Origin of the sequence: Corynebacterium sp. NML 120412 (assembly GCF_002285155.1) — a bacterium.
Taxonomy (GTDB): domain Bacteria; phylum Actinomycetota; class Actinomycetes; order Mycobacteriales; family Mycobacteriaceae; genus Corynebacterium; species Corynebacterium gottingense.
In genome coordinates, this window is record NZ_NSGL01000003.1 from 172,142 (window position 1) to 229,812 (window position 57,671).

Genomic DNA, 57,671 nt, shown 5'->3' on the forward strand with positions numbered 1-57,671 from the left:
ATGAGCGCGAGCTCGGAGGTGGCGTGCACAGCAAACGACATCTGCCGCATCACGATCAAGGGGGCGAGCACCCCGGAGAGCACGCCGAGGAAGGCGCACGCCACCAGGGCGGTGATGACGAAGTCCTGCGAGAGCAGGTACGTGGTGGTGTCCCACATCAGATGATCACTGTCTTTCCTCCGGCGCGGACGACTTGGACGGGCGCGCCGTAGAGCTCGGAGAGGACGTCGGATTGGAGGACCTCGTCGGCGGTGCCGACAACGTGGCCGTTGGGGCCAATGTAGAGGACCTTGTCTACGACGTCGATGACCGGGTCGATGGAGTGCGTGACCATGGCGACTGCGGCGCCCGATTCCTGGAAGCGGCCGATGGTCTGGCGCTGGCGCGCCACGTCCAGGGACAGGAAGGGCTCATCGGCGAGGATGATCTCGGGGTCCTGTGCGAAGGCCTGGGCCTGGCGGACGAGTTGTTGTTGGCCGCCTGAGAGGCGGCCGACGTGGGCGTCGATAAGCGAGGGGGCGCCGACGTGGGCGAGCAACTGCTCGGGGTTGCCTCCGGCGAGCGAGACGAGGTCGCGCACGCGCGCCGGGAGGTGGGCGGGGAACATCTGCTGCTGCGGGATGTAGCCCACGCGACCGCCGAGTGTGATCGAGCCGGCGTCGAGGCGCTGCGTGCCGAGCGCGGCGCGCAGGAGCGTCGACTTGCCCGAGCCGTTCGGGCCGAGGATGGCGAGGAATTCGCCGGCGGCGAGGTCACACGTGATGTCGCGCCACAGCGGCGCGACGGTGGCGCTACGCAGCTGCAGCATTGAGCTGGTCAAGGACTTCCTGGAAGTAGTCGAAGAAGTTCTTGCCGTCCTGCGGGGTCTCGGTGATGTCCACGACCGGCACGCCGGCCTCCTTCGCCGCTGCGACGAGGCGCTCGGAGACGGCGTTGGGGGACTGGGAGTTGTTGATCAGGATGTCAGCGTCCTTGATCGCCTCGAGCGCCTCGGCCACGGCGGCCGCGGACGGCTCGGAGTGGTTGAGCGTGGCGTGGCGGTAGGACTCGGGGGTGTCGTCCACCAGCGCGGACTCCTCCACGATGGCGTCGGCGATCGGGTGGGTCTGGATGACGTGCGCCTCGGGCAGCGCGGCAAGCGACTCGTCGATGCCGGCCAGCTTGTCGTCGATCGGGTTGCCGCCGATCTGTTCCGCTACGCTGCGGATCGCCTCGGTGGAGTACCAGATGTGCTCGTTCTCCTCGCCGTGCTCGTGGTCGTGGCCCTCGTGCTCGTGGCCTTCCTCGCCGTGCTCGTGCTCGTGATCGTGGTCGTGCGCCTCGGTCGGCTCGAGCGCGGTGATGAGGTTGCCCTTCGCGGCGTTGTAAAGGGCCGCGTCGTAGGCGCCGCCGTTAGCCACGACGGTCTTGGCCTGCGCGATCTCCGCCAGGTCGGCGGCGGTCGGCTCGTAGTCGTGGGGGTCGGTCGACGGGTTGTCGATGATCGCCGGCACCTCGTCACCAGTCACGGCCGAGGCCACGTCGGCCCACACCTGGGTGGTGGCCACCATGGCGGCTGCGTCGGCCGCGGCTCCGTCGGTGGCGCCAGTGGTGGCGTCCCCGGAGCTTTCGGAGCCCTGCGTGCCGCAGGCGGTGAGGGTGAGTGTGAGCGCAAACGCGGTTGCGGCGAGTCGTTTCATCATGGCACCCATCCAACCAGTAATGAAAAAGCTTTTCAAAAAATTCCGTTCCGGGACCGCGCAAAAGGTGCAGGTAGCATATCGGTATGCCAGCGACGCTCGCCTCCATCGCCGCCGACCTCGGCGTCTCGCGCACCACCGTGTCCAACGCGTACAACCACCCCGACCAGCTCTCGCCAGCGCTGCGCCGCCGCATCCTCGCCCACGCCAAGGCGAAGGGATACGCCGGCCCCAACCCGCACGCGCGCTCGCTGCGCACCAGCCGCACCGCCACAATCGGGGTCGTGCTCACCGAGCAGCTCTCGTTCGCCTTTGAGGACCGGGCGTCGGTGGACTTCCTCGCGGGCGTCGCTAAGCGGAGCGATTACTCGCTCACCCTCATCCCGACCGGTGTGAGCGTGCACGATGCCATCGTTGACGGCTACATCATCTACTCGGTTCCGGCCCAGGCGCAGATGCTTATCGACGCCCACTCGCGCGACCTCCCCCTCATCATCTGCGATCAGCCCGTCGACGTCCCCGGCGTGCCGTATGTGGGCATCGACGACGCCGCCGCGATCGCCCCGGCCGCCGAGGACCTGGTGCGCACCGGGCACACGCGCGTGGGGATCCTGACCAAGCGCCTGTTCAGTGCGCCGAAGAACGGGCCGGTGACGCCGGAGGAACTGGAGGCGGCAGACCTGCACGTGCAGCGCGCCCGGGTGCGCGGGGCGCTGGACGTGTTCGCGGCGGCGGGGATCGCGGACGTGCCGGTGGTCGCGCGCGACCTCAACGACGTGGATTCCGCCGCCGATGGCGCGCGCGAGCTCCTCGAGGCCCACCCGGACCTCACTGCGATCCTGTGCACCACCGACTCGATGGCGCTCGGGGTGCTCGAGTACTGCCGCGGGCGGCGGCGCGTGCCGGAGGAGCTGTCTGTGACCGGCTTCGACGGCATCGGCGTGGACGGCCTGTCCACCGTCGCGCAGCCCACGCAGCGCAAGGGGGAGACGGCGGCGATGCTGCTGCGCGCCGCGATGAACGGTCGGCCGCAGCGCCAGGAGCGCATCATTCTGCCGACGCAGTACCTGCCCGGGCGGACCGTGCGCGAGCCAGCTCGCTGAGCACCTGCGCCATCGCGGGCACGTCGGCGACCCGGTGCGCGGCCGCGCTCGGTTGTTCGCCGACCTTGATCCCCACGTCGCGGCGGGGATCCAGGACGCGCAGCGCGGTCTCGTCCGTGGTGTCGTCGCCGGCAAAGAGCGTCGCGGCAAACTCGCGCTTGTGCTGGGAAAGCCAGGTGCCCTTGGTGATCTCCACCGCGGAGAACTCGACCACGTTATGTCCCGGCGTCACGGGGCGCCCGCCCGTGTCCAGGGCGCGCGCGGCGGCGAGCATACGCTCCGCGTCAGGGGTGCCCGCGATCGGCGCGACGTGCAGCACCCGCTGGTACGGCTTGACCTCCACGTACGCGGGGGCGGTGGCGATGCGCTCGAGCGCCGCCCCGATGCGGTCGAGGTAGGCGGCGTCGTCGCTGGAAAGCTCCGGGCCGGGCTCCGCGCCGTGGGACCCGGCGAGGACGACGTTGCCCGCAATCTCCGGCAGCACCCGGCGCAGGCCGTCGAGGTGCCGGCCGGAGAGGATGGCAACCTGCGTGCGCGGCAGCACGGCGAGAGTGCGGAGGGCGTCCACCGCGGCCGGGTGCGGGGCCACCGCGTAGGGGTCCGCGTTGAACTCGGCGAGCGTGCCGTCGAAGTCCAGGCAGACCAGCAGCGACTCCGCGTGCGCCGCCCGCTCGATGGCGGCCCTCACAGTGCCATCAGCCGGATGCTCGGCGGGTCCACCACAGGCTCACCCTCGGGGCCGTCACTCGTCGCGGTGAACACCATCTCGGAATCGGTGAGGTGATCCACGCGGAAGCGCGCGCCGGGCACGATGATGCTGGTCAGCTGCTCGTGGACGTGGCGCGCCCCGCCCTCGCAGTCGGCGGCGTCGCCCACCTCGACGCTGTCTACGGTGAACGCGTCGTCCTTCGCGTCGTCCTCCGTGGTGATGGCCGCGTCCAGGTCCGCGCACGCCGTGGTGCCGGTGAGGGAGGAATCGGTGAGGGTGAAGTTGGCCAGCCCCGCGGCGTCGGCAAGCAGCGCCCCGGGCTCCGCCGGATCGGTGTGCACGGCGACGACCTGCCAGGTCTGTTCGCCGCCGCACGCCGCCAGCGGGAGGGTGAGCGCGGCGGTCAGGCCGAGTGCGAGTAAGCGGTTCATAGCGCCTCCAGGAAGGATGCGGCCCAGGCGGCGACGTCGTGGGTGGTCACCCAGTCGTGCATCGCGCGCATCCGCTGCGGGTCGGGCTGGGCGGCGTCCTCCATCGCACGGACGATGGAGGACACGTCGAACGGGTTGCACAGGTACGCCTGGTGGAGCTCCACGGCGGCGCCGGCGAACTCGGACAGTACGAGCGCGCCGCTACCGTCCGGGTGGCAGGCCACGTACTCCTTGGCCACCAGGTTCATCCCGTCCTTGAACGGGGTGACCAGCATCATGTCGGCGGCGGCGTAGTACGCGCCGAGCTGGTCTTTGGGCACGCCGTGGTGCACGTAGTGGATCACCGGCCGGCCGATGCGGCCAAAGCGCCCGTTGATGCGCCCCACGGCCTCTTCCACCTCGCGGCGGGTGCGCCGGTAGTGGTCGATGCGCTCGCGCGACGGCGTGGCCAGCTGGATCAGGGTTGCCTCGCCGCCGCGCTCCAGGAATTGCTCGAACGCCAGGAGCCGCTGCAGGATCCCCTTGGTGTAGTCCATCCGGTCCACGCCGAGCATGAGCAGCGTCGGGTTTCCCACCAGCTCGCGGACGGGCGCGGGGTCGCCGGGGGCGACTATCGACGCATCAATACTGATCGGGAACGTCCCGGTGCGCACCGCGGTGGCGTCGATAAGCTCAAGGAGCCCCCGGAAGTTCGACTCGTCGGCGGCCCGCTGGAAGCCGATGAGGTCGCAGGCCGACAGCGAGCGCAGGATGGGCTCGCGCCACGGCAGCTGGCGGAACAGATCGGGGGAGGGGAACGGGATGTGGAGGAAGAACCCGATACGCAGGTCCGGGCGGTCCCGCTTGAGTAGGCCGGGGACGAGCTGCAGCTGGTAATCCTGCACCCACACGGTGGCGCCCTCGGCGGCGACAGCGGAGACCGCGGCCGCAAAGCGCTCGTTGACCGCTACGTAGCGGTCCCACCACTGCTCGTTGTACTGCGGCGCGACGATGAGGTCGTGGTAGAGCGGCCACAGGGTGGAGTTGGAAAACCCCTCGTAGAAGTCGGTGTAGTCCTGCGCGTCCAGCGCCACGGGGACCAGGTCGATGCCGTCGGCGTGGAACGGCTCGAGGAGGGTGTCCGTCTCGCCGGGCCAGCCGACCCAGCAGCCCGAGCGGGCGCGCAGCACCGGCGCGAGCGCGGCGACCAGGCCGCCCGGGGAGGCCTGCCAGGAGTCGCCCACCCGGTCCACGGGCAGGCGGTTGGCTACGACGACGAAGTCGTTCACCTAGGACTTCTTCGCTTTCTTTGTGGACTTCTTCTTCGACGCCTTCTTCTTGGTCGCCTTTTTCTTGGTGGCCTTCTTCTTCGACGCCTTCTTCTTCGAGGCTTTCTTCTTCGAGGCCTTCTTGGACGACTTCTTCTTCGTCGCCTTCTTGGCGGACTTGGAGTCTTCCTCTTCCTCCGGGTCGCCCAGGACCTCCTCGGCGTACTTCTTGTAGTTGAAGCCCTTCGGTTCCACGCCGAGCATGGACATCAGGGTTACTCCGTCGAAGAAATCTTCGGCGTACGTTGCCACGATTCGCCGGGCGCCGGAAGCGGTCTGCTCCTCCATCTCATTGATGGCCTCGGGAGAGGGGCGGGAGTCGGTGATCTTCGGTGGCACTACAGGTTCCTCCTTGTACGAAACGCAAATCTCAAACGGCGATTCTACGCCAAAGCTAGTGCTTCCGGCGCCTCGGGCGGAGGGCGGCTTGCTCCGCGCGCCGAATCTGCTGGAACGTCACGCGCCCCGCCCGCTTGAACGCCCGGTACGGGATGTACAGCTGCGGCGCGCGGATGCGGCGCGCCACCCACTCGCCGAAGATCACGCCGCCGGCCAGCGCCATGCACACGGCGATGGCGTTGAAGATGTTGCTCATCCCCACCACAATCTGCTCGTTGAGCACCGCGTAGAGGCCGCGGTAGATGCCTGAGCCGGGGAGGAACGGCGTCACGCCCGCCACCGCGGTGATCACGGGGTTGACCAAGTAGCGGCGGGAGATGAGACCGCCGGCCAGGCCAACCACGATGGAGCAGGCCGCGGTGGCGATGAACTTATCGGTGCCGAAGGGGATGAGGAAGATGTAGAACATCGCGGAGCCCGCGGCGGCAGTGAGCCCAGAAACAATGATGGCCAGGCGCTCCGCAAAGCAGGTCACGGCAAACGAGGCGGCGGCCAGCGCCCCGCCGATGATGCGCCAGCCGGCGCTGCTTAACGACGGCTTACCTAACATGGTTTCCAGCGGCGGCAGGGGCACTCCTAACAGCTCCGCCACGTACAGGCCGATGGCCACGCCCGCGACGATGCCGCCGGACGACAACATGGTCTGGAAGAAGCGGGAGGCCGCGGTGACAGGGGAGCCCGTGATGCCGTCGAAAAGCGACTGCACCAGCGTCAGGCCGGCCAACAGCACGATGATGCCGGTGGCGATGACCTGGCTGGGCACGATCGTGTGGCCGATCGAGGTGGAGAAGTCGTAGAAGATGGCGGCCGGGATGGTGGCGATAAAGCCGCCGATGACGCAGTGATAGAAGTACGGCAGCGAGTTGTGAGACAGGACCTTGTTGAAGCCCATGATGAGGAAGGCGGTGAGCCCGCCGACGAGCGCCATGAGGAGATCGCCGCCGAGCAGGATGGACACGGACGCGCCCATGACTGCCCACCCGGCCAGGTTGCGGGCGTTGCGGTAGGGGATGGGTTCGTTGTCGATGTCGTCGAGGATCTTCTCCGCCATCTCCGGCCGGGTGGCGCCCGCGCGGATCGAGCGGATAAGGCGGTCGGCCTCCTGCAGCTTGTGGTAGTTCTCGCTCATCATCGTGACCACGCGGAACACGTTCACCGGCGTGCGGCGCTGGACGCCCACGTTGGCGTTCATGGTGATGGTGTTCACCGTGATGTCCACGTGGCAGTAATGAAGGCCGTACGACGAGGTGACCGTGCGGATCTGGGCGATCGCGTCCGAGGACGTCGTGCCGTTGGCGATGAGGATCTCGCCGATCCGCGCGGCGATGTTCATGACCGCGGCCACCTGCGCGGGGTCCGTCAGATCGACGGGCGCGAGGACGGACGGGGGCGGGGAGGTGCGGGACTCGTCAATCGTGGCCACGTGGTCGCGCGAGCCACGCAGCCGCTGCCAATACTGCTCTAGTGATGCCACACGCGAAACACTATCGCGCCGACGTGTTTCGCGCACTCATCGGTCGATGTGTAAGATCCATGGGCATTGCTGGAGTGGCGCAATCGGTAGCGCAACGCACTTGTAATGCGTAGGTTGCGAGTTCAAGTCTCGTCTCCAGCTCCAATTTTTGCCGCCGAGGGGGAGGGGTGGTGGTCCTTGCGCGCGCTGCGCGGGCAGCGTTTAAAGGCCTTGATTTGGCTAAACCTTCGCTCTTTGGATATACCCCCACTTTTGCTCGACAGCCCCAAGACGACGTACAGCAAACGTACAGTGGAGGGGAGTTAAATGCTATCTGGTTAATTACCCATACAAAGGAGTGCATTTCATGGCTGAGAACCCAAAGGGCATCAAGGTGCTCGTCGTTGATGACGAGCCCAATATCGTCGAGCTGCTGACCGTCTCCCTGAAGTTCCAGGGATTCGAGGTAGAAAGCGCAAACTCCGGGCAGGAGGCGCTGACCATGGCGCGCGAGTACCGCCCGGATGCCTACATTTTGGACGTCATGATGCCGGGGATGGACGGCTTCGAGCTGCTGGGCAAGCTGCGCCAGGACGGCCTTGACGGCCCGGTGCTCTTCCTTACCGCCAAGGACGCGGTGGAAGACCGCATCCACGGCCTGACCATCGGCGCGGACGACTACGTAACCAAGCCGTTCTCCCTGGAGGAAGTCATCACCCGCCTGCGCGTCATCCTGCGTCGCGGCAACGTGACCGATGACGCCGACCACGACACCACCATCCGCTACGCGGACCTGACGCTGAACGACGAAACCCACGAGGTGACCAAGGCCGGCGAGATCATCGATCTCTCCCCGACCGAGTTCAACCTGCTGCGCTACCTCATGCTCAACGCGGAGGTCGTGCTGTCCAAGGCGAAGATCCTGGACAACGTGTGGCATTACGACTTCGGCGGCGACGGCAACGTCGTCGAGTCCTACATCTCCTATCTGCGTCGCAAGATTGACACCGGCGACGTGCCGCTGATCCAGACCGTGCGCGGCGTCGGCTACGTGCTGCGCACCCCGCGCCAGTAACCTGCGGCGTAGCGGTCCATGAAGGCGAAGCAGAAGCTCGCGGCCTGGTCGTACAACCAGGCCGCGCGGCCGTTGCAAAAGCAGCTGGTGTCCCTGGTGGTCGTGGTGGCCACCCTGGGCATCGTGCTGAGTTTTGCCACGGTCTTCTTCCTGATGCGCGGCATCCTCATGCAGCGCGTGGACGACCAGCTGCAGGAGGGCCTGGACAGCTGGGCGGGGCAGGGCACCTGGATCCCGTCAATCGGCGTGCCCAGCGAGTTTGCCCAGGCGACTTGGTTCCCCGGCTACCCGTACCCGTTCTCGCGCTACACCCCGCGGGGCAACCCGCCCGACTGGGAGCAGCTGACGGTCCTGGACCAGGCGCGCACCATCGGGTCGAAGAACGTGGATAGTTCGGCGTCGCTGACGCAGTGGAGGGCGGTGGCGTCGAAAAGCGATGACGGCACCATCACGCTGGTGGCGAAGCGGCTGGAATCAGAAAACCGCATTCTGCGCTGGCTCGCGGTGGTCGAAACGAGCCTGGGCGCCATTGCGATCCTGGCGATCGCCATCGCGGCGAGGACGCTGGTGAGAAGGTCGCTGACGCCGCTGCGCGAAGTAGAAGACACGGCGCTGGCCATTGCGGACGGCGATGTGGACCGCCGCGTCCCCGCCTGGTCGCGCGACACCGAGGTGGGCAAGCTGTCCTACGCCGTCAACACGATGGTGAGCCAGCTGCAGGACTCGGTCAATGACGCGCAGGGGAAAGAGGAGCAGATGCGGCGCTTCGTCGGCGACGCCTCCCACGAGCTGCGCACCCCGCTGACCAGCCTGCGCGGCTACGCCGAGCTCTACCGCAAGGGCATGGCCCCCGACGCGGACATGGTCATTGACAAGATCGAGGAAGAATCCGGCCGCATGCAGCTGCTGGTGGAGGACCTGCTCGCGCTCACCCGCGCGGAGGGCACCCGCCTGGACCGCAAAACCGTGGACATGCAAAAGGTCGTGGACTCCGCGGTCTCCTCGGCCCGGGCCGCCTACCCGGAGCGCTCCATCGAGGTGGACAACCAGTGCGTCCGGCCGCCGATGGTCAACGGCGACCCGGATCGCCTCCACCAGGTGCTCATGAACCTGATCAACAACGCGTTCAAGCACGGCGGCTCCGACGTGGATGTGACCATCACGCTGCGCGAAAACCTGGACCGCATCGTCATCGAGGTCGCGGACAACGGCCGCGGCATGGCGGAGGAGGACGCGGCGCGCATCTTCGACCGCTTCTACCGCGCGGACGCGTCGCGCCACCGCGCGGGCGGCGGCGGCTCCGGCCTGGGCCTGGCAATCACCAAGTCGCTCATCGAGCAGCACGAGGGCACCATCACCGTCGACACCGCGCCGGGCGAGGGTGCGACGTTCAAGATCTCGCTGCCGCTGCTGCGCGAGGTCAATGGCGCGACAGCGACAAAGGCGACAAAGGCTGCGCAGCCAGCCAAGGACGCCAAGACGCCGGAAAAGGACTAGTTCAGCGCCGCGCGGAGCGTCTCCGCGGCCGCGTCCATCTTCGCCGGGTCGGTCTCGTCGGCGCGCATGACGGTGGACAGGTTGTAGCCCGACATGTCGTTGGCGGGGAAGACGTGGATGTGCGCGTGCGGCACCTCGAACCCGGCGATGAGGTAGCCGGCGCGCTCGCACTCGAACTCGCTGACAATGGCGGCGCCGATGCGCTGCGCCACCGCATTCATCTTGGCCCACAGTTCGGGCTCGAGGTCGGTCCACTTGTCCACCTCTTTGACCGGCACGACCAGGGTGTGGCCGTACGCGATCGGCTCGATGGTGAGGAAGGCGGCGACGTCCTCGTCCTTGTACACGAAGCGTCCGGGGATCTCGCCGTCAATGATCTTTGTAAAGACTGTGCTCATACACTCAAACCGTACCTGTAAGTTTGAGGCCATGCGCATCCTTGTTATCGGTTCGGGCGGCCGCGAACACGCCCTGCTCAAAGGTCTGTCCGGCAACGAGCTCGTCGTCGCACCCGGCAACGCGGGTATGTCGACGCTGGCCAAGCAATTGCCTATCGACGCCACGTCACCCCAAGCCATCGTCGCCCTCGCCCGCGACGAGCAGGCGGAGCTCGTGGTGATCGGCCCGGAGGCCCCGCTGGTCACCGGCGCCGCCGACGCCCTGCGCGAGGAGGGCATCCCCGTCTTCGGCCCCACCAAGGCCGCGGCCCAGCTGGAGGGCTCGAAGGCGTTTGCCAAGGACGTCATGGCCGCCGCCGGCGTGCGCACGGCCCGCGCGCTGCGCGTCGCGCCGGAGGAGGGCGCGGCGGGCGTCGAAAAGGCTCTGGAGCAGTTCGGCCCGAACTACGTGGTCAAGGACGACGGCCTGGCCGGCGGCAAGGGCGTCGTGGTCACCACGGACCGCGCCGAGGCCGCGGCGCACGCGAAGGCGGTGCTCGAGGCGGGCAACCCGGTCCTGTTCGAGTCCTTCCTCGAAGGCCCCGAGGTCTCCCTGTTCTGCCTCGTTGACGGCGAAACCGTGGTCCCGCTGCTGCCCGCGCAGGACCACAAGCGCGCCTACGACAACGATAAGGGCCCGAACACCGGCGGCATGGGTGCCTACACCCCGCTGCCGTGGCTGCCGGCGGACGGCGTGCAGCGCATCGTCGACGAGGTCGCCGCCCCCGTCGCGCGCGAGATGGTCAACCGCGGCACCCCCTACCAGGGCCTGCTTTACGTCGGCGCGGCGTGGGGCCCGGAGGGCCCGGCCGTGGTGGAGTTCAACGCCCGATTCGGCGACCCGGAGACCCAGGCCGTGCTGTCCATGCTGGAGACCCCGCTCGCCGAGCCGCTGTACGCCGTGGCCACTGGCACGCTCGCGGACCTGCCGCCGCTGCAGTGGAAGGACGGCTACGCCGCGACTGTCGTGCTGGCCGCGGAGCACTACCCGGCCAGCCCCGCCAAGGGTGACGCGATCACGGGCGCGGAACTGGACAACCCGGACAAGGTGCTGCACGCGGGCACTGCGCGCACGGATGAGGGCTACGTGTCCGCGGGCGGGCGCGTGCTCAACGTGCTCGGCCACGGCGCGACGCTGGAGGACGCGATCGCCGACGCCTACCGCGTCATCGGGGGGATCGAGATGCGCGGGTCCTTCTACAGGAAGGATATTGGGCGGCGTGCGGTGGCGGGTGAGGTGAGCGTCGAGAAGCACTAGCCCCCTGTGCGATAATTGGCGCGTGACTGAGAAGCCTGCAAACCCCAACGTCCTGTCCAACCGCTACGCCTCGCCGGAGATGGCGAGGCTGTGGAGCGCCGAGCACAAGATCATCCTCGAGCGACAGCTGTGGATCGCCGTCATGCGCGCCCAGCGTGAGCTCGGCGTGGAGATCCCGCAAGAGGCTATCGACGCCTACGAGTCCGTCATCGACCGCGTCGACCTGAGCTCCATCGCGGAGCGGGAGCGCGTCACGCGCCACGACGTGAAGGCGCGCATCGAGGAGTTCAACGCGCTCGCCGGCTACGAGCACATCCATAAGGGGATGACCAGCCGCGACCTGACCGAGAACGTCGAGCAGCTGCAGATCGTGCGCGCGCTCGAACTGGTCCGCGGCAAGGCGGTCGCGCTGCTCAAGGCCGTGGGCAACCGGGCGTCCGAGTACAAGTCGCTGGTGATGGCAGGCCGCTCCCACAACGTGGCGGCGCAGGCGACCACCCTGGGCAAGCGCTTCGCGTCCGCGGCCGACGAGATCTTGGTCGCCGTAGACCGCATCGAGTCGTTGCTTGACAGCTACCCGCTGCGCGGCATCAAGGGCCCGATGGGGACGGCGCAGGACATGCTCGACCTCATGGGCGGAGACGAGGCGAAGCTCGCCGAGCTGGAATCCAAGGTGGCCGGCCACCTGGGCTTTGACACCGTGTTCGACTCCGTCGGCCAGGTCTACCCGCGCTCCCTGGACTTCGAGGCGATCTCCGCGCTGGTCCAGCTCGGCGCCGGCCCGTCCTCGCTGGCCACCACGATCCGCCTCATGGCCGGCAACGAGACGGTGACCGAGGGCTTCAAGGAGGGCCAGGTCGGCTCCTCCGCCATGCCGCACAAGATGAACGCGCGATCCTGCGAGCGCGTCGGCGGCTTCCAGGTCATCCTGCGCGGCTACCTCACCATGGCCGCTGACCTGGCCGGGCAACAGTGGAACGAGGGCGACGTGTTCTGCTCCGTCGTGCGCCGCGTCGCGCTGCCGGATGCGTTCTTTGCCATCGACGGGCAGCTGGAGACCTTCCTCACCGTCCTCGACGAGTTCGGCGCGTTCCCCGCCATGATCACCCGCGAACTGGACCGCTACCTGCCGTTCCTGGCCACCACCCGCATCCTCATGGCGTCTGTGCGCGCCGGGGTGGGCCGCGAGACCGCCCACGAGGTGATCAAGGAAAACGCCGTCGCCATGGCCCTGGACATGCGGGAAAACGGCGCCGAGCAGAACCTGGTCGAGCGTCTTGCCGACGACGATCGCCTGCCGCTGGATCTCGCGCAGCTCGAGGAGGCCCTCGCGGACCGGCACGCGTTCATCGGCGCCGCAGAGTCGCAGGTCGACCGCGTGCTCACGCGTATCGACGCCCTCGTGCACAAGTACCCCGACGCCGCCAACTACCGCCCAGGCGAGATCCTGTAGCTCGCCGCAGCCGGGGGGCGGCGGGCGTAGTCGGTGCGGTCTGCGTCTAAAAGGAGCTAGCTCCGTTTGGGGTTGGTGTTGAACGGCGACCTGGGGTTTTGTCGGTGGCTCGCGTCTAGATGGAGCTAGCTCCGTTTGGGGTTGGTGTTGAACGGCGACCTGGGGTTTTGCTGGTGGTTCGCGTGTAGATGGAGCTAGCTCCGTTTGGAAGGAGCAGCGCCGACCGCCGACCCGGGGCGGGGTCTACTCCGCCCAGCGGACGCCGGTGGCGTCGAGGCGCACGCCGGTAGCGGGGACGCCGGGGTCCACGCGACGCTCCCAGGATGCGAGCGCGGTGGTGTAGGCGCGGCCTTCCTCCAGGTCAGCGGTGTAGCCGGAGGGGGCGCCGCTGCCCATGTCGCAGTACGCCTCCGCCGCGGACGGCGAAGCGGCCCCAGGCACAGCACCAGCCCCAGCCCGCGAACCAGACCCAGCCCGCGACCCAGAACCCGACCCGTCGCCGAGGCCCGTGCCGCTGCCCGGCTGGGATGGGACGGAGTTGGCGGTGAGGGTTGTGGAGGGGGCGGGGGTGGCGTCGATAAGCGAAAGCTCCGGCACGGGCACCGTGGGGCCGGTGGGGTTGCTGCCGATGGCGACGGGCGTGAGCGTGACCGGGAAGCAGGTGAACGCGGCGAACCGCTGCGGGTCGGGCGAGCGGAGGTTGTTGGCGGCTTGGGTGCCGGTGATGCGGCGCGGGCGCTCGACGGTGACCTCCCACTGCACCTGGGTGCCGGTTGCGGGGTCCTCGGTGGCGACGCGCGCGGTGTCGCCGAAGCGGAGGACGGCGTTGTCGCGGGTGGGGGCGAAGTCGGGCATGTCGGCGGCGTCCGTGCTGGCGGGTTGCGGCGAGCACGCGGCGAGTGCAGCGACGAGCGGCAGCGCGAGCAACACTGGGAGGCGAGAGACCATGCGGAACATGGTAGTGCCGCGGTATATGCTTGGTGCCATGCGTCCAGAGCTTTCTGACTACACTCACCTTTCCGGCGGCAAAGTCCGCGAGATTTACCAGGTAGATGCGGACACCTTGCTCATGGTGGCCTCGGATCGCATCTCCGCGTTCGACTTCTCGCTCGAGCCCGAGATCCCGGACAAGGGGCGGATTCTCACCGCAACGTCGATGTTTTTCTTCGACCTGCTGGACGGGATTCCAAACCACCTCGCGGGGCCGATCGATGATCCGCGGATCCCGGAGGAGGTGCTGGGCCGCGCGATGGTGGTGAAGAAGCTGGACATGATCGACTTCGAGTGCGTCGCCCGCGGCTACCTCACCGGCTCGGGCAAGAAGGAATACGACGAGCGCGGCATGGTCTGCGGCGTGAAGCTGCCCGAGGGCCTCGTCGAGGCGTCGAAGCTGCCGGAGCCGATTTTCACCCCGGCGACGAAGGCCGCGCAGGGCGATCACGACGAAAACGTGACGTTCAAGTACATGGCGGGCAAGATCGGCACCGAGCTGGCGGAGCGCCTGCGCGATCGCACCCTCGAGGTCTACTCGCGCGCCGCGGAGTACGCGGAGACCAAGGGCATCATTCTGGCGGACACCAAGTTCGAGTTCGGCCTGGACAGCAACGGGGAGCTCGTGCTTGCCGACGAAGTCCTGACCCCGGATTCCTCCCGCTACTGGCCCGCCGATTCCTACAAGGAGGGGCAGAAGCAGCCCAGCTTTGACAAGCAGTACGTGCGCAACTGGCTCACCGGCCCGAAGTCTGGCTGGCGCCCCTCGGAAGGCACGCAGCCGCCGGAGCTGCCGGGCTCCGTGGTGGAGGCCACGCGCGATCGCTACATCGAGGCGTACGAGCGCCTGAGCGGCGAGAAGTTCGGCGACTGGCCGGGCGCCAACGCGTAAGCGCGGTGCCCTAGGCTGGGTTCCTATGGATTTCCCGAAGGCACCGAAGCACCCGATCACCCGCTCGTTCCACGGCCGCGACTTCGTGGACAACTACGAGTGGCTGCGCGACAAAGACAGCCCGGAGACGATCGCGTACCTGGAGGCGGAAAACGCCGCCACTGAGCAGGCCACCGCGCTCCTGAGCGATCTGACCGACGCGATCTACGGCGAGATCAAGTCGCGCGTGAAGGAAACGGATATGTCCGTGCCGCAGCGCGCGGGCGACTGGTGGTACTACGGCCGCACCATCGAGGGCAAGAACTACGCCCTCTCGTGCCGCGTCCCCGCCGCCGACGACCCCTGGACCCCACCCGAGGTCTCGGAGGAGATGCCCGGGGAGCAGGTGCTTATCGACGCCAACGAGCTCGCCGACGGCCACGAATTCTTTTCCATCGGCGCCTCCTCGGTCACCACCTCTGGCCGCCTCCTGGCCTACTCGGTGGACACCACCGGCGACGAGCGCTTCGACCTGCGCATCAAGGATCTGGAGACCGGCGAGCTGCTCCCGGACGTCATTGAGGGCGTCTTCTACGGCGCGACCTGGGCCGGCGATGACTACCTGTTCTACGTCCGCTGCGACGACGCCTGGCGGCCCCACCAGATCTGGCGCCATAAGGTGGGCACGGACGCGGCCGAGGACGCGCTGGTCTTCGAGGAGAAGGACGAAAAGTTCGGCGTGGGCGTGGGCGGTGACCGCGCGGAGCGCTTCCTCTACATCCTGTCCTCGTCGTCCCTGACTACCGAGTACCGCGTCGCCCCGCTCGAGGATCCCACCGCCGAGTTCCAGGTGATGTGGCCGCGCGAGGAGGGCGTGGAGTACCACCCGGACTACGCCGCGCTGGGGGACCGCGAGTACTGGCTGGTCACGCACAACGCCGCGGGGCCGAACTTCGCGGTGAGCGCCACCCCGATCGCCGACGGCCTCGCCACCGAGCTACCGGACCTGCGCGACCTGCCCGTCATCGTCCCGCACTCGGACACCACCCGCATCGAGGGGCTGGACGTCTACCGCGACTTCGTGTTCATGTCGTACCGCCGCGGCGGGATCTCGCGCCTGGCCGTTGCGCCGCTCACGGGCGAGGACTTCGCTCCCTTCGAGGAGCTGGAGTTCTCCGAGGAGCTCTACACCGCGAGCCTGGCCGGCAACCCGGAGTGGGACGCGCCCGTGGTCCGGGTGGGCTACACCTCGTACACGCAGCCGTCGCAGCTGTTGGATTACCGGGTCGAGGACGGCTCGTTCACCCTGCTCAAGGAGCAGGAGGTTGAGGGCGGCTACGACCCGGACGAGTACGTGGCTGAGCGGATCTGGGCGAAGGCTGAGGACGGGGTGGAGATTCCGGTGTCGGTTGTGCGTCGAAAAGCGACTGCCCCGAACGCTTCGCCCACCTTGCTGTACGGCTACGGCTCGTACGAGGCGTCGATGGACCCGGGGTTCTCCATCGCGCGGCTGTCGCTGCTGGACCGCGGGATGGTGTGGGCGTGCGCGCACGTGCGCGGCGGCGGCGAGATGGGCCGCAGCTGGTACGACCAGGGCAAGATGCTGCACAAGAAGAACACGTTCACGGACTTCATCGCGTGCGCTGACACGCTCATCCAGCTGGGCATGACCGATCCGGAGCACCTCGTCGCCGAGGGCGGCTCTGCGGGCGGGCTGCTCATGGGCGCGGTGGCGAACATGGCGCCGGAGAAGTTCGCGGGCATCCAGGCGATCGTGCCGTTCGTGGACCCGCTGACCTCCATCCTCAAGCCCGAGCTGCCGCTCACCGTCGGCGAGTGGGAGGAGTGGGGCGACCCGTACCACGACCCCGAGGTCTACGACTACATGGCCGGTTACGCGCCCTACGAGAACATCACCGCGCAGGACTACCCCGACATCCTCGCCGTGACCAGTCTCAACGACACCCGTGTGCTCTACGTTGAGCCCGCGAAGTGGGTGGCCAAGCTACGCGAGCACGCCACCGGCGGAGAGATTTTGCTCAAGACCGAAATGTCCGCGGGCCACGGCGGCGTGTCCGGCCGCTACGCCAAGTGGAAGCAGACGGCGTTCGAGTACGCGTGGACGTTGGTGAAGAGCAAAGCCGTGGCCGCTGTGGGAGAATAGCGGGTATGTCTGGTCGCGTTCTCGTCTCAATTTCGTCCATTTTTGATGACACGCTCGATGACGTAGTCCGGCTCGTCGAGGGCCTGGACCGCAAGCGCGTGCCGGTGTCGTTGCTTGTCGCGCCGCACATCGACAAGAAGTGGCACCTGGCCAAGGACTCGCGCACGCGCGGCTGGCTCCTCGAGCAGGCCGAGCACCGCGCCCTGCTCCTCAACGGTTTCGACCAGGCGGTTCAGGGCCGCCGCTCCGAGTTCGCGTCGCTCGGCGAGCACGAAGCGCGCCTGCGCCTCACCGGCGCGACCCGCCAGATGGAGGCGCTCGGTTTCCACCTCGACATGTTCGCCCCGCCGCGCTGGCGCATGTCCCCAGGCACACTCGGCGTGCTCCCGGACTTCGGGTTCCGCCTCGCCGTGTCAACGAAGGGCATCTATTCGCTTACCGACGCCACCGCCACCCCCTTCACCCGCTGCCGCAACCTCTCCGTCGGCGAGGGCTACGGCACGGCCAAGTGGTGGCGACGCAACATCATCGCTGCCGCCGTCCGCGGTGCGGAGAAGGGCAACACGCTCCGCCTGTCCATCTCCGCCCGCGAGCTGCACAAGAAGAAGGTCCGCCGCGATTTCACCGCGGCCATCCTGTGCGCCCAGGCCAACGGCGCAGAGCCCGCCGACTACAGGGCGTTCCTGTAGTCGGCGGGTTTCCTCGCGGCTTGCTCAGCGAGGTCTTTAGCGCAGACCCAGCTGGTTGAGCAGATCGTTCACCTGCTGCGGCATGAAGTGGTACGCAGCCGCGCCCGCGAGGCCGAGCCCCGCGATAAGCGCAGCGATGATGCCGAGGATCGTGCCGAAGGTGGAGCTGCCGTTCGCGGACGTGCCCTGGTCGCCGCCGTCCTGGATCGGCTTCTGCGGCTGCTTCGGTGCGTCCGGCTGCACCTTGCCGGCCTTCTGGGTGGTGCCGTCGGTGAAGGTGATGACGAGGTTGCCCTCGCCGTCAACCTCGACCTTCTCAACGCCGCGGCCGTCCTTGCCGTCGGTGCCGTTGGCGCCGTCCTTGCCATCCTGGCCGTCGGTGCCGGTGGCGCCGTCCTGGCCAGCGATCGGGCCGACCTTCTGGCTGGTGCCGTCGGTGTAGGTCACCTCGAGCTCGCCGTCGACGACCTCGAAGCCAGCAACGCCGCGGCCGGCAGCGCCGTCAGCGCCGTCCTGGCCGTCTTTACCCGCAGCGCCGTCCTTACCGTCGGTGCCATCAGTGCCATCCTCGCCGCTGGTGCCGTTGACCTTGCCAGCGTTCTCGGCGTGGCCATCGTTGTAGTGGACGATCAGCTCGCCATCCTCGTTGATGGCAACGGACTCGATGCCACGGCCGTCGTTGCCGTCCTGTCCGTCCTTGCCATCGCTGCCGTTGGCACCGTTGGCGCCGTCCTTGCCGGCGGCGCCGGGTTCGCCCTTTTCGCCTTGCTCGCCCTTGGCGCCGTCCTTGCCGGCGGCGCCGGGTTCGCCCTTGTCGCCTTTGTCGCCCTTTTCGCCTTGCTCGCCCTTGGCGCCGTCCTTGCCGGCGGCGCCGGGTTCGCCCTTGTCGCCTTTGTCGCCCTTCTCGCCCTTCTCGCCCTTGGCGCCGTCCTTACCGTTAGCGCCGTCAACGCCGTCGGTACCGTCCTTGCCAGGCTCGCCGGCGTCGCCCTTGTCGCCCTTCTCGCCCTTGGCGCCATCCTTGCCGTCAACGCCGTCTTTGCCGTCCTTACCAGCGGCGCCGTCCTCGCCGGTGACCTTGCCCAGGTCGACCGGGTTGTCCTTGTCGTCGGAGTAGGTCACCCACAGGTGGCCGTCGTCAAGCACCTCTGCCTTGACAATGGTGCGGCCTTCGGTGGGCTCGTCGTCAAGCAGCTCCGGATCGACGGTGATGTTGAAGCCGACCTTGACCGGGTCGTGATCGGAGGAGCGGAACGGGTTGCCGTAGCCGTAGAGCTTGTCGTCGCCACTGCCAAAGAAGTCCTGCGCGTTGTAGTTGCGGCGGGAGTACTCGAAGGCTACGGACTCGTCGCCGTTGATGTTCCACACCGCGGAGTCCTGGACCAGGTCGCTTGCGGACGTGTTGGCCAGCACGTGGTCGAGGGTACCGAGGCGGCCACCGAACTGGTAGGACGCTTGGTTGAAGTCCTTCTCGTGGTGGACCAGGGTGAAACCTCCACCCTTGATGGTCTTGATGGCGTCCTCCTTGGTGTAGGAGTTCAGGTCGCCGAGAATGAAGGTTGGCAGGTCGGTCCATTTGCCTTCCTTGTTCAGGTGATCAATGAGCGCCTGTGCCTGGTCCGCGCGAACCTTCGGGTTGTTGCCCTGGCCGTCTCCGGAATCCTTGTCGCCGCGAGCAACGGAGCCCTTGGACTTGAAGTGGTTGACCACGGCCACGAAGTTGTCGCCGCCCTCGGCCGGCTCGAATTCCTGGGCCAGCGGCTGGCGGGCAGTGCCGGTGAAGGCCGGGTCGTTGAAGATCTTGGACTCGCCGACCGGGCGGACCTTGTCCTTTTGGTAAATGAACGCGACGCGGATGTAGTCCTCGTCGTTGCCGAGCTGGGTCGGGGACTTCACCAGGTCCCACTTCTCCTCGCCCGCGGCGTCGTTGAGCGCGTCCACCAGGTTCTGCAGGGTCTCGTCGCGCTTGGTCACGTCACCGGTGACGGTCGCAGTGTTCTCAATCTCGGAGAGGCCGAGCACGTCGACGTCCAGCGTGTTAATCGCGGTGACGATCTTGGCCTGCTGGTCCTTGAACGCATCCTCGGTGTACGCGCCGCGGACCTTGCAGCGGTTGGACCCGACAGGGGTGCCGTTCATGTCCTCGTATGCCTTGCATTTGGTCTCGTCCTGGCCCAGGGAGTTGAAGTAGTTCAGGACGTTGAAGAAGCCGAGGGAGAAGTCGCCCTTCACGGTGCCCGGCACGTCGATGGACTTCGCGCGGGAGTCCTCCCACGTGATCGGCAGCTCGTCGGCGGCGTTCTTGCCGGTGATCGGCTGCAGCGGCTGGAAGCGCCACTGGTCGAAGGAATAGTCGACGACCACGTCGGTCTGGAACTCCACCTGGTCGGTGGTGCGGATGGACTTCACGCCGTTATCCGAGGTGACCAGGTAAGGCAGCGGGGTGTTCTTATCCGTGCGGAAGTAATTCTTGGTGCGGCCGTCGTCCAGGTACACCAGCTGAGCTGCAGCGTCAGCCTCGTACTTGCGGTAGCCGTCGACGCTCGGTGCGTTCTTGTCGGTGAAGTTGTAGATCGGCTCGGTGCCCGCCACCAGGCCGAGGTCACCGGTGTTGTTCAGGTTGTAGTTGTCGGTCACGGTGTAGGTGCCCGGGCGGACCAGCATGCCCTCGTAGGGCTCGCGGGCGTCGTCGCCAGCCGGCAGCTCGTCGATAGCGATCGCCTTCGGCGCGTCGAGCTCCTCGTCCAGCTTCTGCTTGGAGGAAACGGTGATCTGGGTCTGCTTGTTGTACTCGGAGACCTTGCCGGTGACCTGAAGGGACTCGCCGCGCTGCGGGAAGTCGTTGTTCCCGCCCATGTAGACGAAGATGCCGTCGGACGCGTCGCCGGCTTTCTTTTCTGCGCCGCCGGTGCCCGCGGTCTGCAGGAAGAAGCCGTTCTTGCCGCCCTCATCGTACACGGCGGTGACGACGCCCTTGACGGTGACAGTCTGGCCTTTCAGCGGGGATTCGGCGCCGGTGCCCTGGACCTCGGCGATCGGGGTGATCGCGCCGGGCTCCGGGGCGGGCTGCGCGGGGTCGGACGGTTCAGAGGGCTCAGCGGTGTCGGTCGGCTCAGCCGGCACGACCTGGTCGTTGCCGGAGCCCTGCGGGCTCGGCGTGGCCGCAGCGAAGTCGGCGGCGTTGTCGTCGGTGTCTACGCCTGCCTCGTTGCGCTGGATGGAGGTGGAGTTCGACGTCGATTCGGCGACATTGCCCTCGAAGTTCTTCGCCCCGCCCCAGCCGACGAGGTCGACCTGGTTGCCGGAGGCGTCGGTAAGCACTGCACTCGCTGCTTCGTTGCCGAAGTTGAACTTGCTCTCGTAGTCGGCATTTTCGAGCGGGTTAGACGTGTCGTTGCCTGCCGAGCCCTTGACCAGGAAATACCCGCCGGCTGGAACAACGCCGCTCAGTGTCGCGGTGCTGCCCGTGTTGCCCTTCACGGACTGCTGGTCGAGGACCCATCCGGCAAGGTCGATGTCCTTGTCGGTGGGGTTGTACAGCTCGACAAAGTCGTTGGAGATGGTGGAGCCGGAGTTGCCGCCGCCTCCGTAGACCTCGTTGATGACCACGTTGGAGCCGTCGGTAGCCGCGTGCGCGGTGGGGACGGTGATGGTGCCGGCGGCGAGCGCGACGATGAACGCTGCGGAGAACCCGTGGCGGTGGTTGAAACGCATGTGGAACCCTTTGCTGAGAGGATGGAGTAATTTCCCAGTTAAAATAACGCCGGTCGCTAGGCTGCGCTGGGTATAAACTCAGTAAAAACTTAAAGTTCAGGCATTGTTCATCTGTTAGACCGCTATTGGTTCCCCGGTGGCGTCGGATATACTTGCCCACGTCTGCTGACCTCTGACTAATGAAGGAATCTCATGGCACGTGTCGTGGTAAATGTCATGCCGAAGGCTGAAATCCTGGATCCGCAGGGCCAGGCTGTCCAGCGCGCACTTGGGCGAATCGGGGTGAACGGGGTCCAGGATGTCCGCCAGGGCAAGCGCTTCGAGATCGAGGTGGACGACTCCGTCACGGATGAGGAGCTCGCTCGCGTCGCGGAGACCCTCCTGTCCAACACCGTGATCGAGGATTTCGAGGTTGTTCGATGACGGCAACCATCGGGGTTATCACGTTCCCAGGCACGCTTGACGACGTCGACGCTCTCCGCGCCGTCCGCCTCGCAGGAGCCGAGCCGAAGCAGTTGTGGCACGCCGACGACGACCTGACCGGCGTGGACGCCGTCGTCGTCCCGGGCGGGTTCTCCTACGGCGACTACCTGCGCTCCGGCGCGATCGCCGCGCAGGCACCGATGATGGGTGCCGTGGTGGAGGCCGCGAAGAAGGGCATGCCGGTGCTGGGCATTTGCAACGGCTTCCAGATCCTCACCGAGGCCGGCCTGCTGCCGGGGGCGCTCACCCGCAACCAGCACCTGGACTTCCACTGCGTGGACACCTACCTGGAGATCGCCAACGCGGACACTGCGTGGACCTCCCGCTTCGAGGCTGGCCAGAAGATCTTGGTTCCAGCGAAGCACGGCGAGGGCCGCTTCCAGGCGGACAAGGAAACGGTGCACCAGCTTGAGCAGGAGGGCCGCGTGGTCTTCCGCTACACCGACAACTTCAACGGCTCCGCCAATTCGATCGCGGGCGTGACCAATGAGTCGGGCCGCGTCGTCGGCCTCATGCCGCACCCGGAACACGCGATTGAGGTGCTCACCGGCCCGTCCACCGACGGTCTGGGCCTGTTCGAATCCGCCATCGACGCTATCTCGAAGATCGGAGCGTAAACGATAATGACCGTGCACGACGACACCGTCGAGAACGCGCAAGCAACCCCTGACCTTCAGCAGCCGTACGCGGAGCTGGGCCTGCGCGACGAGGAATACGACAAGATCAAGTCCATCCTGGGCCGCCGCCCCACGGACGCGGAGCTGACCGTGTACTCCGTGATGTGGTCCGAGCACTGCTCGTACAAGTCCTCCAAGGTGCACCTGCGCTACTTCGGCGAGACGATGACCGAGGAGATGGCCTCCAAGATCCTCGCCGGCATTGGCGAGAACGCCGGTGTGGTGGACATCGGCGACGGCGACGCGGTGACCTTCCGCGTGGAGAGCCACAACCACCCGTCGTTCGTGGAGCCCTACCAGGGCGCCGCAACCGGCGTGGGCGGCATCGTACGCGACATCATGGCCATGGGCGCGCGCCCGATCGCCGTGATGGACCAGCTGCGTTTCGGCCCGGCGGATGCCGAGGACACCAAGCGCGTCCTCCCCGGCGTGGTCCACGGCATCGGTGGCTACGGCAACTCGCTCGGCCTGCCCAACATCGGCGGCGAGACCGTCTTCGACGCCGCGTATGCGGGTAACCCGCTGGTCAACGCCCTGTGTGTAGGCACGCTCAAGGTCGAGGACCTGAAGCTCGCCTTCGCTTCCGGCACCGGCAACAAGGTGGTGCTCTTCGGATCCCGCACCGGCCTCGACGGCATCGGCGGCGTCTCCGTGCTGGGCTCCGCCACCTTCGAGGAAGGCGAGGAGCGCAAGCTGCCGGCCGTGCAGGTTGGCGACCCGTTCGCGGAGAAGGTGCTCATCGAGTGCTGCCTGGAGCTCTACCACGCCGGCGTGGTCGTGGGCATCCAGGACCTCGGTGGCGGCGGCCTGGCCTGTGCCACCTCCGAGCTGGCGGCGGCCGGCGACGGTGGCATGCGCGTCAACCTGGACAACGTCCCGCTGCGCGCCGAGAACATGTCGGCCGCCGAGATCCTCGCCTCCGAGTCCCAGGAGCGCATGTGCGCCGTGGTGACCCCGGACAACGTGGATCGTTTCATGGAAATCTGCGCGAAGTGGGAGGTGGGTGCCGCGGTGATCGGCGAGGTCACCGACGAGAAGGACCGATACGTGGTCACTCACGGCGGCGAAGTCGTGCTGGACGCGCCGCCGTCGACGATCGACGAAGGCCCGGTCTACGAGCGGCCCTACGCCCGCCCGGACTGGATTGACGAGGTTGGGGAGCGAGGGGGCGTCGATAAGCAAGAGGCCCTCTCGGCCGCATGGCTGAAGATGTTGGCCTCGCCCGCCCTGTGCTCGCGCGACTACATCGTGCAGCAGTACGACCGCTACGTGCGCGGCAACACTGTGCAGGCCCACGGCGCGGACTCCGGCGTGCTGCGCATCAACGAGGAGACGAACCGCGGCGTTGCCATCGCTACCGACGCCTCCGGGCGCTACACCTACCTCGACCCGAACCAGGGCGCGCGCCTGGCGCTCGCCGAGGCCTACCGCAACGTCGCGGTTACCGGCGCGACCCCGGTCGCGGTGACCAACTGCCTCAACTTCGGCTCGCCCGAGAACCCGGACGTGATGTGGCAGTTCCGCGAAGCAGTGCACGGGCTTGCCGACGGCGCCGCCGAGCTGAACATCCCGGTCTCCGGCGGCAACGTGTCCTTCTACAACCAGACCGGCGAGACCCCGATCCTGCCGACCCCGGTGGTGGGCGTGCTCGGCGTCATCGATGACGTGTCGAAGGCGAACCCGCACGCCGTGCCTTCGACGGAGGAGGAGTTCTCCCTGGTCTTGCTCGGTGAGACCGCCGACGAGTTTGGCGGCTCCGTGTGGCAGGACATTTCTGGCGCGGGCCTGGGCGGCGTGCCGCCGAAGGTGGACCTGGCGAACGAGGAGCGTCTGGCGCAGTTCTTCGCCGACATCGCCGACCACGGCGGCGTGACCGCTGCCCACGACCTGTCCGAGGGCGGCCTGTCCCAGGCCGTGTTCGAGATGCTGCAGGCCGCCGGCAAGGGTGCCGACCTGGACCTTGCGGCCGTGCATGAGGACGCGTTCACCGCGCTGTTCTCGGAGTCCGCGTCCCGCGTCCTGGTCGCCGTGACCGACGACCGCGTGGACGCGCTGGTGGAGCGCGCGGATGCGGTAGGGGTGCCGGCCGCGGTGATCGGCAGCACGCGTGCGGACGGTGAACTGCACTTTGGCGGCGAGCAGCTGTCCATCGCGCAGCTTCGCGACGCCTGGGCCGAAACCCTTCCGTCGCACTTCGCCGCAGCGCACGCTCCCAACGCTGCGGTGTAGCGTCTAGGCGGGCGTCACGTGGTTGCGCTATTGCTGACGCTCGCCGCTGCCTTCGGCTTGTCCGTCGTCGCCGGTGCCACAGGTGCCGGCGCGGCGGGCTTTGTCGTTTCTGCGACGTTGCTGGGGTTCGTTACGGCTTCGGGAGCGCGGCGTAAATGGAGCTAGCTCCATTTGGACCTGCCCGGCCGGTGAAACGCCAGGTCGCGCAGAACCGTGAACTCTAAACGGAGCTAGCTCCATTTGGACCTGCCTGGCCGGTAAAACGCCAGGTCGTGCGGGACCGTGGACTCTAAACGGAGCTAGCTCCATTTAGACCTGCCCCGCCGGTAAAACTCCAGGTCGTGCGGATCCGTGAGCCCTAAACGGAGCTAGCTCCATTTAGACCACGGGGTTACGCAGCGAAAACCTGCAGCGAAAACCCCAGCAACCCAGGCAACAACCCCCAACACCCCCCCCAAACAGCCCCTAGTCCACCCGCTGCGTGGGACCCGGCCGCTCGACCAGCGGTTCCGGCTCGTACTGGCCGCGCAGGTCCTTGAGCGTCTGGGTGTGCTCCCAGAGGCGCTTGTCCTCGTCAGTTACCGGCACGAACTGGCGCGCGGGCAGCGGGTTGCCGTCGACGTCGATGCCGATGTAGGTAAACGAGGCGTGGATGGCGTTGCTGAGCTGGTCGCGCCCGCCGCGCGGGTCGCCGGAGCGAACGAAGGTGGAGACGTGGATGGAGCGCGAGTCCGTACGGGTGATGCGGGTCTCCACCTCGATGAGGTCGCCGATGTGGATCGGTTTGTAGAAGCGGATGCCGCCGGCGTAGACGGCGACGGTGCGCTCACCGGACCACTCCATGGTGCAGGCGAGGCCAGCCTGATCGATCCACTCCATCGCGGTGCCGCCGTGGACGTTGCCGCCCCAGTTCACGTCGGTGGGCTTGGCCATGAACCGGTGGGTCAGGCGAGGCGCGGTGCCGTCGTCGGTGTAGGTCTGCTCTTCCATGGACGCCTCGATGGCCTTGCGCAGGTCCACGCGCGACTTCGCGGCCTTCTCGACGCGGCGCTGCTCGTCGGTAATCGGCACGAACGTCGGCACGGGCATGGACTTGCCGGTCTCCGGGTCCTTGGCCACGAAGATGACGAGGCAGTCGCAGGCACGGGTGAACTTGCCTTCGCGGGGGTCGGCTGAGAGCACCTCGTTGACAATGTGCATGGAGCTGCGCCCCGTCATGGCGATCGTGGAGCGCACCTCCACGATGTGGCCGGACGGGATTGGCCGGGTGAAGTGGATGTGCCCCACGTAGGCGGTCACGCAGTAGGTGGCGGACCATTGCGCGGCGCAGGCGTAGGCGGCCTTATCAATCCATTCGAGGACGCGGCCGCCCGAGACGCCTTGGGCGCCGGCGATGAGGACGTCGGTAGGCGATGCCATGAACCGCAGCGTGATGGACGCTGATCTGTTCATGGGGACTGCTGTGTTCGTCATGGCTAGGCATCTTAGTATGGGGGCTATGGCACCCAGCAGAAGCTCGAAGCAGGACCCGGCGGCAACGCGCGAGGCGGTGGCGGCGGTCGCCACGTGGCTCGACGAAGGTGGGGAGACACCCGGCAGGGCATTGCTTGCCGACGCCACCCGCCGCACCGCCCGCACCCTCGCCGAAGAACTCCCGGGCAAATCGGTGGAGCTGCGCGTGCCCCCGTTCGTGGCGGTGCAGTGCGTTGAGGGCCCGCGGCACACCCGCGGCACCCCGCCGAACGTGGTGGAGATGGCTCCGGAGACCTGGCTCCGCATCGCCACCGGTCGCAGCACGTTTGAGGATGAGGTGGCCGCGGGCAGGATCGACGCCTCCGGCTCCCGGGCGGGCGAGATCGCGCGGGGGTTGCCCGTAATTGCCCTTTCGTAGGCGCGGTCCGTTAGAGTAAGGGCCGTGCATACCGTGAGCATGGAAAATGACGGGGACTCCCGGGCGCAGCTCGACGACGCACCGCGCGATGAGTGCGGCGTGTTCGGCGTGTGGGCGCCTGGTGAAGACGTCTCCAAACTGTCCTATTTCGGCTTGTTCGCCCTCCAGCACCGTGGCCAGGAGGGCGCGGGCATTGCGGTGGGCGATCACTCCAACATCGTCGTGTTTAAGGACACGGGCCTGGTCAGCCAGGTCTTCGACGAGTCCGTCCTCGATGCCCTCCAGGGCGATGTGGCCATCGGGCACACGCGCTACTCCACCGCGGGCGGCAATTCCTGGGATAACGTGCAGCCGATGTTCCGTACCTCGCCAAACGGCACGGACGTCGCGCTCGCGCACAACGGCAACCTGACCAATTACCAGGAGCTGCAGGCCGAGGCGATCGAGCGCAAGCTCATCCCGGCCGATGGCGTGCAGGGCCAGGGCTCGTCTTCCGATACCGCGGTCGTTTCCGCGCTGCTCGCCGACCGGATCCGCGGGGAGCACACGCTTATCGACGCCGCCCTCGACCTCCTCCCTCGCCTCCAGGGCGCGTTCTGCTTCATGGTCACCGACGGCGACACCCTCTACGCCGCCCGCGACCCGCACGGCGTGCGCCCGCTCTCCCTGGGGCGGTTGGAGCGCGGCTGGGTCGTTGCCTCCGAGACGTGCGCCCTGGACATCGTCGGCGCCTCCTTCGTGCGCGACATCGAGCCGGGCGAGCTTGTGGCCATCGACGCCACCGGCATCCGCTCCGAGCGCTTCGCCGAGGCGCCGCGCCAGGCCCGCTGCGTGTTCGAGTACGTCTACGTGGCGCGCCCGGACTCGGTGCTGGACGGCCAGACGGTAAATGCCAGCCGCGTTGAGATTGGGCGTCGATTAGCGCGAGTCGCCCCGGTGGAGGCCGACCTGGTCATGCCGGTGCCTGAGTCGGGCACCCCCGCGGCGATCGGCTACGCCGAGGAGTCCGGGATCCCCTTCAAGCAGGGGTTGATGAAGAACGCGTACGTGGGTCGCACGTTCATCCAGCCGTCCGATACGCTGCGGCAGCTCGGGCTGCGGCTGAAGCTGAACCCGGTGCGCGCCGTCATCGAAGGTAAGCGGCTCGTGGTGGTGGACGACTCGATCGTGCGCGGCAACACCCAGCGCAAGCTGATCCGCATGCTGCACGAGGCGGGCGCCGCCGAGGTGCACGTGCGTATCGCGTCGCCGCCGGTAAAGTGGCCGTGCTTCTACGGCATCGACTTCGCCAGCCCCGGCGAGCTCATTGCCAACCACGGCCGCGGCGGCACCGATGCGGAGGTCGCCGAGTCCATCCGCACCATGATCGGCGCTGACTCTTTGGCCTTCGTGCCTATCGACGACATGATCGCCGCCACCAACCACCCCGCAGAAAACCTCTGCGCGGCCTGCTTCGACGGCAACTACCCGCTCGGGCTTCCCGACGGCAACCCGAACGCCGACCTTGTCCGGCGCATCCAGAAAGGTGACACCCGACATGACTAACCAGAACTCCGACCCCTCCGTCTCCTACGCCGCTGCGGGCGTTGACATCGAGGCCGGCGACCGCGCCGTCGAGCTGCTCAAGGGCCACGCCAAGCGTGCGTCCCGCCCGGAGGTCAAGGGCGGCATCGGCGGGTTCGCCGGCCTGTTCGCCCTGGGCAAGTACCGCGAGCCGTTGCTCGCGGCCGGCTCCGACGGCGTGGGCACCAAGCTGGCCGTCGCCCAGGCGATGGACAAGCACGACACCATCGGCATCGACCTGGTCGCCATGTGCGTCGACGACTTGGTCGTCTGCGGCGCCGAGCCGCTGTTCCTGCAGGACTACATCGCCACCGGCAAGGTCGTGCCGGAGAAGATCGCGGACATCGTCGGCGGTATCGCCGAAGGCTGCGTCCAGGCCGGCTGCGCACTCCTCGGCGGCGAGACCGCGGAGCACCCCGGCGTGATGGAGGCCGACGACTACGACGTCTCCGCCACCGCCGTCGGCGTCGTGGAGGCGGATGAGCTGCTCGGGCCCGACCGCGTGCGCGAGGGTGACACGATTATCGCCATGGCCTCGTCCGGCCTGCACTCCAACGGCTACTCCCTGGCGCGCCACGTCCTGCTGGAGAAGGCCGGGCTGCCGCTCGACGGCCACATTGAGGAGTTCGACCGCACCCTCGGCGAGGAGCTCCTGGAGCCGACGCGCATCTACGCCCGCGACTGCCTCGAGCTGGCCTCCGAGTGTGAGGTCCGCACCTTCTGCCACGTCACCGGTGGTGGGCTGGCGGGCAACATGGTCCGCATCATCCCGGAGGGCCTGGTTGCGGAGATGCGCCGCGCCACCTGGACGCCGGGGCAGATCTTCCGCACGATCAAGTCGGTCGGCCAGGTGCCGGACGAGGAGATGGAGAAGACCTTCAACATGGGCGTCGGCATGGTCGCCGTCGTCGCGCCGGAGGACCGGGACCGCGCGCTGGCGATCCTGGCCGCCCGCCACGTGGACTCCTGGGTGCTTGGCGAGGTCCGCGCTGCGGACAACGGCGAGACCGAGCGCGCAGTGCTGGTGGGCGAGCACCCGCAGTACTAGCCACCCGCAGTACTAGGCGCGGCGCACCCCGCACATGAACAAAGCACCCGGGGTTGCCGGGTGCTTGTGCTCAAACGGTGTGAATGGTGGCGTTGTGGGGCCGGGCGGACTTACTTCCGGTCCTCGTCATCATCGTCCCAGTCCGCGTACTCGGCGTACTGCTCATCCACCTCGTCGTCGTCCTCGTCCCAACGCCGCTGCGGTGCCTTGCCTGCAAGCTCACGCTGCAGAGAATCGAGGTCCATTTCAGGCGTGTTGTACTTGAGTTGGCGAGCAACCTTGGTCTGCTTTGCTTTGGCGCGTCCGCGGCCCATGGCGTGACCCCCTTGAGGTGGTTCTAGGGCGGCCTAAGAAGGCGGCCTCATACTTTCGATAGTTATTGTCCTGGGGGACATAATAGCCTGTACGCCACGAAAATGCTCACCCGGCCCCTGAGCTGGGATTAACGCCCGCGGCGCAGTTTGTCCACCGCGAGACGGCCAAGCTTCTCGCCTTCGTCGGTAGGCAGCGAGTCCGGATCCACGCTCGCAGCGACCCCCTCGATGTCCAGCGGGGCGGTGAGGGCGGAGCGCTTGACCAGTCCGAGCGCGACCGGGCCGTATTCGGCGTCCTGGACGACGGTGCCCAGTCGGCCTACCTTGCGCCCGTTGGAGGTGATGGTCTCGCCCGGCTGCGGGTCGTGCGGGGCAGAACCGTCGAGCTGCAGCATGACCAGCAGGCGAGGGGACCGGCCGAGGTTTTCCACGCGCGCGACGGTTTCCTGCCCGCGGTAGCAGCCCTTGTTCAGGTGGACGGCCCCGATGTGCTCGCCGCGGTTGATCAGGCGCGGCGCCTCGTGCGGGATGGATTTCTCGTCAAGGTCCACGCCAAGTTCGGGTTCGACGTTGCGCACCCGCGCGGCCGTAAACGCCATCATGCCGGCGTAGGCCACCCCCTGCTCGTGGAGGTGCTTGGCCACGCCCAGCGCCTCCCCACGCGGTACCGCCACGTCCAGACGAGCGGGGGAGAAGTCGCTGACGCGGCGGGTGAAGACGGCCTCGTCGATGGCGGGGAACTCGGCGTCGTCTGCAAGCAGGGTGAGGATGGCCAAGTCGGCCTCCTCCACAGTCACGTCGGACCAGAACACCATCTTGCGCAGGTAGTCCACGAAGGAGTCGAACTGCGCGGGCGGGACGTCGAGGTAGAATGTGCCGTCCACCAGCGCGAGGTCGGCATGGTGCAGGATGTGGCCCTGGATGTCCAGGTCGAGGGCGGCGGCGGTGAGGGACGGCGTGGCGTCGATAAGCTTCTGCGAAAGCAGGTTGTTCAGGAACTCGGCGGCGTCGGGGCCGGAGACGGCGATGACGCGGCGGTGCGAGCGATCGATGACGCGTAAGCCCTGCTGCTCCGCGAGCGGATTGCCGTAGTGCCAGGCCACTCCCTCGGCGAGCGGGTTGGACTCGATGGGGGTGGCGCCTGGCAGCTGTAAAAGATCGGACGAATACGACATAGACCCCGATCATACGGGCATAATGGGACAGTATGGCATCGATGCTCCCACCCGCTCCGGTCATTTACCTCGTCGAGCCCTTCGGCGGCTCCGTGCGCAGACAAAACGCGAACACGCCCCACATCTTCTGGGACGATGCGGCTGTGACGCGCGGCGACGGGATCTTTGAAACGATCCTCATCCGCAAGGGCGAGCCCGCGAACCTGGAGCAGCACGTGGAGCGGTTCCGGCGCTCCGCCGCCACCCTCGACCTGCCCGACCCCGGCAGGGAGCACTGGATTAAGGCGACCCGGGAGGCGGTGGCCGACTACGTGCGTGAACGTGGGCTTGCTGCGGAGGACGTGGACGCGAAGTGCGTCTGGACCATGTCGCGCGGGCGCGAGACTACCGGCGTGCCCACAGCCTGGCTGACCATCCGGCCGATCCCGGACTCGGTCTTGGAGGAGCGCAAGAACGGGGTGAGCGTGGTGACCACCCCGCGCGGCTACACCATCAACCGCGGCGAAGGCGGGGAGGCGGAGGTCCCCTGGATGCGGGTGGGCGCGAAGACGCTGAACTACGCGGCGTCCATGGCGGCGCTGCGGTGGGCCCGCGGAGAGGGGTACGACGACGTCATCTATATCGATCCGGAGACGGACCGTGTCCTGGAGGGCGCGACCTCGACGGTGGTGATTGTGAAGAAGGGCGGGCGGCTGCGCACCCCGAAGCCGGGACCGGGGATCCTGCCCGGCACCACCCAAGCGGCGCTGTTCGCGCACGCGGAGAAGAAGGGGTGGAAGTGTAAGCAGAAGGACATGTACCTCAGCGAGCTGCTGAAGGCGGAATCCGTCTGGCTGGTCAGCTCCACGCGCATGTACGCGCGGGTGCGCAAGCTGAACGGGAAGAAGCTGCCGGCACCGGACAACGCGGCGGAGGTGCAAAAGCTGATCGTCGCCGCGCTGGATAGGGCTTAGCCGGCGATGCGCTTGAGCTCGGCGGACATGTAGGGAACCATCTCGCCGCCGACGGCGCGCTCGTCGACCCAGCCCAGGTTGTTGTTGGGCATGAGCCCGTAGAGGCGCTTGCCCGCGCCGTGCTGCTTCGGGCCGGACTCGGTGGCCAGGGTGGTGGCGCTCTGCAGCTGCCAGGCGCGCTCGTTGACCGGCTCGCCGTACATCACCTCGACGAGGCCGCGGGAGTTAGTGAGGGTCACCTCGATCTCGTCCTTCAGGGAGATGCGCCAGAATCCCACCTCGCGCTGGTCGGCGCCGGTGGCGTTGCCGTCCTCGTCGATGCGCCAGATGCGCGACTCGAAGCGCAGGTAGTTCTCGCCGTCATGAGAGATCACCAGGCGCTGGCCAAAGGCGTACTCCTCGCCGTTGTCGTTGGCCTGGCCGGTGCCGGTCCACACGCCGACCAGCGGCAACAGCGCCAGCAGCCCGTCGTGCAGGCTCGGACCCTGGCGCAGGTTCGCCGTGTCCTCCTCTAGCGGGAAGTCCTCAAAGCCCAGCGCCGGGATGTTGCGGTGCGCCGTGTTCTTCGACTGCTCCGCGGCCAGGTTGACGGCCTCGTTGCCGTTGAGCGAGCCGGTGTTCTCGGGGGTGGGGTTCTCTGTATCAGCCATGCCAGCCAGGGTAGTCGTTGGCGTGCCGCGACCGCACTCTGCCTCGCCTGCCTCGCCTGCTTAGCCTGCCGAGGCATCCTCCGCGTCCGACGCCAGCGGCGAATCCTCCGCCTGCCGGGCGCCCTCGTCCGTCGACGGGTCCCGCAGGAGCGGGGTAAGGTCCGTCTCCTCCACGACGGTATTAATGCGGTCCCGCGAAAACTCGATCGATCCGCCGGTGAGCTGCACGCAGTCGGCGGGGCCACCGAGCGGCAGGTCCCGGGTATCGCGCTCCAGGCTGAACGCCTGCACGGCGCGGTCGGTGAGCTCCGGGGGGACGTCCACGAGCTCGCTCGGGCGCATGACAAACTTTGTGCCGTCGATTCGCAGCGTCACCACCACCGTCACGGGGTCCTCCGTGCCCGGGATCGTGCCGGTCAGCCGCGCCTCGCTCGCGCCGCCGCCGGACGGGGAGATGTCGTAGGGGCTCGCGATGTCCAGGTTCGTCATGCCCAGCAACTGCCCGAAGGCCACGCCGTCGAGCCGGACGATGCGGCGCACGAGGCTCGCCTTCGCGCCGGGCAGGTCGTCCACGAGGTGCGCGGTGCGGGGGTGGGGCAGGGTGACGTCGACAAGCTTAATGCCCACGTTGCCCACGCCGACGCCGGCAACGGGCACATCCAGGGCGTCGACGGTGATGCGGGGTACGGTGCGGCCGAAAGGCAGGCCGCCGACATACGCAGCGGGGGCGGTGGACAGCTCGCCCAGCTCAGCGGCGCGCGCGGAGAGCGCGTGCTCGGCGCGCATCCCCGCCACCGTATCCGCGAGGTAGCCCAGCAGCGCGATCGCCGCGACCCCGACAGCCGCACTTCGCTTCAATTGCATACTTGTACCGTAGCCTGGGTCCATGCACGATTACAGCACCATCCTCCACGCAGCCACCGACGCCGACGGGGTCGCCCCATTCTCCGAGGCGTTCGAGCAGGCGCTTAGCGACGCCACCCTGAACCACTCCCTCCTCACCACCCCTTCCACCGACGTACCCGGTGGGCTCGCGGGCCTGGCGTCGATCGCCCCGGACGGCTCCGCGGAGCTGGTGGTGCACCCGGAGGTCCGCCGCCGCGGAATCGGTGCCGAGCTGGCGCGCCGGGTGCTCGAGCAGCGCCCCGACGCCGGCTTGTGGGCGCACGGCAATCTGCCGGGGGCGCGCGCCCTGGCGGAGTCGCTGGGGCTGAAGTCCACGCGCGAGCTCCTGGTCATGGCGTGCGAGGGGGACCACCTGCGGGACGCAGCGCAGCTCACGCTCCCGGACGGCTACCAGGCACGCACCCTTGCCAGCGCGAAAGCGGCGGGCGAGCAGGACGCGGTCGAGCGCGAGTGGCTGCGCGTCAACAACGAGGCGTTTTCCTGGCACCCCGAGCAGGGCGGGTGGGACCTGGAGCGTCTCCACCGCGCGATGCGGGCGGAGTGGTTTGACCCGGAGGGGGTCTGGTTCCTCTCCTGCGGGGACGAGCTCGCTGGCTTCAGCTGGACCAAGGTGCACCCGGACGGTACGGGCGAGGTGTACGTCGTCGGCCTGGCCAATGATTACCGCGGCCGCGGGCTCGGCGCCCCGCTGATGCAGCTTGCACTCTCCCACTTGGTGGGGGAGGGGAGGGAGCGCGTCATCCTGTACGTGGAGGCGGATAACGCGCCGGCTGTGGCGCGGTACGAGGGCCTCGGCTTTGCTGTGGCGGAGCGGCACGTGGTGTACGGCGGGGCGTCGGAAAGCGCGTAACTGCTGTTGCTAGTGGGGCTAAGGGGGCGTTAGTCAACCCCTGAGTGTGTGACATTCATCGCATCTGCAGTGTTTTATCAGGCTTTTTCGGGCGTGTTGGCGAAGTTCACCGATTGTTCACCAAACCAGACACTTGGGGTTAACCGCTGACTTCTAGGTTGAGTAACCGTGAGTAATCGGAAAGAGTTTCGTCCACCTCGCTGTGGGCAAAACCGGCCGAGAGTGGCACCGATGCTCGAGTGGTAACTAACTAAGCACCGGAAAGGTATCCCGTGAACCGCAACTTTAAGCGCACCGCCGCCATCATCGGCGCCGTCGCAGTCTCCTCCGCAGCCCTCGTCGCTTGTGGCGATTCCTCTGACTCTGACTCCACCGACACCTCCTCCGAGGCTTCCTCCGCCGCTGAGGGTTCCGAATCCGAGGGTGCCGGCGCAGAGCTCTCCGGCCAGACGGGCCAGCTGGTCGGCGAGGGTGCTACCTCTCAGCAGAACGCAATGGACTACTTCGCAGCTCGCTACGCCGAGGAAGTTCCGGGCGCGACCCTGGCATACAACGCCACCGGTTCCGGCTCCGGCCAGAAGAACTTCATCGCTAACCAGGCTGCGTTCGCTGGCTCCGACTCCCCGCTGAAGGACGACCAGGTTGAGGCTGCCGCTGAGCGTTGCGGTGGCAACGAGGCATGGCACCTGCCGTTCGTCATCGGCCCGGTTGCCATCGCGTACAACCTGGACGGCGTTGACGAGCTGAACCTCACCGTCGACAACGTTGTTGACATCTTCCAGGGCAACATCACCAACTGGAACGACCCGAAGATCAAGGAGTCCAACCCGGACGCCGAGCTTCCGGACCAGGAGATCAAGCCGTTCTACCGCTCTGACGAGTCCGGCACCTCCGACAACTTCCAGAAGTTCCTGGCTGCTGCTTCGGACGGCAAGTGGACCGGCTCCGGCAAGTCCTTCCCGGGCGAGGTCGGTACCGGTGCGAACGGCTCCTCCGGCGTTGCTACCGAGGTCAACAACACCCCGGGTGCAATCACCTACGTCGAGGCTGGCTTCGCTGACAAGAAGGCCAACATCGACTTCGGCTCCGGCCCGGTCGAGCTGACCGACGAGTCCATTGAGAAGACCCTGGACACCCTGGAGTTCAAGACCGAGGGTCACAACATGGTCGTCGACGCTGACAAGCTGTTCAAGACCGACGCAGAGGGCGCATACCCGCTGGTGCTGACCACCTACGAGATCGTCTGCTCCGCTGGTTACGACGAGTCCACCTCCAAGATGGTGAAGGACTTCCTGAACGTTGCTCTGGACTCCCAGGATGACGAGCTCGCAGCTGAGGGCTTCATCCCGGTCGCCGGCGCACACGCTGAGCGCCTGCGCGAGGCAGTCAACGCCATCCAGTAAGCCACTTGGCGGTGTGGTGCCCCCCAACGCGGCGAATGCCGTTGCGGGGGGCACGCCCATGTGAGGGCACGGTTAACACCAAGTGTGCAAACCGTTACCAAAAAATTGAACATTCGGAGCTTGGCTCCCCCTCTTTTCAACCATATAAGGACCAGTAACCATGGCTGACAACGAACTGACTCCGGCGGACGACCGCCGAGCGGGGTCGACGGCTGCGCCTGCGCAGCCCGAGGTCCAGTCCGCTACCGGTACGCCGGTACAAACCACCCAGGCGGCCCCGGTGGAAACGACCTCCGGCGCGGGCGTGAAGCGCCCGGGCGACCGCGTATTTGAATTCCTCTCGACCGCCTCGGCAACGCTGATCACCGTGATCATTATCGCGATCGGCCTGTTCCTGGTGCTCCAGGCGATCCCGCCGCTGAGCCGAAACGAAGGCGGCGTCGGTGGCTTCTTCACCTACGGCGGCAACTGGCAGACTGCCAACCTGGACGCAATGCAGTTCGGTATCCCGAACCTGTTCTTCTCCACCGTGATGATCTCCCTCATCGCGCTGATCCTCGCCATGCCGGTCGCACTCGGCATCGCGCTCTTCCTCTCCAACTACGCGCCGAAGAACCTGGTGCGCCCACTGGGCACCCTCGTGGACATGCTCGCCGCGGTCCCCTCCATCGTGTACGGCCTCTGGGGCGCGCAGGTGCTCGGCCCGGCCCTGGGCAAGTTCTACGAGTGGATCAACTCCTGGGGCGGTGGCTTCTTCCTGTTCGCCACCTACCAGAATTCCCCGCCGTTCTCCACGGCCCGCAACATGCTCACCGGTGGCATCGTCCTGGCCATCATGATCCTGCCGATCATCGCGGCCACCGCCCGCGAGATCTTCGTCCAGACCCCTCCGGGGCAGATCGAGTCCGCACTGGCGCTCGGCGCAACGCGCTGGGAAGTCATCCGCATGACCGTCATCCCGTTCGGCCTCTCCGGCTTCATCGCCGGCTCCATGCTCGGCCTCGGCCGCGCGCTTGGTGAGACGATGGCGCTCTACATGGTGGTCGCGCCGGCCAATGACTTCCGTGGTTCGCTCTTTGACGGTGGCACCACCTTCGCTACCGCCATCGCGAACGCATCCGCAGAGTTCAACAACCCAATCTCTGCTGGTGCCTACATCGCGGCAGGCCTTGTCCTGTTCGTGCTGACCTTTGTTGTCAACTCGATCGCCCGCGCGATCGTCAACAAGAAGTAAGGCAGGCAAGCGAATGTCTACAGCAGTTCCCAACAACGCCGGTGCTCAGGGCGCGGGCAACGCGACGGCCCACGTGGCGTCGGAAAGCACTCGCTCCGCGAAAGACAACCCCTTCACCGACATCTCCTCGGGCCGTAAGACCATGAATTCCGTCATGGGCGGCCTGATGTGGCTGTGCATGATCATCGCGCTCGTGCCGCTGCTCTGGCTCCTGATCACCGTGATCCTCCGCGGTGCCCCCGCGGTGCTCGACCTTGGCTGGTGGACCAGCGACATGATCGGCGTGCGCATTTCCAAGGAAGGCGGCGGCGCCCTCCACGCCATCGCCGGTACGCTGATGCAGACGCTCATCGCGTCGCTGATCTCCATCCCGATCGGCGTGTTCACCGCTGTCTACCTGGTCGAATACTCCAACGGCAACAGGCTGGGCAAGCTCACCACCTTCATGGTGGACATCCTCTCCGGCGTGCCGTCCATCGTCGCCGCGCTGTTCGTCTACGCCCTCTGGATCACCATCCTGGGCATGGACCGCTCCGGCTTCGCCGTCTCGCTCTCACTCATCCTGCTGATGGTCCCGCTGGTGGTGCGTAACACCGAGGAGATGCTGCGCGTCGTGCCCATGGACCTGCGCGAAGCGTCCTACGCACTCGGTGTGCCCAAGTGGAAGACCATCCTGCGCATCGTGTTGCCGACCGCCCTGTCCGGCATCGTCACCGGCATCATGCTCGCCGTGGCCCGCGTCATGGGCGAGTCCGCCCCGGTGCTGATCCTCGTCGGCTCCACCCCGGCGCTCAACTGGTTCGGCCTGTTCGGCCAGCCGCAGTCGTCGCTGCCGCTGTTCATGCTCGAAATGTGGAAGTCCGGTGCAACCGGCTTTGCCGCCGACCGCCTGTGGGGCGCCGCCCTCACCCTGGTAGTCATCGTCGTCGTGCTCAACTTGCTCGCACGCGCGATTGCCAAGAAGTACTCCGTGAAGAAGTAACCGCCCCACACAACCATCATCTGAGGAGAATCCCCGATGTCTAAGCTCGAACTCAACGACGTCAACATCTACTACGACGACTTCCACGCCGTCCGCGACGTCAACATGAAGATCCCCGCACAGGCCGTCACCGCCTTCATCGGCCCGTCCGGCTGCGGCAAGTCCACCGTGCTGCGCACCCTGAACCGCATGCACGAGGTCATCCCCAAGGCCAGCGTCAAGGGCGAGATCCTGCTCGACGGCCACAACATCTACGGCAAGAACGTGGACCCGGTGTCCGTCCGCAACACCATCGGCATGGTGTTCCAGAAGGCGAACCCGTTCCCGACCATGTCCATCGAGGACAACGTCGTCGCCGGCCTGAAGCTCTCCGGCGAGAAGAACAAGAAGAAGCTCAAGGAGGTCGCTGAGGAGTCCCTCCGCGGCGCGAACCTGTGGGACGAGGTTAAGGACCGCCTAGACAAGCCGGGCGGCGGCCTCTCCGGCGGCCAGCAGCAGCGCCTCTGCATCGCCCGCGCGATCGCTGTGCGCCCCGAGGTCCTGCTCATGGACGAGCCCTGCTCCGCGCTCGACCCGATCTCCACCCTCGCGGTGGAGGACCTCATCCACGAGCTGAAGGCCGACTACACAATCGTCATCGTGACCCACAACATGCAGCAGGCAGCCCGTGTGTCCGACAAGACCGCGTTCTTCTCCCTCGAGGCAACCGGCAAGCCGGGTAACCTGGTCGAGTTCAACGACACGACCACCATCTTCGAGAACCCGGAGAAGAAAGAGACCGAGGACTACATCGCCGGCCGCTTCGGCTAAGGGCCGACAGTCCCTGCAGAAAGTACGGCGCCCCGGAGCAATCCGGGGCGCCGTCGCATGTCTCGGTACTACTTGCGGGTAAAGCGCCGCTCGATCGTGGCGAACTTTTCCTTCAAGTCGTAATCGCCGTCGCGCTGCTCCCGGTACTGTTCCGGCTGCAACCCGGTGACCAGGAAGACGATGCGGTTGCCCACGTTAACGCAGCGGTCGGCGAAGCGCTCGTAGTACCGCACCATCATGGCCACATCCACGGCCTCCCGGTTGCTGTACTCCCACTCCGGGGCGGTGACCAGGTTGAGCAGGTACGCCTTCATGTCGTCCATGTCCTCGTCGATCGTGTGCAGCTGCGCGGCGCACTCCGCGTCGGGGTGGAGGAGGAGCTCGCGGGTTTGGGCCACCATGGCGTCGGAGAGCCGCGCCATCTCTTCCATGAAGCCGACGAGCGGGCCGGGCACCACGGCATCCGGGTGGCGGGTGCGCGTGAGCGTGGCCACGTGCATGGCGAGGGAGCTCATGCGCGACAGGTTTTCCACAATGTAGATCGACGACAGCACCTGTCGCAGGTCAGAGGCCACGGGGCTCTCGAGCGCAAGCAGGCTCATGCCGCGCTCCTCGCACCGGGTCTTGAGCTCGCGCAGTGCGTCGACCTGCGACAGCACATCCTCCGCGCCCTCGAGCGACTGGTGGAGCAAGGCCTCGGAGGCCTGCGCCATCGCCGCCCGCACCCGGTCACACATTTCGAGCAAATCCGCGTTGAACGCCTCGAGGTGCTCGCGGTACGCGGTCCGCAGCTGCGTCGGGCCGTCATGCTTATCGACGCCACCGTCACCCCCGTCACCCGCCTCGCCTGCGTGGGCCGGCTCGGCGTGCTCCGAGGGCTCCTCGGGCTCGCGCGCGCTCGGTGCCTCCGGGCTACCCGCCGTTGTTTTCAATTTCCGCGCCCTGTGGGACCGCGTCATCTTCGGGATCATCCAACCATCCTTCTGGCAGCGCGACTTTGGAGGACCCGCCCTGGCGGCCGCGCGCGCTGTCAGCTTGCTCCGCCTTCGCATCAGAATCTGCAATCGGTGCCAGCCGGTCCCACAGCTGGCCGAGTGACGTCACCTGCGCGAGCTCCTTGCGGAACTCACCGCCCACGGGGAATCCGCGCAGGTACCAGCCGGTGTGCTTGCGGATGTCGCGGCAGGCGTGCTCCTCGCCGTCGTGGTCCGCCAGCAGTTCCGCGTGACGGTAGAGGATCCTGGCAACCTTGCCCAGCGTCGGTTCCGCGGGAACTGCTTCGCCGCGTAGCTGCGCGCCGAGTTGGGCGAACAGCCACGGTCTTCCGAGGCACCCGCGGCCGACCTCGACGCCGTGGCAGCCGGTCTCCTGCATCATCCGCTGCGCGTCGCCGGCAGCAAAGATGTCGCCGTTACCAATGACGGGCACCCCGGTGCCGTCCATGTGCTCGACCAGCCGGGCGATCTCGTCCCAGTGTGCGGTGCCGGAGTAGCGCTCCGCCGCGGTGCGGGCGTGCAGGGCGACGGCGGCCGCGCCCTCCTCGGCGGCAATGCGGCCAGAATCGAGGTGGGTGTGGTGCTCAGCATCAATGCCCACGCGGAACTTCACGGTGACGGGGATGTCGGTCCCCTCGGTGGCGCGCACGGCGGCGGCGACGATGTTGCCAAACAGGCGGCGCTTGTAGGGGATAGCGGAGCCGCCGCCCTTGCGGGTGACCTTGGGGACGGGGCAGCCGAAGTTCATATCGACGTGGTCGGCGATGTTTTCCTCCACGATCATGCGCACCGCGTCATACGTGAACTTGGGGTCCACGGTGTAGAGCTGCATCGAGCGCGGCGTCTCCACGTCCGCGAAGGTGGTCATGTGCAGTGTCTTCGGGTTGCGGGCCACCATGGCGCGCGCGGTGATCATTTCGCAGACGTAGAGTCCGGAGCTGGTTCCGGTGAGCTCCTGCTCGATCTCGCGGCACAGGACGCGAAATGGCATGTTGGTCACCCCGGCCATGGGGGCCAGGATGACGGGGGAGTCCAGGTCCATCCCGCCGATGCGTAGCGCGGGGCCTGCGCTGGTCGTCGGTGCTGTCATGGTTCTCTATTGTTCCTGTTGGGAGGGGATAAGTGCAATTCGCTGGTGGCCCTGTGGCGTGGAGGCGAGAGGGGGCGCAGTGCGTACCGTTCCACCCCTTTTGGGGGTGGCGTCGGGGGATTGGGGGTCTGGTTTGTGGGGGTGGTGTGGCGTCGATAAGCGTCCTGAAGCCCCCGCGACCTGCGAAACTGCTGGTGATACCAATTTTCGGGGTGATGCGAAGCGGAGAGGTGTGCGCGCTCGCCTGCTGGCAATGCGGGCTAGGTCACAATACAGTGGAGTTGTTATTCCGTACCGACGAACACAAGTGAGGGATGAACATGGGCGACCGTATCGCCAACGCAAAGCTTCGTGACAAGGTCATGACCGCCGAGGAGGCGGGCCAGTTTGTCAACCACGGCGACAAGGTTGGCATGTCCGGCTTCACCGGCGCCGGCTACCCCAAGGCCATGCCGGGCGTCATCGCAGAGAAGGCGAAGGCCGCGCACGACAAGGGGCAGGACTTCAGCATTGACGTCTACACGGGCGCGTCCACGGCACCGGAGTGCGACGGCGTGATGGCGGAGGCGGGCGCGCTGCGCTACCGCATGCCGTACCAGTCGGACCCGACCATGCGCGGCAAGATCAACGCCGGCGAGATGAAGTTCCAGGACATCCACCTGTCGCACTCCGGCATGATGGTGGAGCAGGGCTTCTTTGGCGAGGTCGACCTGGCCATCGTCGAGGCAGTCCGTATTACGGAGGAGGGCAACATCGTCCCGTCGTCCTCCGTGGGTAACTCCGTGGAGTTCCTCAACGCCGCGAAGAAGATCATCATTGAGATCAACGAGTGGCAGTCCGAGGACCTCGAGGGCATGCACGACATCTGGACTGTGCCGGCGCTGCCGAACCGCATCCCGATCCCGATTACCAAATGTGGCGACCGCATCGGCACCTCCTTCATCGAGATCGACCCGGAAAAGGTCGTCGCCGTGATCCACACCAACGACCCGGACCGCAACGCCCCGTTCAAGGCCCCGGACGAGACCTCCGAGCAGATCGCTGGCAACTTCCTGGACTTCCTAGAGAACGAGGTCAAGGCCGGCCGCCTGGCGTACGACGGCTACGTCATGCAGTCCGGTGTGGGCAACGTCCCGAACGCCGTGATGGCAGGCCTGATGGACTCGAAGTTTGAAAACATCCAGGCCTACACCGAGGTGATCCAGGACGGCATGGTCGACCTGATCGACGCGGGCAAGATGACCGTCGCCTCCGCGACCTCGTTCTCCCTCTCTCCGGAGTACGCGGACAAGATGAACGAGGAGGCCGCGCGGTACCGCGAGTCCATCATTCTGCGCCCGCAGTCCATCTCCAACCACCCGGAGGTCATTCGCCGCACGGGCCTGATCGCCTCCAACGGCATGATCGAGGCGGACATCTACGGCAACGCGAACTCCACGCACATCAACGGCTCCCGCCTGATGAACGCGCTAGGTGGCTCCGGTGACTTCACTCGTAACGCCTACATCTCCTCCTTCATCTCCCCGTCGGTGGCCAAGGACGGCGCGATCTCCGCGATCGTGCCGATGGTCTCGCACGTTGACCACACCGAGCACGACGCCATGGTCTTCATTACCGAGTACGGCGTGGCCGACCTGCGCGGCCTGGCTCCGCGCGACCGTGTGGCCAAGATGATCTCCATCGCCCACCCGTCGTACCGCCCGCTGCTTGAGGAGTATGTCGAGCAGGCTGCCAAGTGCAAGTACCAGGCGACCCCGCACGACCTGCGCCACGCCTTCGACTTCCACAACCGCATCATGGAGACGGGCACGATGCAGAAGTAAGGTGAACCCTTTCGCCCGCGCTACCCCCGTTTGATTCATGCTGGTAGCGCGGGTGTTTGGTTGCGTGCGTCGGTCAATTTCCGCCCCGCGTATGTGGCCCGCTACTATATTTCGCATGGGCCTTTAGCTCAGCTGGTAGAGCTACGGACTTTTAATCCGCAGGTCGCGGGTTCGATCCCCGCAGGGCCCACCGTGAATACCCTCGGTCTTTCCCGGACCGGGGGTTTGCGCGTATATAGGGGGCAAGGTGCTTATCGACGCCCCCGTAATCCCATCCCGCCATCACCCATACATGCCAAACTTATTAGGTATGACTAATTGCTTGTAAACCCCTGTACAAGCCGAGTACACTTGTTGGCCAGTTGAGTTGCAGAAACATTGCACCTCACCCGGGCCGACGGGCGGTGTGCACTGCATGGCATCAAATTGGTTTTTAAGGAGAATCCACGTGGCAAAGAGTGTTTTTCAGATCCGCAAGCCAGGAAAGCGCGGCGCCCGCACAGGTGTTGCGATGCTCTCTGTCATCTCGCTGGCCCTCGGGTCGGCTGCGCACCTCCCGGGCCCGGCCCGCGCAGCCGAGGCAGCGGCTGCGGAAGGCTCCGGCTCGTCCGCCAAGTACACAGGTGGCGTTTTCGGTGCCGACGGCAAGGGCGTGATGCAGGGCTCGGACCTCATCGCGTCCGACCTCAGCGCCGGAAGCTGCACGGTGACTTCCGGCAAGCAGTCGTTTGAGCAGGCAGGATTCAAGGCGGAGATTTTCGAACCCGGGCCAGGAAAAAACTCCGACAAGCGTGCCTTCGGCGCGTCAGTTGAGTTCACGGGGGACAAGCAGCGCACATTTAACGATTGGTTGATCCTAGGATCAAACAATAATGCCCCGGTTACTCGGCACACGGTCAAAGCCGCGGCGCCGTCAGATCCATTCCCCATTGACGCGTTTGCGCCGACTCGTGACGCCGACGAGGTTATGACTATTAACAAGGTGGGGCGGGATCCTCTCACCGCCACGATTGCGGCGGACCTGGACGGGAAAAAGATCGCGGAGTACGCGAAAGCGACTGCGGAGAACCCGGTCAGGTATGCGTGGTCGGACCGGTATACGGAGGACAACGACAAGCCAGCCAGGCAGATCTTTAGCGACCCGTATATTGAGGCGACGGTGAACCCATGGCCGAACGAGAACGACGATTGTTCGCCGATCACGGTGGACTGGAAGCCCATCAAGCAAATGGTCATCGAGCCCGACGAGCCGGTCGAGGTCGGCAAGATCAACGCGCAGCCGAAGACGCTTAAGCGCATCGTCGTGGAGGCTCACGACCAGCAGGGCAACCTGCTTGGTTCGACCGATGGTGACGAACCCAAACTCGTCGTTGAGGACGATGGGACTGTGAAGTACACCTCCCCGAAGTACGTTGGTAACAAGGCAATTAGCGGGGACCAGAATGTCACCTTCACTGTTGTTGCCAACCCCCGTACCGTGGAGGAACTTGATGCGGCGGCCGCCGATGGGGCGGCCGCCCAGAACAAAGAAAATTGGGCGAAGGTCAGCGAGGAATCCAACAGCCTGCCTCGCTACAGCACACCGAATATGGTGAGCACCTCGACGATCACGCTGGACGACACGAAGTTCCACGATCCCGAGTACGACGCCGCCGATAAGGCGATCATCTCCGGCACCGAATCCGAGAACGGACCGGTCACCAATGAGCCGCAGCAAGTGACCTTCGAGCAGACCGGTGCGCGGATCTCGGAACTCATAAAGAAGAAGGCCGACGGTGGTAACAACGCCACGGTGGAGCTGAACACCCGCTACGTCTACGAAGGCTGGAAGGCAACGCTGGACCCGGAGACGAACAACGTCACGGTGACTGCGCCGGCGAACCCGAAGCCGGGCACGTTCGCACAGCCTCGCGTGGTTGTCACCTACTCCAACGGCTCGCGGGACATGATTCCGCTGCTGGTGCTGGTGGACCCCAACAACACCCAGGTCACGGAGCTGGCCCCCGATCCGGAGACCGTCAGCGGCGTGCAGGGCGCCGAGCTGAAGTCAAAGGTGGGCTACCAGCCAACGATGAGCGGCTACGACGCGGTGAAGCCGACGAAATTCGAAATCGACCCTGCCTCCGTTCCGGAGGGCTGGGACGTGAAGGTCGACGAGGACGGGACCGTCACGGCGACGTCGCCAAGCGATGCCCCGAACAACTCGCACGCAAACGTCAAGGTGCTTGCGACTTACCCGGACGGGACGACGGACGAGACGAACGTCGACTTTAAGGTCGCCGCGAGCGTGAAGGTTCCGGACTACCAGGCCGTCACCGGCAAGGCGCAGGATAAGGTCTCGCTGACCCCGACCATTCCCAACATTGGCATCGGTGGCGAGGAGGATGATGAGGCCCCGTCGAGTTACTCCTTCCCGGACGGCGGGACGACCCTGCAGCAGGGCGAGTGGTTCCTGACCATTAACCCGGAGACGGGCGAGGTCACCTCGGAGATCCCGGCCGACGCGCTCCCGGGGGCAAGCCTGACGTTCCCTGTCCAGGCGCACTATGCCAGTGGCGCGACTCCGCAGGTCACCACTGGCACCATCAACGTCGTTGGTGACAAGCAGGGAGCAGACGTGGCCAGCTACCCGCCGCGCCAGACTAAGCCGGGCGTTGCCGTTACCTCGGACATCTCCACGCAGCTGAAGGACCCCAAGAGTGCTACGTACAAGCTTCCGGATCCGAAGTATCGCCCGAAGGGTTGGACGTTTGCTATTGATGACAACGGCACGGTCACCGCGACCCCTGATGCGTCCCTGCCGGATGGCGCAACCGCAGACCTCCCAGTGACCGTGACCTACCCGGACGGCTCGAGCGCCACGGTTCCGGCCGAGTTCAGCGTGGTGTCCACCGCATCTGGCGCGAACAACCCGAACTACAAGACCGTGCACGGCCAGCCCGGCGACGAGGTGAAGAGCCCGGTCGACACCACGTACGTGAACCCGGCGTACGAGCCGAAGTACGAGTTCATCACGGATCCCAACGATCCTTCCTACATCCCGCTGCCGCGCAACCTGTCCTGGGACGACCTGACGATTAATCCCGATACGGGCGAGATCACCATGAAGATCAGTTCGAACGCGAAGCCGGGAACGTCCGCGCAGGTGCCCGTGCGCGTGAACTACAACGACGGCTCCTCCGACGTGACCAGCGGTACATTTATCGTTGATGCCGAGGCCCGCCAGATCTACAACCCGGACTACCTGCAGGCGTGGACGTCTCCGGGCGGCACGCAGACGTCGAAGCCGACGGCGGCCTCGGATGTCCCGTGGCGCGACCTCGCCGATAATGTGGATGACCGCTACTCGGTCCCCGCGGAAATCGACGGGTGGACGTTCACGGTCGACTACGACGGCACTGTCCACGCGACGGCTCCGAAGGGAGCCCGCGCCGGCGACCACGTCGATGTGCCGGTGACCGTGACGTACTACGACGGGAGCAAGGACGTCGTCTACGCCCCGTTCGTCGTGCGCGATAAGCAGGCCGAACTGTACGAGCCGGGCTACCCCGCGGAGTCGACCACGCCGGGCAAGGAAGTCACCCGCAGCATCACGCCGAAGAACCTGCCGGAAGGCAGCACCTTCTCCTTCGGCATGGACGGCGACACACCGATCACCCAGACCGAGGAGAACGGCTGGAAGTACTCCATCGACCCGAAGACCGGTGACATCACCGTCACCCCGCCGGCCGATGCGAAGCCGGGCGACAAGCAGACGAAGAACGCAACGGTGACCTACCCGGACGGCTCGACCGATGAGGCGCCCGTGACCACCATTGTCAGCCTGACCCAAAACTTCGAGGTCGAGCCGACCTACCCGGCCGAGAGCGTGTACCCGGGCACCAAGACCTCGCTGCCGCTGACGCTGGACAACCCGAACGGCGTCGAGGTCGCGGCGCAGGATCCGTACAAGATCCGCCCCGCGAAGAACTACACCGACACCGGCGACGTCAACGAGTTTGGCAACCCGGTGTACAAGGTCAAGACCGCCAACGGCGACTGGCTGGTCAGCCTGGACAAGGACGGCACCGTCCTCGCAGAGTCCCCTGCAACCGCGAAGCCGGGCGATGCGATTAACGTCCCGGTCTCCGTGAAGTACGCCGACGGCTCCGTGGACAGGGTCTCCGCACCGGTCACCGTGGTGGACCAGCCGACCCGAGAGGTGCCATTCAAGGTCGAGTACAAGTACGACAACACGCTCCCCGCGGGCCAGTACAAGGTGGAGAAGGAAGGCACCGCTGGCGCGGAGAAGCAGAACGAGGACGGAACCTGGACGCGGACTCAGGAGCCGACGAACGAGGTCGTGCTTGTGGGCACCCAGCAGGCTAAGGCCACCGACGAGGTGACCTGGACCGTTCCGCTGCCGTTCCCGACAACGATGCGCCCGAACCCCGACCTGCAGCCTGGCGAGACCAAGGTCGTCCAGGAAGGCGCAAACGGCGAGGAAACCTACACCGCCACATTTGACGCCGAGGGCGACCAGGCCAGCCACGTGGAGTCGACGAAGCGGACGGACCCAGTGGAGCGGATCGTGGAGTACGGCCCCCAGCTTGGCGAGACCGAGCTGGTGACCAAGACCACCAAGCAGCTGCCGTTCGACACCGAGGTCAAGGCCGACCCGAACCTCGATGCCGGCAAGACCGAAGTTGAAAAGGCCGGCGTGCTCGGCGAGGAGACCGAGACGTCGACGCAGAAGCTTGTCGACGGCAAGCCCTCCGGCGACCCAGTCGTCAGCACCGAGCGCACGAAGGAGCCGGAAACGCAGATCATCCGCGTCGGCACGAAGCAGTCGGAGCAGCCGACCCCGTCGGTCCCGTCGGCGTCGGTAAGCGTGCCGTTTACCACGATCGTCGAGTTCGACGACACCCTCCCCGCAGGCGAGCAACGTGAGAAGCAGGTCGGCAAGGACGGCAAGGGCGTCGTGGAAAACGGCGAGCTGAAGATCACCGAGGAGCCGACGCCGCGCATCATCGTCGTCGGCACGAAGCAAGCCACGGACCCGGCAACTGACCCGGGAACCGACCCGGAGACTCAGGCGCCGAAGGACTACTCCTGGACTGAGTCCACCGCCTTTGACGTGGAAATCCGTGAGAACCCCGATCTGCCGAAGGGTGAAAAGCGAGTTGTCCGCGACGGCGAGCGCGGCGAAGAGACGCACACCGTCCACTTCGAGCTCAAAGACGGCGTGTACGCACCGCAGGAAACGACCGAGGTGACCAAGGAGCCGGTCAACAAGATCGTGGAGATCGGCACTAAGGGTGACACCCCGACTGAGCCAACGCAGCCGGGCGAGCCGCAGGAAACCGAGCAGTCGGTCGTGACCATCGAGCGCCTGCCGTTTGACACGGAGGTCATTGAGGACCCGGCGCTGGAGGCGGGCGAGGTGGTCGTCGAAAAGCCTGGTGCTCCCGGCAAGCAGCAGACCGTGACCACCCAGAAGTACAAGGACGGCAAGCCCACGGGCGAGCCGACCATCACCTCGACCGTGCTGGTGGAGCCGGAAAACCGCGTCATGCGCGTCGGCACGAAGCAGCCGGAGCAGCCGACCCCGTCGGTCCCGTCGGCGTCGGTAAGCCTGCCGTTTACGACGATCGTTGAGTTCGACGACACCCTCCCCGCAGGCGAGCAACGTGAGAAGCAGCCGGGCAAGGACGGCAAGGGCGTCGTGGAAAACGGCGAGCTGAAGATCACCGAGCCGGCAACCCCACGCGTCATCGTCGTCGGCACGAAGCAAGCCACGGACCCGGCAACTGACCCGGGAACCGACCCGGAGACTCAGGCGCCGAAGGACTACTCCTGGACTGAGTCCACCGCCTTTGACGTGGAAATCCGTGAGAACCCCGATCTGCCGAAGGGTGAAAAGCGAGTTGTCCGCGACGGCGAGCGCGGCGAAGAGACGCACACCGTCCACTTCGAGCTCAAAGACGGCGTGTACACCCCGCAGGAAACGACCGAGGTGACCAAGGAGCCGGTCAACAAGATCGTGGAGATCGGCACTAAGGGTGATACCCCGACTGAGCCAACGCAGCCGGGCGAGCCGCAGGAAACCGAGCAGTCGGTCGTGACCATCGAGCGCCTGCCGTTCGACACGGAGGTCATTGAGGACCCGACGCTGGAGGCGGGCGAGGTGGTCGTCGAAAAGCCTGGTGCTCCCGGCAAGCAGCAGACCGTGACCACCCAGAAGTACAAGGACGGCAAGCCCGTGGGCGAGCCGACCAGCGCCTCCACCGTGCTGGAGGAGCCGGAGAACCGCGTCATGCGCGTGGGCACCAAGCCGGCCGAAGCCCCGGAGGTCAAGCCGGTGACGACTGACCTGCCGTTTGGTACCAAGGTCATCTTCGACCCGACGCTCGAAGCGGGCGAGAAGGCGACCGTGACCGAGGGCGTGCCGGGCCGCGTGACTGTCACCGGCACCGACGTCGAGCGCGTCGAGCCGAAGGATGAGGTCGTGCGCATCGGCACCAAGCCGGTCGCTGGCACCACCGAGGCACCGGAAGAGGTGTCTTGGGAGGAGCCGCTGCCGTTCAAGGTGATTGTGAAGCAGAACCCGGACAAGCCGCGCGGATCCGTCGAGGAGATCACGCAGGGCAAGAACGGCACGCAGAAGCGTGGTGTGCGCTACGAGATCGTCGACGGCAAGCTCGTGCCGAAGGAGTTCACCGAGGTCATTACCCCGGCCACCGACCACGTCATCGAGGTCGGCACCGGCGGCGAAGCATCCGAGATCACCGAGGTCAACGAGTCGGCGCTGCCGTTCGAGACCGAGGTCATCGAGGACCCGACCCTGCCCGCAGGCGTCGTCTTCACCGAGCAGCACGGCCAGCAAGGCTCGCAGCGCACCTCGCGCACTTGGAAGCTTGTCGACGGCAACGTGACCGGCGACCCGACCGTCTCCACCGAGACCATCACGGAGCCGACCAACCGCATCCTGCGCGTCGGCACCGGTACGCCCCACACGGGCGAGCAGGCGAAGCCGGAAGAGCGCCCCTACTTCCCGCCGGTCGTTTTGGGCAAGGGCGCAACCAAGCGCGTCGAGCTGGAGCACGGCCACGTCGACGGCGACTCCTACGAGATCGGCGACGTCCCCGAAGGCTGGGACGTGACGATCGACGAAGCGACCGGCGAGGTCTCCGTGACCACACCGGACGACGTCGAGCCGGGCACCATCGCAACCATCCCGGTGAAGGTGACCCGTGCGGACGGCAGCGTCCTCGAGACCTTTGTCAAGGTTGGCGTCTCCGGGAAGCAGGCCGAGCCGGCGGAGCCGACCACGAAGCCTTCGGAGCCAACGACGGAGCCGACCTCGGAGCCGACCTCGGAGCCGACGAAGCCGACTGAGCCGACCTCGGAGCCGACGAAGCCGACTGAGCCGACCTCGGAGCCGACGACGGAGCCTTCCGAGCCGACGACGAAGCCGACCCCGGTACCGGGGACAACCGGCTCGTCTGAGGATTTCCAGCGCTGCGTGGCAAACGCGTTCGCTGCGAACAGCCCGCTGCTGTGGCTGGTGCCGATCGGCCTGCTGGCTGCCGTTGGCGGCCCGCTGTCCCAGCAGTTCGGCCCGCAGATCAACCAGGCGTTTGGCGAGATCAACGGCCAGATCAACCAGAAGATTCGCGAGAACACGCCGGACCTGCCGGACGTGGGCATGGGTGGCAACAACAAGCCCGAGTGGTACCGCGAGCTCGAAGCACAGGCGAATGCCGTAAACCAGCAGTTTGCTGGCCTCCAGCAGCAGTACGCCGGTGTAGGCGAGCAGCTGCGCCCGCTGGGTATCGGCCTGGCTGTCATCGGTGCGGCAGCCGTCGGCATCGCGCTGATCAACCAGGCATGTAAGCCGGAAGGCTTCGACGGCTGGACCAGCTCGTCCAAGGGCGATAGCCGGATGACCACCGTGCGCCCGGAGGGCGCGGATGAGGCGTCATCCTTCGGCGGTTCTTCCTCGAAGGACGGCAAGACCGAGAAGTAAGTCGCGCGGCAAAACCCGGGCACTCGCCCGGGAATGAACTGCTCCCCACCGGTTGGACTGAGAAATCAGCCCCAGGCTGGTGGGGAGCAGGTTTATGTTGGGGACCTCGACGGCCGATGAGCGAGGTCCAGCGCGAGCAGTTCGTGGAGCAGGCCCGCGCTCTGGCCACAGATACCGATACCAGGATGACGAGGATGCAGCTCCAGGGGCGCATTGTCGGGGTCTTACTAACGGTATCTAGCGTTTGGGTGGGCTCGGGCCCGCGCAGGCGTGGCTCGGGCCGGCACGGAAGGGCAGCGTGGGCGTCGAAAAGCGACTGCCTCTTAGGACTTCACCATCCGCTTGATGGCCAGCATGGCTTCGGCGACCTTCTCGTCGGCCTGGTCGTCGCCCGCGGCGAGCGCGCCCTTCACGCAGTGGTTGAGGTGGTCCTCCAGCAGGGCGAGGCCGAGGTTTTCCAGGGCGGAGTCGATCGCCGCGATTTGGGTGAGGATGTCAATGCAGTACTGGTCCTCATCCACCATCCGGTGAATGCCGCGCACCTGACCCTCGATGCGCTTGAGGCGGGCGAGGTAGCGGGACTTCTCATCAAAGTAGCCGTGCTGGCACGAGTCTTCTTGCATGCGGTCATCTTAACCGACCTCTACCAGGGGGCGAGAAACGCGGTGTGCGCAGCCGTTTTGCCATTGTCACAGGCGATGAACTAGATTGGATCAAGTCGCTAGCCCCCATCGTCTAGAGGCCTAGGACTCCGCCCTTTCACGGCGGCAACACGGGTTCGAATCCCGTTGGGGGTACCAGTGATCCCCATTACGGTGGGGGTTGCAGTGCGATGGCCCTGTGGCGCAGTTGGTTAGCGCGCCGCCCTGTCACGGCGGAGGTCGCGGGTTCAAGTCCCGTCAGGGTCGCCAAATATCAAGCCAGTTCCCAAGCGCGGGAGCTGGCTTTTTGCGTTTCAGGGGGTCCTGGTTTAGTCGCCCAAAGAAGTCCCTGACACCTGTTGCACCACTACGGCTAGTCCTTTACTGTTGCCTGTGATACTTGTCATAACCTGGATGGGAGTTTGGGAATGTCTCACACAATACGGTTTGGGCGCACGCGGGCAGTGGTGGCGGTGCTGCTGGCCATCGCGTGCGCCGCAATGTGGATGGCGCCAGCGTTCGCCACCGAATCGAGCACGGCGGTCAGCACCGAAACGAAGACGCTGTCGAGCTCGACGACGCGGGTGAAGGAGGGCAAGGGGGCGTCGGCAAGCACTGGCTCTGCCGACGCGAAAGCGGCGCTCATCCTCGACGCGTCCTTCTCCATGCTCGAGGAGGACGCGGATGGGCCGCGTATCGACGCAGCGAAGAAGGCCACGAACGAGCTGGTCGATTCCCTGCCGGACACCGCGAAGATGGGCCTACTCACGTACGGCGCGCAGGAATCGAATGCGCCCGACAACAGGGAGCAGGGCTGCAAGGACATCCAGCGCCTCGTGCCAGTGGACACGCTAGACAAGGCGAAATTCAAGTCCGCTATCGACGGGCTGACGCCGAAGGGCTACACCCCGATGGGCAATGCGTTGCGCAAGGCCGCGGAGGAACTGGGCAACGATGGTGAGCGCTCGATCATCCTGGTCTCCGACGGCATTGATACATGCGCGCCGCCGGAGGTGTGCGACGTGGCGAAGGAGCTCGCGGGGCAGGGCGTGGACTTGACCATTCACACCGTTGGATTCAAGGCCGATGAGGACGCCCGCGCGGAACTCGAGTGCATCGCCGAGGCCGGCGGAGGGCAGTTCCTCGAGGCGGCGGACTCGACGAGCCTGGCGGAGTCGTTGAAGTTCCTCTCCCAGCGCTCGGTAACCAAGTACCAGACGGCGGGCACGCACTTCGAATTCTCGGACACGCCTGAAGACGCGAAATGGCTGGGGGAGGGGCAGTACCAGACCACGGTGAAACCTGACCGTACTTCCAAAACAGACCGGTATTTTCGTTTCTCTGTGCCGCCGCGCCACCACGGACGGGTCGTGTTCACCCCGATCGTGCAGGGCAACGCTATGTGGGAAGACACAGAGGTCAAGGTGGAGCCGACGGAGGTCACCAACGAGGGGGACCCGGCGTGTGGCGAGTTCCCTGGCAGTTGGGGAGAAACTGCATCGGGTGGACCGGGCTTTGGCATTGGCTCGGCATACGCCTCGATGAAGCGCACCGACGAAGATGAGATGGAATGCGATATGAGCGACATCCTGGTCAAGATGCAGATCTCCAATAGCGGCGACGAGGTAGCCGAAGATGTCCCCATTGAAGTCGGCATCTTCTATGAGCCGATCCCTGGTAAGGAGCAGGCCGACGACTGGGAAGATCGCCGCGTGTACAGTGCCGGCGAGTACCAGGGGGAGATGCCGATCGAAAACTCGCAGCCGGTCTCCGGCGGCACGGGCTTTAACGATGCGGTGGAGATTACCGAGGGTACGTATTCCGACCACATCGTTCCCGGCGAGTTCAAGTTCTTCAAGATTCCGGTGACTTATGGGCAGCGCCCAGTGATACGGGCAAAGACCCCGCCTTCGGTTGCACGCAACGCTGACGACATTGCGTTCGGCGTGAAGGATCCTCTGCGCAATGGGGTTGCGGGAGGCAAACTGATCTTCTTTGACGATCCGGAAGAGTCCGATCCGGAAACCGCGAATCAGTACGTGTGGTACGGCAGCGATACTCCCTATCAGGGCGACTACTACGTCTGGTTCGGTATGGGCTGGGTGTCCGAAGGCTACGGGATCGCCGGCGTCGATCAGCCCTTCGAGTTCGAGGTTCTCCTGGATGGCGAACCTGCCAACGGCGGCCCGGACTGGACGCCGACGCATGAGAACGGCCCGGAGCCTGCGGACGAGCCGATCAAGTTTGATGCGGCGGACAGCGCCGCAACGACCTCAGACTCGCAGAAGGAGAGCGACGACGACCAGGAAGTCAACGCTACGAGCGACGAGCAGGATGGCAGCTTCGGGCTTGTGCCGACGCTGCTGGGTGGCCTGCTGGTGCTGCTGCTGATCGCTGCGGCCGTGGTGTTTGTCATCGTGCGCAAGCAGCGCGGTAACTGGCAATAGGTTGCCGGTGGTCGAGACACCTAACGGACGTATACCAGAAAGGGAAATGAGCAATGTCGCATGTAAGAGAGAAAAGCCGTGCCGTGGCTGTGCTGATACTTGCCGCCGCGTGCGTGCTGATATGGGTCGCACCGGCTTTTGCGACTGAGACGGCAACGTCAACGAATCGGCCCGTGGAATCGAGCACCGCGGTGAGCACGGAGACGAGAACGCTGTCGAGTTCGACTGTGCGGGCGTCGGCAAGCGAAGGCTCGGCGGACGCGAAAGCCGCGCTGATTTTGGATTCTTCGTTTTCGATGCTTGAGGAGGATGCCGATGGGCCGCGTATTGACGCGGCGAAGAAGGCGACCCATGAGCTGATTGATTCGCTGCCGGATACTGCGCAGATGGGCTTTTTTGCCTATGGTGCGCAGGAGTCCAACGCACCTGACAATAGGGAAAAGGGCTGCAGAGACATTCAGCGCCTTGTTCCAATCGGCGAGGTGGATAAGCAGGAGTTCAGCTCGGCTATCGACGGGCTCACGCCGAAGGGGTACACACCGATGGGCAACGCGCTGCGCGAGGCCGCAGAAGAATTGGGTGACGAGGGGGAGCGCTCCATCATTTTGGTCTCCGATGGCATTGATACCTGCGCGCCGCCGGAAGTCTGTGACGTGGCCAAGGAGCTTGCGGGCCAGGGCGTGGATCTGACGATCCATACGGTCGGCTTCAAGGCGGACGAGGAGGCTCGTGCGGAGCTAGAGTGTATCGCGGAAGCAGGCGGCGGACAGTTCCTAGAGGCGGCCGATGCGAGCAGCCTGGCGCAGTCGCTGAAGTTTCTGGCCCAGCGAGGTGTGGAGAACTACGAGACCGGCGGCACAGAGTTTGAGTTCTCGGACACCCCAGAGGGCGCGAAGTGGCTGGGTGAAGGCCAGTACCAGACCACGGTGACCCCGGACCGGGGTACCGCGAAGGACCGGTACTTCCGCATTTCCGTGCCTCCGCGCCACCACGCGCGCATGGTCTTCACACCGGTGTGGCAGACCGACGGTATGTGGGAAGGCGGGCACCTCAAGATTGAGCCGGTCGAGGTGACCAACGAGGGCGACGAGGAGTGCGGCTGGTTTCCGGGTAAGCGCACTGCATTCGTCTCTAGTGGGCCGGACTACGGGATCGATTCTGCGACTGTCTCGGCAGAGCGCAACGGAGAGTCGGACATGGAGTGCGATATGAGCGACATCCTGGTCAAGACGCAGATCTCCGACGTCACGGGCGTTGACACCGGGGACATTGGGCTCGAGGTCAGTGTGTTCTATGAGCCTATTCCCAGCGATGAGGAGAAAACTGAGTGGTCAGACGGCAAAATTATCAAAGCTGGCGATTACCTTGGTGAGATGCCGATGAAGAACCCCGAGCCAATTTCCGGCGGCACGGGTTTCAACAATGCGGTTGAGATCACCGAGGGTGCGTACTCCGACAACATCGTTCCCGGCGAGTTCAGGTTCTTCAAGATCCCGGTGGCTTATGGGCAGCGGCCGGTGGTGAAGGTGAAAACGCCGGAGTCGGTCGCGCACAACGCCGATAGCCTCGGCTTCGGCATCTATGATCCGATGCGCAACGAGCTCGTGCGCACCCCGTTGCACTTCTTCATGGGTGCAGCCGAATCCGACGCGGAAACGCTGAGCCAGTACGTGTGGCACGGCACCCATACCCCTTACCACGGCGAGTACTACATCTGGGTTGGCATGGGGTGGGTGCATGAAGGCTACGACATCGCTGGCGTAGAGCAGCCTTTCGAGTTTGAGGTGGTCATCGACGGCGAGCCTGGCAACGGCGGCCCGGATTGGACGCCGACGCATGAGGACGGGCCGGAGCCTTCGGACGAGCCGATCAAGTTTGATGCGGCGGATAGCACTGCCGAGACGTCCGCTTCGCAGGAAGAGAGCGACGGTGACGAAGAGGTCAACGCTGCGAGCGACGAGCAGGACGGCGGCTTTGGGCTGGTGCCGACGCTGCTGGGTGGTCTGCTGGTGCTGCTGCTGATCGCCGCGGCCGTGGTGTTTGTCATCGTGCGGAAGCAGCGTGGCAACTGGCAGTAGATTTGCACGCAAGATAACAGGACATCGGTTGCGAAGATGCCCCTTCGCCTTGAGAGCGTTTTGTAACGCCAGTGACAATGTGTGCAGGACTTGAACGATGTCGCACACGCGAAGGGAGGTCACGCTGGGGCGGCAATCGTGCTTGCTGTTGCGTGCCATGCTGATGTGGGCGGAGCCCGTGATCGCAACGGAAACGGCGACGGTTTCAGGGACGGCGACGCGGGCGTCGGCAAGCGGAAGCTCCGTTGACGCGGAGAACGCAATCAACCTTGCTTACCGGCCGGGCATGCCGATTACGCGGCAGACCTGGGTGGCGGGGAAAGGCATACGGATAACGTCAGTGTGAGCAACCTTCGGCGCTGAGAAAACCTCTTGAGGTGCGGATATGTTGCTTTTGCCGGTGCCATGAAAGTAGTAATCCGTGCCCAAGAGAGCACGAAGCCCGAGAGAGCACAATAGAAGAATAAGGACCTGTGGCGCAGTTGGTTAGTGCGCTGCCCTGTCACGGCGGAGGTCGCGAGTTCAATTCCCGTCAGGGGCGCCAAACGTACAGCCAAATCCCAACTGCGGGAATTGGCTTTTCGCTATTCGGACCTGTGCCGCTGCATTTCTGAGGTTAAGGCTTACGAGCAACGGGGCAACGGGCGTAGGCGGGTGGGGTTGAGACTCTGCAGGTCATTTCTAAAACGCATTGGTAGGGCTGCACATTTGGCTGTTTGCGGGGAATGTGCCGTGTAACTAATGCGTTTTGGAAGGGGATCGGCTGTGCGGGCAGGGGGCTGCAGTGGTGCTGCGAGCCGGCAGCGTCAACGGGCAGCGAGAGCGTGCGCCGAGTAGGACGTTCGCGCACGCAAAAGCCCCGCACCGTTCCCTGAACGAGTTCGGGAGCAGTGCGGGACTCGCTGTCGCCTAAGCGGGCGCGCGGAACGGGTCCTGCAGACCGGTGCTAGCGGACGATCGTGGAGCCAGAGCCAGTGCCAGAGCCAGAGCCAGTGCCGTTCGCGGTGCCGTCCGTCGAACCGTCGGTAGTCGCCGAGGACGCGGCGGTGGTGACAACCTTGCCCTCGACACCCGGCCAGGTGCCGGCTTCGATCATGCGCTGCTTGCGCTCCACCCAGAAGTCGGCGTTCTTGATGCCCAGCGCCTCGGGGTCGAACTGCGGGTCCAGCCCGGCCTTCTTCTGGCGGCGGTAGTCCCACAGGCACTTCAGGGCGGGGACCTGGAGGAAGATGATGGCCACAATGTTCAGCCACGCGGTGGCGCCGACGCCGATGTCGCCAAGCGCCCAGGCGGTGCCCGGGGTGGTGGTGGCCCCGACGAAGACGGCGATGATGATGAGGGCGCGCAGCAACCAGATGATGGCCTTGCGGGCCGCCTCGTTCTTCACCCAGCGGTTCAGGTACGTGAAGTTTGTCTCCGCCATGTAGTAGTAGGCCAGCACCGTGGTGAAGGCGAAGAACATGATGGCAAGGGCGATGAACGCTGGCCCCAGCCCGGACGCGATGGAGTTCAGGCCTTCCTGGACGAAGCCGGGGCCGACAGCGACGCCGTCGGGCAGGGAGCCGTCGTAGAGCACGGCCCCATCCTCGGACTGTCCCTCGAAGACCTTGTACATGTCGGTGGAAATGATGATGAATGCGGTGGCCGAGCAGACGAACAGCGTGTCCACGTAGACGGCGAAGGCCTGGACGAAGCCCTGCTTGGCAGGGTGCGAGACCTCGGCGGCTGCCGCGGATTGCGGGCCGGTGCCCTGGCCGGCCTCGTTGGAGTAGATGCCACGCTTCACGCCCCACATAATGGCCGCGCCCAGCATGCCGGAGAACGCCGCTTCCTTGTCAAAGGCCGCACGGACGATGGTGCCAAAGACCTCGGGGATCTGTGACGCGTTGGCGAACAGCACCACGATCGCAATGATGATGTAAATGCCGGCCATGAACGGCACAACCATCGACGCGAACGTTGCGATGCGCTTGACGCCGCCGATGATGATGAACGCGAGCATGATCGCCATGATGGTCGCGGAGATCCACACGTTGACGCCCCAGGCGTTGTCCACGGCGGCCGCGACACCGTTGGCCTGGATGCCGGGCAGGAAGTAGGAGGTTGCCAAGAGCATGCAGACCGCGAAGATGATGGCGTAGGCCAGCATGAACGGCTTTGCGGCGGTGTGCTTGTAGGTCTTCTCAATGTAG

The 57,671-nt window shown here is 66.0% G+C and carries 44 protein-coding genes and 5 tRNA genes (2 of these 49 running past the window's edge); 29 read left to right on the forward strand and 20 right to left on the reverse strand.

From position 1 onward, the window contains the following. The 3 genes in view from CKJ84_RS09010 to CKJ84_RS09020 are tightly spaced (each overlapping or abutting the next) and all read right to left on the reverse strand, a layout consistent with a single transcriptional unit that may run on beyond the window. Positions 1–158, reverse strand: the start of a protein-coding gene (locus CKJ84_RS09010; RefSeq protein ID WP_095546717.1) for a metal ABC transporter permease. The gene continues 673 nt to the left of window position 1, outside the view; the window shows 158 of its 831 coding nt (coding positions 1–158); it begins with the start codon at positions 156–158; its stop codon lies beyond the left edge, outside the window. Continuing rightward, positions 158–808 (reverse strand): metal ABC transporter ATP-binding protein, encoded by a 651-nt coding sequence (locus CKJ84_RS09015; RefSeq protein ID WP_095546718.1) that lies wholly within the window; start codon positions 806–808, stop codon positions 158–160. The genes CKJ84_RS09010 and CKJ84_RS09015 overlap by 1 nt, the downstream gene beginning before the upstream one ends. Next, complete coding sequence (locus CKJ84_RS09020; protein ID WP_233125635.1) at positions 792–1,682, reverse strand: metal ABC transporter solute-binding protein, Zn/Mn family; 891 nt, start codon at positions 1,680–1,682, stop codon at positions 792–794. The genes CKJ84_RS09015 and CKJ84_RS09020 overlap by 17 nt, the downstream gene beginning before the upstream one ends. Before the next feature lie 83 nt (positions 1,683–1,765). Between CKJ84_RS09020 and CKJ84_RS09025 the strand changes: the two genes are divergently transcribed. Then, complete coding sequence (locus CKJ84_RS09025; protein WP_095546720.1) at positions 1,766–2,782, forward strand: LacI family DNA-binding transcriptional regulator; 1,017 nt, start codon at positions 1,766–1,768, stop codon at positions 2,780–2,782. Here CKJ84_RS09025 and CKJ84_RS09030 read toward each other — a convergent pair. The 5 genes from CKJ84_RS09030 to CKJ84_RS09050 are packed head-to-tail and all read right to left on the reverse strand — an operon-like array spanning position 2,727 to position 6,961. Then, positions 2,727–3,470, reverse strand: coding sequence for a trehalose-phosphatase (locus CKJ84_RS09030; protein ID WP_095546721.1), 744 nt, complete (start codon positions 3,468–3,470; stop codon positions 2,727–2,729). The genes CKJ84_RS09025 and CKJ84_RS09030 overlap by 56 nt on opposite strands. Continuing rightward, positions 3,467–3,922, reverse strand: a complete 456-nt coding sequence (locus CKJ84_RS09035; RefSeq protein ID WP_095546722.1) for a hypothetical protein — start codon at positions 3,920–3,922, stop codon at positions 3,467–3,469. The genes CKJ84_RS09030 and CKJ84_RS09035 overlap by 4 nt, the downstream gene beginning before the upstream one ends. Further along, positions 3,919–5,190: a trehalose-6-phosphate synthase gene (locus CKJ84_RS09040; RefSeq protein WP_095546723.1), complete on the reverse strand. Its 1,272-nt coding sequence runs from the start codon at positions 5,188–5,190 to the stop codon at positions 3,919–3,921. Before CKJ84_RS09040 ends, CKJ84_RS09035 begins: the two co-directional genes overlap by 4 nt. Next, on the reverse strand, positions 5,191–5,568 hold the full coding sequence (locus tag CKJ84_RS12240) for a hypothetical protein (protein ID WP_095546724.1): 378 nt from the start codon (positions 5,566–5,568) through the stop codon (positions 5,191–5,193). It abuts the gene before it with no gap. 55 nt (positions 5,569–5,623) lie between these two features. After that, a complete protein-coding gene (locus CKJ84_RS09050) occupies positions 5,624–6,961 on the reverse strand; it encodes a threonine/serine exporter ThrE family protein (protein WP_095546764.1) in 1,338 nt (445 codons plus the stop codon). 209 nt (positions 6,962–7,170) lie between these two features. Between CKJ84_RS09050 and CKJ84_RS09055 the strand changes: the two genes are divergently transcribed. The 3 genes from CKJ84_RS09055 (at position 7,171) to CKJ84_RS09065 (ending at position 9,653) form a co-directional block, all read left to right on the forward strand. Next, positions 7,171–7,246 (forward strand) — tRNA-Thr (locus tag CKJ84_RS09055). 202 nt (positions 7,247–7,448) lie between these two features. After that, on the forward strand, positions 7,449–8,156 hold the full coding sequence (locus tag CKJ84_RS09060; RefSeq protein WP_095278712.1) for a response regulator transcription factor: 708 nt from the start codon (positions 7,449–7,451) through the stop codon (positions 8,154–8,156). 18 nt (positions 8,157–8,174) lie between these two features. Further along, a complete protein-coding gene (locus CKJ84_RS09065) occupies positions 8,175–9,653 on the forward strand; it encodes a cell wall metabolism sensor histidine kinase WalK (protein ID WP_095546725.1) in 1,479 nt (492 codons plus the stop codon). On the opposite strand, the gene CKJ84_RS09070 is transcribed toward CKJ84_RS09065, so the two are convergent. Further along, positions 9,650–10,051 carry an HIT family protein gene (locus CKJ84_RS09070; RefSeq protein ID WP_095546726.1) on the reverse strand — a complete coding sequence of 134 codons (402 nt, stop codon included), beginning with the start codon at positions 10,049–10,051 and terminating at the stop codon, positions 9,650–9,652. The genes CKJ84_RS09065 and CKJ84_RS09070 overlap by 4 nt on opposite strands. A 31-nt stretch (positions 10,052–10,082) precedes the next feature. Between CKJ84_RS09070 and purD the strand changes: the two genes are divergently transcribed. Both purD and purB read left to right on the forward strand, forming a co-directional pair. Next, the gene (purD, locus tag CKJ84_RS09075; RefSeq protein ID WP_095546727.1) at positions 10,083–11,348 is read left to right on the forward strand and encodes a phosphoribosylamine--glycine ligase; all 1,266 of its coding nucleotides are present in this window, start codon (positions 10,083–10,085) and stop codon (positions 11,346–11,348) included. 22 nt (positions 11,349–11,370) lie between these two features. Then, complete coding sequence (gene purB / locus CKJ84_RS09080) at positions 11,371–12,801, forward strand: adenylosuccinate lyase (protein ID WP_095546728.1); 1,431 nt, start codon at positions 11,371–11,373, stop codon at positions 12,799–12,801. Between the two features lie 243 nt (positions 12,802–13,044). Here purB and CKJ84_RS09085 read toward each other — a convergent pair whose 3' ends face one another. Then, entirely contained in the window at positions 13,045–13,788 is a 744-nt protein-coding gene (locus CKJ84_RS09085; RefSeq protein WP_158221689.1) for a hypothetical protein, read from the reverse strand. Here CKJ84_RS09085 and CKJ84_RS09090 point away from each other — a divergent pair. The 3 genes from CKJ84_RS09090 to CKJ84_RS09100 are packed head-to-tail and all read left to right on the forward strand — an operon-like array spanning position 13,787 to position 17,515. Beyond that, the gene (locus tag CKJ84_RS09090; RefSeq protein ID WP_095546765.1) at positions 13,787–14,683 is read left to right on the forward strand and encodes a phosphoribosylaminoimidazolesuccinocarboxamide synthase; all 897 of its coding nucleotides are present in this window, start codon (positions 13,787–13,789) and stop codon (positions 14,681–14,683) included. The two genes, CKJ84_RS09085 and CKJ84_RS09090, sit on opposite strands and share 2 nt — an antisense overlap. 25 nt (positions 14,684–14,708) lie before the next feature. Beyond that, a complete protein-coding gene (locus CKJ84_RS09095; protein WP_095546730.1) occupies positions 14,709–16,826 on the forward strand; it encodes a S9 family peptidase in 2,118 nt (705 codons plus the stop codon). Positions 16,827–16,831: 5 nt separating this feature from the next. Then, positions 16,832–17,515 carry a DUF2334 domain-containing protein gene (locus CKJ84_RS09100; protein WP_095546731.1) on the forward strand — a complete coding sequence of 228 codons (684 nt, stop codon included), beginning with the start codon at positions 16,832–16,834 and terminating at the stop codon, positions 17,513–17,515. A 36-nt stretch (positions 17,516–17,551) separates the two neighbouring features. Here the strand turns inward: CKJ84_RS09100 and CKJ84_RS09105 are convergent, their stop codons facing one another. Beyond that, positions 17,552–21,229 (reverse strand): ExeM/NucH family extracellular endonuclease, encoded by a 3,678-nt coding sequence (locus CKJ84_RS09105; protein WP_095546732.1) that lies wholly within the window; start codon positions 21,227–21,229, stop codon positions 17,552–17,554. A gap of 192 nt (positions 21,230–21,421) precedes the next feature. Here CKJ84_RS09105 and purS point away from each other — a divergent pair, with 192 nt between their 5' ends. From purS to purL, 3 genes are read left to right on the forward strand one after another with little or no spacing between them, the layout of a single operon-like run. Then, entirely contained in the window at positions 21,422–21,652 is a 231-nt protein-coding gene (gene purS, locus CKJ84_RS09110) for a phosphoribosylformylglycinamidine synthase subunit PurS (protein WP_095278703.1), read from the forward strand. Continuing rightward, complete coding sequence (purQ, locus tag CKJ84_RS09115) at positions 21,649–22,329, forward strand: phosphoribosylformylglycinamidine synthase subunit PurQ (protein ID WP_095546733.1); 681 nt, start codon at positions 21,649–21,651, stop codon at positions 22,327–22,329. The genes purS and purQ overlap by 4 nt, the downstream gene beginning before the upstream one ends. 6 nt (positions 22,330–22,335) lie before the next feature. Continuing rightward, on the forward strand, positions 22,336–24,618 hold the full coding sequence (gene purL, locus CKJ84_RS09120) for a phosphoribosylformylglycinamidine synthase subunit PurL (RefSeq protein ID WP_095546734.1): 2,283 nt from the start codon (positions 22,336–22,338) through the stop codon (positions 24,616–24,618). A gap of 465 nt (positions 24,619–25,083) precedes the next feature. Here purL and CKJ84_RS09125 read toward each other — a convergent pair whose 3' ends face one another. Continuing rightward, positions 25,084–26,091, reverse strand: a complete 1,008-nt coding sequence (locus tag CKJ84_RS09125) for an acyl-CoA thioesterase (RefSeq protein ID WP_095546735.1) — start codon at positions 26,089–26,091, stop codon at positions 25,084–25,086. Positions 26,092–26,107: 16 nt separating this feature from the next. Here CKJ84_RS09125 and CKJ84_RS09130 point away from each other — a divergent pair, with 16 nt between their 5' ends. From CKJ84_RS09130 to purM, 3 genes are read left to right on the forward strand one after another with little or no spacing between them, the layout of a single operon-like run. Then, positions 26,108–26,509: a sterol carrier family protein gene (locus CKJ84_RS09130; protein ID WP_095546736.1), complete on the forward strand. Its 402-nt coding sequence runs from the start codon at positions 26,108–26,110 to the stop codon at positions 26,507–26,509. A gap of 39 nt (positions 26,510–26,548) precedes the next feature. Beyond that, positions 26,549–28,054: an amidophosphoribosyltransferase gene (gene purF, locus CKJ84_RS09135; RefSeq protein ID WP_095546737.1), complete on the forward strand. Its 1,506-nt coding sequence runs from the start codon at positions 26,549–26,551 to the stop codon at positions 28,052–28,054. Continuing rightward, a complete protein-coding gene (gene purM, locus CKJ84_RS09140) occupies positions 28,047–29,120 on the forward strand; it encodes a phosphoribosylformylglycinamidine cyclo-ligase (RefSeq protein ID WP_095546738.1) in 1,074 nt (357 codons plus the stop codon). Before purF ends, purM begins: the two co-directional genes overlap by 8 nt. A 110-nt stretch (positions 29,121–29,230) precedes the next feature. On the opposite strand, the gene CKJ84_RS09145 is transcribed toward purM, so the two are convergent. Beyond that, positions 29,231–29,434 carry a DUF3073 domain-containing protein gene (locus CKJ84_RS09145; RefSeq protein WP_095546739.1) on the reverse strand — a complete coding sequence of 68 codons (204 nt, stop codon included), beginning with the start codon at positions 29,432–29,434 and terminating at the stop codon, positions 29,231–29,233. A gap of 128 nt (positions 29,435–29,562) precedes the next feature. After that, positions 29,563–30,609: a folate-binding protein YgfZ gene (locus CKJ84_RS09150; protein WP_095546740.1), complete on the reverse strand. Its 1,047-nt coding sequence runs from the start codon at positions 30,607–30,609 to the stop codon at positions 29,563–29,565. 41 nt (positions 30,610–30,650) lie between these two features. Here CKJ84_RS09150 and CKJ84_RS09155 point away from each other — a divergent pair, with 41 nt between their 5' ends. After that, positions 30,651–31,562: an aminodeoxychorismate lyase gene (locus CKJ84_RS09155; protein WP_369801180.1), complete on the forward strand. Its 912-nt coding sequence runs from the start codon at positions 30,651–30,653 to the stop codon at positions 31,560–31,562. Here the strand turns inward: CKJ84_RS09155 and CKJ84_RS09160 are convergent. Beyond that, entirely contained in the window at positions 31,559–32,212 is a 654-nt protein-coding gene (locus tag CKJ84_RS09160) for an FABP family protein (RefSeq protein ID WP_095546742.1), read from the reverse strand. The two genes, CKJ84_RS09155 and CKJ84_RS09160, sit on opposite strands and share 4 nt — an antisense overlap. Before the next feature lie 60 nt (positions 32,213–32,272). After that, entirely contained in the window at positions 32,273–33,076 is an 804-nt protein-coding gene (locus tag CKJ84_RS09165; RefSeq protein WP_233125637.1) for an LmeA family phospholipid-binding protein, read from the reverse strand. 22 nt (positions 33,077–33,098) lie between these two features. Here CKJ84_RS09165 and mshD point away from each other — a divergent pair, with 22 nt between their 5' ends. The 5 genes from mshD to pstB all read left to right on the forward strand — a co-directional run bounded on the left by mshD (position 33,099) and on the right by pstB (position 38,397). Next, positions 33,099–33,968 (forward strand): mycothiol synthase, encoded by an 870-nt coding sequence (mshD, locus tag CKJ84_RS09170; RefSeq protein ID WP_095546744.1) that lies wholly within the window; start codon positions 33,099–33,101, stop codon positions 33,966–33,968. 272 nt (positions 33,969–34,240) lie between these two features. Next, positions 34,241–35,371 carry a phosphate ABC transporter substrate-binding protein PstS gene (gene pstS / locus CKJ84_RS09175; RefSeq protein WP_095546745.1) on the forward strand — a complete coding sequence of 377 codons (1,131 nt, stop codon included), beginning with the start codon at positions 34,241–34,243 and terminating at the stop codon, positions 35,369–35,371. Between the two features lie 160 nt (positions 35,372–35,531). Next, a complete protein-coding gene (pstC, locus tag CKJ84_RS09180) occupies positions 35,532–36,605 on the forward strand; it encodes a phosphate ABC transporter permease subunit PstC (RefSeq protein ID WP_095278686.1) in 1,074 nt (357 codons plus the stop codon). A 142-nt stretch (positions 36,606–36,747) separates the two neighbouring features. Beyond that, a complete protein-coding gene (gene pstA, locus CKJ84_RS09185) occupies positions 36,748–37,587 on the forward strand; it encodes a phosphate ABC transporter permease PstA (protein ID WP_233125641.1) in 840 nt (279 codons plus the stop codon). 36 nt (positions 37,588–37,623) lie between these two features. Further along, entirely contained in the window at positions 37,624–38,397 is a 774-nt protein-coding gene (gene pstB, locus CKJ84_RS09190) for a phosphate ABC transporter ATP-binding protein PstB (RefSeq protein WP_095278685.1), read from the forward strand. A gap of 68 nt (positions 38,398–38,465) precedes the next feature. Here the strand turns inward: pstB and CKJ84_RS09195 are convergent, their stop codons facing one another. Both CKJ84_RS09195 and dusB read right to left on the reverse strand, forming a co-directional pair. Then, the gene (locus tag CKJ84_RS09195; protein ID WP_095546767.1) at positions 38,466–39,188 is read right to left on the reverse strand and encodes a PhoU domain-containing protein; all 723 of its coding nucleotides are present in this window, start codon (positions 39,186–39,188) and stop codon (positions 38,466–38,468) included. 121 nt (positions 39,189–39,309) lie between these two features. Further along, positions 39,310–40,482 carry a tRNA dihydrouridine synthase DusB gene (gene dusB, locus CKJ84_RS09200; protein ID WP_095278684.1) on the reverse strand — a complete coding sequence of 391 codons (1,173 nt, stop codon included), beginning with the start codon at positions 40,480–40,482 and terminating at the stop codon, positions 39,310–39,312. Between the two features lie 320 nt (positions 40,483–40,802). Here dusB and CKJ84_RS09205 point away from each other — a divergent pair, with 320 nt between their 5' ends. The 3 genes from CKJ84_RS09205 to CKJ84_RS09215 all read left to right on the forward strand — a co-directional run bounded on the left by CKJ84_RS09205 (position 40,803) and on the right by CKJ84_RS09215 (position 50,313). After that, positions 40,803–42,305: an acetyl-CoA hydrolase/transferase family protein gene (locus CKJ84_RS09205; RefSeq protein ID WP_095546768.1), complete on the forward strand. Its 1,503-nt coding sequence runs from the start codon at positions 40,803–40,805 to the stop codon at positions 42,303–42,305. A 117-nt stretch (positions 42,306–42,422) separates the two neighbouring features. After that, positions 42,423–42,495: transfer RNA gene (locus CKJ84_RS09210), tRNA-Lys, on the forward strand. Positions 42,496–42,753: 258 nt separating this feature from the next. Continuing rightward, the gene (locus CKJ84_RS09215) at positions 42,754–50,313 is read left to right on the forward strand and encodes a G5 domain-containing protein (protein ID WP_158221690.1); all 7,560 of its coding nucleotides are present in this window, start codon (positions 42,754–42,756) and stop codon (positions 50,311–50,313) included. 323 nt (positions 50,314–50,636) lie between these two features. On the opposite strand, the gene CKJ84_RS09220 is transcribed toward CKJ84_RS09215, so the two are convergent. Continuing rightward, positions 50,637–50,936, reverse strand: coding sequence for a metal-sensitive transcriptional regulator (locus tag CKJ84_RS09220; protein ID WP_095279017.1), 300 nt, complete (start codon positions 50,934–50,936; stop codon positions 50,637–50,639). A 101-nt stretch (positions 50,937–51,037) separates the two neighbouring features. Between CKJ84_RS09220 and CKJ84_RS09225 the strand changes: the two genes are divergently transcribed. The 5 genes from CKJ84_RS09225 (at position 51,038) to CKJ84_RS09250 (ending at position 56,023) form a co-directional block, all read left to right on the forward strand. Beyond that, positions 51,038–51,113, forward strand: a tRNA-Glu gene (locus tag CKJ84_RS09225). A 34-nt stretch (positions 51,114–51,147) separates the two neighbouring features. Continuing rightward, positions 51,148–51,224, forward strand: a tRNA-Asp gene (locus tag CKJ84_RS09230). Between the two features lie 158 nt (positions 51,225–51,382). Continuing rightward, positions 51,383–53,401: a VWA domain-containing protein gene (locus CKJ84_RS09235; protein WP_095546747.1), complete on the forward strand. Its 2,019-nt coding sequence runs from the start codon at positions 51,383–51,385 to the stop codon at positions 53,399–53,401. Between the two features lie 173 nt (positions 53,402–53,574). Continuing rightward, positions 53,575–55,479 carry a VWA domain-containing protein gene (locus CKJ84_RS09240; protein WP_158221691.1) on the forward strand — a complete coding sequence of 635 codons (1,905 nt, stop codon included), beginning with the start codon at positions 53,575–53,577 and terminating at the stop codon, positions 55,477–55,479. A gap of 467 nt (positions 55,480–55,946) precedes the next feature. Then, positions 55,947–56,023, forward strand: a tRNA-Asp gene (locus CKJ84_RS09250). A gap of 402 nt (positions 56,024–56,425) precedes the next feature. Here the strand turns inward: CKJ84_RS09250 and CKJ84_RS09255 are convergent. After that, on the reverse strand, positions 56,426–57,671 hold the 3' portion of the coding sequence (locus CKJ84_RS09255) for a sodium:alanine symporter family protein (RefSeq protein WP_095546750.1). 392 nt of this gene lie beyond the right edge of the window; only the last 1,246 of its 1,638 coding nucleotides appear in the window; its start codon lies off the right edge, out of view — the gene reads right to left on this strand; its stop codon occupies positions 56,426–56,428.

Excerpts from the sequence above, each read along its gene's own strand:
- CKJ84_RS09090 (WP_095546765.1), top strand. The coding sequence starts at position 13,787 with ATGCGTCCAGAGCTTTCTGACTACACTCACCTTTCCGGCGGCAAAGTC.
- CKJ84_RS09105 (WP_095546732.1), bottom strand. The coding sequence starts at position 21,229 with ATGCGTTTCAACCACCGCCACGGGTTCTCCGCAGCGTTCATCGTCGCG.
- CKJ84_RS09165 (WP_233125637.1), bottom strand. The coding sequence starts at position 33,076 with ATGCAATTGAAGCGAAGTGCGGCTGTCGGGGTCGCGGCGATCGCGCTG.
- pstB (WP_095278685.1), top strand. The coding sequence starts at position 37,624 with ATGTCTAAGCTCGAACTCAACGACGTCAACATCTACTACGACGACTTC.
- purM (WP_095546738.1), top strand. The coding sequence starts at position 28,047 with ATGACTAACCAGAACTCCGACCCCTCCGTCTCCTACGCCGCTGCGGGC.
- CKJ84_RS09020 (WP_233125635.1), bottom strand. The coding sequence starts at position 1,682 with ATGATGAAACGACTCGCCGCAACCGCGTTTGCGCTCACACTCACCCTC.
- CKJ84_RS09100 (WP_095546731.1), top strand. The coding sequence starts at position 16,832 with ATGTCTGGTCGCGTTCTCGTCTCAATTTCGTCCATTTTTGATGACACG.
- CKJ84_RS09145 (WP_095546739.1), bottom strand. The coding sequence starts at position 29,434 with ATGGGCCGCGGACGCGCCAAAGCAAAGCAGACCAAGGTTGCTCGCCAA.
- CKJ84_RS09150 (WP_095546740.1), bottom strand. The coding sequence starts at position 30,609 with ATGTCGTATTCGTCCGATCTTTTACAGCTGCCAGGCGCCACCCCCATC.
- CKJ84_RS09235 (WP_095546747.1), top strand. The coding sequence starts at position 51,383 with ATGTCTCACACAATACGGTTTGGGCGCACGCGGGCAGTGGTGGCGGTG.
- CKJ84_RS09050 (WP_095546764.1), bottom strand. The coding sequence starts at position 6,961 with ATGAACATCGCCGCGCGGATCGGCGAGATCCTCATCGCCAACGGCACG.
- pstC (WP_095278686.1), top strand. The coding sequence starts at position 35,532 with ATGGCTGACAACGAACTGACTCCGGCGGACGACCGCCGAGCGGGGTCG.
- pstA (WP_233125641.1), top strand. The coding sequence starts at position 36,748 with ATGAATTCCGTCATGGGCGGCCTGATGTGGCTGTGCATGATCATCGCG.
- CKJ84_RS09205 (WP_095546768.1), top strand. The coding sequence starts at position 40,803 with ATGGGCGACCGTATCGCCAACGCAAAGCTTCGTGACAAGGTCATGACC.
- purD (WP_095546727.1), top strand. The coding sequence starts at position 10,083 with ATGCGCATCCTTGTTATCGGTTCGGGCGGCCGCGAACACGCCCTGCTC.
- CKJ84_RS09070 (WP_095546726.1), bottom strand. The coding sequence starts at position 10,051 with ATGAGCACAGTCTTTACAAAGATCATTGACGGCGAGATCCCCGGACGC.
- purS (WP_095278703.1), top strand. The coding sequence starts at position 21,422 with ATGGCACGTGTCGTGGTAAATGTCATGCCGAAGGCTGAAATCCTGGAT.
- CKJ84_RS09220 (WP_095279017.1), bottom strand. The coding sequence starts at position 50,936 with ATGCAAGAAGACTCGTGCCAGCACGGCTACTTTGATGAGAAGTCCCGC.
- CKJ84_RS09060 (WP_095278712.1), top strand. The coding sequence starts at position 7,449 with ATGGCTGAGAACCCAAAGGGCATCAAGGTGCTCGTCGTTGATGACGAG.
- CKJ84_RS09025 (WP_095546720.1), top strand. The coding sequence starts at position 1,766 with ATGCCAGCGACGCTCGCCTCCATCGCCGCCGACCTCGGCGTCTCGCGC.
- CKJ84_RS09065 (WP_095546725.1), top strand. The coding sequence starts at position 8,175 with ATGAAGGCGAAGCAGAAGCTCGCGGCCTGGTCGTACAACCAGGCCGCG.
- dusB (WP_095278684.1), bottom strand. The coding sequence starts at position 40,482 with ATGACAGCACCGACGACCAGCGCAGGCCCCGCGCTACGCATCGGCGGG.
- CKJ84_RS09015 (WP_095546718.1), bottom strand. The coding sequence starts at position 808 with ATGCTGCAGCTGCGTAGCGCCACCGTCGCGCCGCTGTGGCGCGACATC.
- purL (WP_095546734.1), top strand. The coding sequence starts at position 22,336 with ATGACCGTGCACGACGACACCGTCGAGAACGCGCAAGCAACCCCTGAC.
- CKJ84_RS09160 (WP_095546742.1), bottom strand. The coding sequence starts at position 32,212 with ATGGCTGATACAGAGAACCCCACCCCCGAGAACACCGGCTCGCTCAAC.
- purF (WP_095546737.1), top strand. The coding sequence starts at position 26,549 with ATGGAAAATGACGGGGACTCCCGGGCGCAGCTCGACGACGCACCGCGC.
- CKJ84_RS09095 (WP_095546730.1), top strand. The coding sequence starts at position 14,709 with ATGGATTTCCCGAAGGCACCGAAGCACCCGATCACCCGCTCGTTCCAC.
- CKJ84_RS09155 (WP_369801180.1), top strand. The coding sequence starts at position 30,651 with ATGCTCCCACCCGCTCCGGTCATTTACCTCGTCGAGCCCTTCGGCGGC.
- mshD (WP_095546744.1), top strand. The coding sequence starts at position 33,099 with ATGCACGATTACAGCACCATCCTCCACGCAGCCACCGACGCCGACGGG.
- CKJ84_RS09085 (WP_158221689.1), bottom strand. The coding sequence starts at position 13,788 with ATGGCACCAAGCATATACCGCGGCACTACCATGTTCCGCATGGTCTCT.
- CKJ84_RS09035 (WP_095546722.1), bottom strand. The coding sequence starts at position 3,922 with ATGAACCGCTTACTCGCACTCGGCCTGACCGCCGCGCTCACCCTCCCG.
- CKJ84_RS09130 (WP_095546736.1), top strand. The coding sequence starts at position 26,108 with ATGGGGGCTATGGCACCCAGCAGAAGCTCGAAGCAGGACCCGGCGGCA.
- purQ (WP_095546733.1), top strand. The coding sequence starts at position 21,649 with ATGACGGCAACCATCGGGGTTATCACGTTCCCAGGCACGCTTGACGAC.
- CKJ84_RS09125 (WP_095546735.1), bottom strand. The coding sequence starts at position 26,091 with ATGACGAACACAGCAGTCCCCATGAACAGATCAGCGTCCATCACGCTG.